This window comes from Arthrobacter sp. MDT1-48-3 (assembly GCF_054511015.1).
Genome location: NZ_JBTNDL010000001.1, coordinates 337,478 through 392,486, shown reverse-complemented (window position 1 = coordinate 392,486; position 55,009 = coordinate 337,478). Strand labels below are relative to the sequence as shown.

The window sequence follows — 55,009 nt, the reverse complement described above, 5'->3', positions numbered from 1 at the left end:
GGGAGTCGAACTCGGCGTTGGCGAGGTTGCTCGTGAACAGCTCCTCGTCGAAGTCCGGTTCCGTCGGCTGCCCCTGGTCCGGCGTCCCCAGGCCGGCGAGGGGGAGGACCTGCACCCGTTCGATCGTGTCCTTCCGCACCGACAGCACCACGTGCGTGCGGGTGACCGTGAGGCCGTTGACGCGCACGGCGCCGTCGTGGGCGAGCACCGTCGTCCACTCCTGGTCGGCGAGCGGCCTGGCGAATTCGGACGCCGCCACGAGGCTCACCATGGAGTTCTTCGCGTCGCGGTCGTGGGTCAGCAGGTAGTGCGGCACGCCCGCGATGGTGACCGGCTCGGCGTCGTACAGGATGCGCTCGTCGCGGGGGACCAGCGTGGTGAGTCCGGCCCCGGGATCCGCGAGGTCCAGGACACGGTACTCGCTGTACTCGGAACACCCGATGCTGATGAGGAGCTGCGTGCGGTCGGCCGACACCTCGAAGCCGGTCCACATCGCGACGTCGTCCTCCTGGTAGACGACGGCGTCCTCCTCGACCGGCGTGCCCAGGGTGTGCACCCGCACCTGGTAGGGGCGCCAGGAGTCGTCGACGACGGTGTAGTAGACGCGCGTCCCGTCGGGGGCGAAGGACAGTCCGTAGAAGACGTCCGGCACCTCGTCGGGGAGGAGCTCGCCCGTTCCGAGGTCCTTGATGCGCAGTGTGAAGCGCTCGTCACCCGCGTTGTCCTCGCTGTACGCGAGCAGCGTGCCGTCCTCCGTGACGGACAGGCCGCCGAGGGAGAAGAAGGGCTTGCCCTCGGCGAGTTCGTTGCCGTCGAGGAGGATCTGTTCGCCCTCGACGGGCCGGCCGGGAACCACCTCGGGCGGCGTCCAGTCGCGGCCGAGATCCCCGGTGTCCTCCGCGGCCACGCGGCACTGGATGCCGTACTGCTTCCCCTCCTCGGTGCGCGAGTAGTACCACCACCCCTTCTTGCGGGCGGGGACGGAGAGGTCGGTCTCCTGCGTGCGTTCCTTGATCTCGCCGAAGATGGCCTCGCGGAGCGGTTCCTGGTGGCGCGTGACGGCCTCCGCGTACCGGTTCTCGCGCTGGAGGTAGTCGATCAGCTCGGGGCTCTCCTTGTCGCGCATCCACTCGTAGGAGTCGACGAAGGTGTCGCCATGGTGCGTGCGCACATGGGGCACCTTGCTGGCCGGGGGCGGGACGGGGACGACGAGTGCGGTGGCATCAGCGGTCATGGTTCCCATCTTGCCACCGGCGCCACTGCCGCCAGGGCCCCACCGACCCCCCGGGAGCCCTCCACCATTCCTCCGCAGCCCCTTCGGGTGCCGCGCCGGCGCTTCCGGGAGCGGCCGGTTGACCCGGCCGGACGGGCGTGCAATTCTGGAGCAGGCTTTTACAGAACGAACGTTCGGTAATTCGCCGGCAGGACCACGACGACGAGGGAGACGACCATGGCCGAGGCTTTCCTGGTGGGCGGTGTCCGCACTCCCGTCGGCCGGTACGGCGGAGCCCTCTCCGGCGTCCGCCCGGACGACCTCGCGGCCCTCGTCCTCTCCGCCGTCGTGCAGCGCGCCGGCGTCGACCCCGCCACCGTGGACGAGGTGATCCTCGGCAACGCCAACGGCGCCGGGGAGGAGAACCGCAACGTGGCACGCCTGGCCTCGCTGCTCGCCGGCTACCCCGACAGCGTTCCCGGTATCACCGTCAACAGGCTCTGCGCCTCCGGCCTCTCGGCCATCATCATGGCATCCCACATGGTCCGGGCCGGGGCGGCGGACGTCGTCGTCGCCGGAGGCGTCGAATCCATGAGCCGCGCCCCCTGGGTGATGGAGAAGCCGGACAAGGCCTTCGCCCGGCCCGGCGCCGTCTTCGACACCTCGATCGGCTGGCGCTTCACGAACCCGTTGCTCGCCGCACGGGACAAGGCCACCTACTCGATGCCCGAGACGGCGGAGGAACTCGCGGCCCTGGACCGCATCACGCGCGACGACGCCGATGCGTTCGCCCTGCGCTCCCACCAGCGCGCCCTCGCCGCCATGCAGGCGGGACGGTTCGACGACGAGATCGTGCCCGTCCAGGTCAACCGCGGCAGGACCTCGTTCTCCATGGACACCGACGAGGGGCCCCGCGAGGACACCACCCTCGAAGTCCTCGCGAAGCTGCGACCCGTCGTCCGGCCGGACGGCATCGTCACGGCCGGGAACTCGAGTTCGCTCAACGACGGCGCCTCCGCCGTCGTCGTCGCCTCCGAAGCGGCCGTGGAGCGCTACGGCCTGACGCCGCGCGCGCGTATCCTCGAGGGCGCGTCCGCGGGCGTCCCGCCGGAGATCATGGGGATCGGGCCGGTCCCGGCCACGCACAGGGTGCTCGAGCGCACGGGCCTGTCCGTCGCCGACCTCGGCGCCGTCGAACTCAACGAGGCGTTCGCCACGCAGTCGCTCGCCTGCATCCGCCGCCTCGGCCTCGACGAGGAGATCGTCAACCGCGACGGCGGCGCGATCGCCCTCGGCCACCCGCTCGGCTCGTCGGGCGCCCGGATCGCGGTCACGCTGCTGGGCCGGCTCGAGCGCGAACTGTCCGGCCCCGCGCGGCGCCTCGGCCTCGCGACGATGTGCGTCGGCGTGGGGCAGGGCACGGCCCTGCTCGTGGAGGCCGTCTGATGCCCGCCGCTCTCCGGGTCACCGAGGGGGAGGCGCGGCTCGTCGTCGAACTGCACCGGCCCGAGGTCCGCAATGCGATCGACCGGCAGATGGTCGACGAACTCCACACCGTCTGCAGTGACCTCGAGCGCGCCCCGCGCACGCTCATCCTCCTGGGGTCCGACGGCGTCTTCGCGTCGGGCGCCGACATCGCCGAGCTGCGGGAGCGGCGGCGCGACGACGCCCTCGCAGGGATCAACTCGACGCTCTTCGCGCGGATCGCCGCCCTCCCCATGCCCGTCATCGCCGCCCTCGACGGCTACGCCCTCGGCGGCGGAGCGGAACTCGCCTTCGCCGCCGACTTCCGGCTCGGCACGCCCCGCCTGAGGATCGGCAATCCGGAGACGGGCCTCGGCATCCTCCCGGCTGCCGGCGCGACCTGGCGCCTCAGGGAGCTCGTGGGGGAGCCCCTCGCACTGGAGATCCTCCTGGCCGGTCGCATCCTGACCGCCGAGGAGGCGCTCGACGCGCGGCTCATCACCGCGATCCACGCCCCGGAGGACCTCCTGCCGGCCGCACACGACCTCGCGGACCGGATCGGCCGGCAGGACCCGCTGGCCGTGCGGATCACCAAGAGCGTGTTCCATGCCCCACGGGAGGCCCATCCCCTGATCGACCAGCTGGCGCAGGCCGTCCTGTTCGAATCCGAGGCGAAGTTCGACCGCATGCAGCGGTTCCTGGACCGGAAGAAGGGCTCATGAGCGGATTCCCCACCCGTGTCGGCGTACTCGGTGGCGGGCGGATGGGCGCGGGCATCGCGCACGCCTTCTGCCTCGCCGGGTCCGACGTCGTCGTCGTCGAGCGCGACGAGGAGGCCGCATCGGCCGGGCTCGGGCGCGTGACGCACGCCCTCGCGCGCAGCGTGGAGCGCGGGACGACGACGGAGGACCTCGACCGGCTGTCCGCACGGATCGCCGTCTCCACCGACTACGCCGCCTTCGCGCCCTGCTCGCTCGTCGTCGAGGCGGTCCCGGAGGACCTCGGCCTGAAGCGGCAGGCGTTGCGGGCGGTCGAGGACGTGCTCGACGGCGCCGCCTGGCTCGCGACGAACACCTCGTCCCTGTCCGTGGACGCGCTCGCGGCCGTGCTGCAGCGGCCCGAGCGGTTCTGCGGACTCCACTTCTTCAACCCGGTCCCGGCGTCGACCCTGATCGAGGTGGTCCTCGGAGCGGGGACGTCAGCGGCGCTCGAAGCGGCCGCGCGGTCCTGGGTGGACGCGCTCGGCAAGACGCCCGTCGTCGTGCGTGACACCCCGGGGTTCGCGAGCTCGCGGCTCGGTGTCGCCATCGCCCTCGAGGCCATGCGGATGCTCGAGGAGGGCGTGGCGACGGCGGAGGACATCGATGCGGCGATGGTCCTCGGCTACAGGCACCCCGTGGGTCCGCTCCGCACCACCGACATCGTGGGACTGGACGTGCGCCTCGGCATCGCGGAGTACCTCGAATCCACGCTCGGTCCACGCTTCGCCCCACCCGCGATCCTGCGCGAGAAGGTGGCGCAGGGCCGGCTCGGACGCAAGAGCGGCCAGGGCTTCTTCGACTGGGACGACGCCCCGCCGCCGCCCGTCCCCCCGACCCGGCAGGACCCGACCCCACAGGAACAGGCCGGCACGCGCCCGGCGTTCCAGCAGCACGAGTGAAAGGCGAGCGGACCATGACAACCGCCCCGGAACGAGTACAGATCGACGTCGTCCCCAGCTTCCTCGAGGACGCCTGGTGGACCCCCGACCGCTCGGCAGCGGAGGGCGACGGCACGGTGGTCCGTGATGCCAGCACGGGCGAGGAACTCGCCGTCGTCAGCACGGCCGGCATCGACACCGCGGCCGCCGTCCGGTTCGCGCGGACCACGGGGCAGGCGGCCCTGGGCCGCCTCACCTTCCACGAGCGCGCACTGAAGCTCAAGGAGCTCGCGCAGCACCTCAATGCGCACCGCGAGCCGCTCTACGAGCTGTCCGCGAAGACCGGAGCCACGAAGGTCGATTCCATGGTGGACATCGACGGCGGCATCGGCGTCCTGTTCACCTTCGGGTCCAAGGGCCGCCGGGAGCTGCCGAACTCCCACGTCATCGTCGACGGCCCGCCCGAGGTGCTGTCCAAGGACGGCTCGTTCCTCGGGACGCACATCCACACGCGCATACCGGGCGTCGCCGTCCAGATCAACGCCTTCAACTTCCCGGTGTGGGGCATGCTCGAGAAGCTCGCTCCCGCGTTCCTCGCCGGTGTGCCGACCATCGTGAAGCCCGCCACGCCCACGGGCTTCCTCGCGGCGGCCGTCGTGAAGCTGATCATCGGCTCGGCGATCCTCCCCGAGGGCTCCCTGCAGCTCGTCTCCGGGCCCGCCCGCGACATCCTCGACCACCTCGACTATCGCGACCTCGTGTCCTTCACCGGTTCGGCGTCCACCGCGAACCACCTGAAGTCCCACCCCTCGGTGGCCCGCGGCGGCGTGCGGTTCACGTGCGAGACGGACTCGCTGAATGCGGCCATCCTCGGCCCCGACGCCGTTCCCGGCACCCCCGAGTTCGATGCCTTCGTGAAATCGCTGGTCACCGAGATGACCGTCAAGGCCGGCCAGAAATGCACCAGTATCCGTCGGTCCATCGTGCCCGAGGCCCTCGTCGACGACGTCGTCCGCGCGGCGGGCGATCGCATCCGGTCGCGGGTCACGCTCGGCGACCCGCGCGCCGAAGGGGTCACCATGGGAGCGCTCGCCTCGCTCGAGCAGCTCGAGGGCGTGCACGGCTCGGTGCGGGAACTGCTGGCCTCCGGTGGGGCCGTCGCGTTCGGATCGCTCGACGCGCCGGAGGTGCTGCGTGCCGACAACACCCGGGGCACGGTTCCGGGCGGCGCGTTCATGGAGCCCCTGCTCCTCACCTGGGAGGACGTGGAGGCAGGTGCCCTCCACTCCGTCGAGGCGTTCGGGCCGGTCGCGTCCGTCATCGGCTACGCCGATCTGTCCCACGCCGTGCACCTGGCGGCCCTCGGCTCGGGATCCCTCGTAGCGACCGTGTGCACCAACGATCCGGCGGTGGCCCAGGAGCTGGTGATGGGGATCGCAGCGCACCACGGTCGCGTGCTGATCCTCAACCGCGAGGACGCCCGGACGTCCACCGGGCACGGCTCGCCCGTGCCGCATCTCGTGCACGGCGGCCCGGGACGGGCGGGCGGCGGCGAGGAACTCGGCGGCATGCGCTCGGTCCTGCACCACATGCAGCGCACGGCGGTGCAGGGATCTCCGAACATGCTCACCGCCATCACGGGGGAGTGGCACACGGGCGCGGACCACCGGTTCGACGACGTCCACCCGTTCCGCAAGGACCTCGCGGTGCTGCGGATCGGCGACGCCGTGCGCTCGGAGCTCCGCGAGGTGACGCTGGCGGACATCACCGCGTTCGCCGAGACGACGGGTGACACGTTCTACGCCCACACGAACGAGGAAGCGGCGGCCGCCAATCCCTTCTTCCCCGGGATCGTGGCGCACGGCTACCTGCTGCTGTCCTGGGGTGCGGGCCTGTTCGTCGACCCCGCTCCGGGGCCCGTCCTCGCCAACTACGGGCTGGAGAACCTCCGGTTCATCACGCCCGTCGCCGCGGGCGACTCGATCCGTGTGACCCTGACCGCGAAGCGCATCACGCCGCGCGAGACGGACGAGTACGGCGAGGTGGCCTGGGACGCCGTCCTGCAGAACCAGGACGACGAGATCGTGGCGACCTACGACGTCCTGACCCTCGTGCAGAAGTAGCGGCGGGTGGGCCCGTCCGGCCGGGCTGACGGCGGGTTCCTCCCACTGATCAGGGCGAGTCGGCGGGCATGGTCGGGCATTCCCACCGAACGGCCCCCATCAGTGGGAGGAACGTGTCGCGAGGGTGGCCCGTACGAGCTGGATGAACGGCCCGGGAGCATCGAAGAGCAGGCTCCGGGTCACGCGGAGGACAGGGACTCCCCGGGTGGTGAGGATGTTCCACCGGCGGCGGTCCTCCTCGAACTCCCGCCGGTCGCTGTGGTGCTGCCGTCATCGGCCTCGATGCCGAGAACGCCGTCGACGACGAGATCGAGGCGGCCCACCCCCGGGATGTGCACCTGCGACGAGATCTGGAAGCCGGCCCTGAGGAGGTGGTACCGGGCGACCGCCTCCAGGATCGACTCGGCGTGCGGGTCCACCGATCCCACGATCCGGCGAACGGAGCCGGATCTGCGCCCCAGGGCCTGCCCCGCAGGTCCTCGAGCGACACCGAGCCGCGGACCACGGCGGACTCGACGATGCACAGGGCATCGAGTTCGGGGAGGCAGCGCATCACCTGCAGGCACACCGTGAGGTCGGAGACGGGACGGGCAGCACGATGGACCCGCACCCGGTCACTGTCGATCCCATGCCCGGAGTCGGTTGTGACATGCAGCATGCGGGGTGGACGAAGCACCCATAGCCCCCGGAGCTGCGCGGCGCTGATGCATCCCAGCTCGCTGCCCAGGGACAGCGCCGTCCGCGCTCCGGCGTCGTGGTCCGGCAGGGCGTAGACGCCACGGGCGACCCGGAGCACGACGCCGTTCCGCACCGCCCTGGTGAGGAGGGCGGGGGAGGCGCCCGCTGCCAGGAGATCGCGTGCTCGCGCGACTCCGCCTGATCGGGCCAGTAGCGCGACGACGTCCATGGCAGCAGCATGACGCCGCGGTTGGGTGCGGCTCTCGTGGTGCGGGTCTATGTGGACGACACGTGTGCCCACTGATCGGGGTGGATCGGTGGGCATGTTCGGGAACGCCCACCGAACGGAGCCCGTCGGTGGGAGGAACGTGCAGGCAGCAGCGTGTAGCAGGAAGGAGCGGGCAGCAGCGCTGCGAACAGGCAGCAGCGTGTAGCAGGAAGCAGCAGGCAACAGCGTGGAGCAGGAAGGAGCAGGTAGCAGCCAGGGCGCAGCAGGTCAGCGCCGGTGCAGCCCGTCGAACACCATGACGATGACGTCGTCGGCCAGTTTGTCCGCCGAGAGGGGACCGCCCGGCCTGTACCATTCGACGATCGAGTTGATGGTCCCGAAGATGAGGCGCGTGGTGGTCCGTGGGTCGATGTCGCCCCGGATGGATCCCTCGTGGCGGGCGGCGTCGACCAGGCCCGCCACCGTGCGGTCGAAGGTCCGGCGCCGGTCGAGGGCATCCCGCTCCACGTCCGTGTTGCCGCGCAGCCGCAGCAGGAGGGTCACGAAGGGCAGCCGCTCGGTGAGGACGGCGATGGTCCCGCGCAGGACGAACTCCAGGCGCTCGTCCGCCGGGCCCGCACTCGCCCGCGCATCCTCGAGAACCGACTCGAGACCGCCCAGGGCATGGTCCAGGGCCAGCCGCAGGAGATCGCCCTTCGACGGCACGTGGTGGTAGATGGCTGACTTGCTGATGCCGAGTTCCTCGGCCAGCATCCCCATCGACGTCGCCTCGTACCCGTGGCGGTTGAATGCGGCGACGGCGACCGCCAGGACCGACTGCTGGTCGTAGCCCGGCCGCCCGCGACGGGTGGGGATCGGAGTGGGCCCGGCGACAGTCATACCGCCATTTTTACACGACCGTTCGGTCGGTCCCGCGCCCCCGGACCTGCCGCAGCGCACCAAGAATCACTAGTTTGTCTAATAATGCGTATGCTTACCACGACATCCTGACCCGCCTCCGAGAGGGCGCCTCCGTGCCGACCACATCCTGGGAACTCCGACTGCGAGCGCTCGCAACCTTCCTGGCCCTCGAGGGCCGGGAACCCGCTGTCCGTGCCGCGGTCCCCGGCGAGCATCGGCTCGCGCTCTGGCTCGACGAGCAGCGCAGATCGGCGCATGCGGGTCGGCTTTCCGCTGACCGCACGGAGCAGCTGCGTGCCGCCGGGCTCCTGGCGTCCCCGACGCAGGGCGGGCCGACCAAGGGCGGCGTGGCCTGGCTGAAGATCGCGAGCATCGCTGGATTCCTCGAGGAGGAGGGGCGCCTGCCGTCCCTGGCGGCGCCGAGGTCGGCGGGCGAGAAGCGCCTGGCGGCATGGCTGCACGCGCAGTCGACCGGGGGCACCAGGGATGCGGACGTCGCCGTCGCACTCCGCGCGATCCTCGACGTCGCCGGCGCCGACCGGGCCCCGTCCCTCGCACACGTCGGCTGAATCCCGGGTCCCGCCTCGGCGCCGCCCTTACGCAGAGAGCGGGCCGGTGGTATTTTCGGCTCATCGGCGGCGCGTTCGCGACAGGCTACCCCGACGTCGAGGGGAGCCCCGGGCGGTCTGCGTCGCCCGAGGGAGAACCATGGAGAGCCTGATGGCGGCAGGCGGCAAAGCCACGGTGGCGCTGGTCTCGGACGACCTGCAGCACCTGGAGTGGATCGAGCGAGCGTGCATCACACCCGAGGACGCGTACTCCGTCCTCGCCGCCAGCCGCCGCCTCTCCCGTGGACGCCCCTACGCGATCCTCGTCGACATGACGAACATCGTCGCCCTTCCCCCCGGTGCGCGCGCCGTCTTCAATGCCGAGTCCCTCGTCGTGGCGGCCGCCCTCCTGGGCGACGGGCCCATGGACGAGGTGCTGGCCGCGGGCGCGTGCAGGGCCATCCATCCCACCCGGTACTTCACCTCCGAAGCGAGTGCGCTCGCGTGGCTGCGCGCCTTCCTGGTGGAGGCCGATCTGCCGTTCGCGGACCCCCGGTTCCGTTGACTGCCCCTCGCCGACCTCCCTATACTGAACGAACGGTCGGTAAATAAGCCGGGCGGTCCAGATGAGCGAGGTAGGCACGATGACGGCTACAGCGATGAATGCAGGAACGCACACGGACCACGACGTCGAGGGCGAGAGGCTGTTCAACGACCTCATCGCGCAGGACTCACGCATCGAGCCGCGTGACTGGATGCCGGCCGACTACCGCAAGTCGCTCACCCGCCAGATCTCTCAGCACGCGCACTCCGAGATCATCGGCATGCAGCCGGAGGCGAACTGGATCACGCGCGCACCGTCGCTCAAGCGCAAGGCCGTGCTGATGGCGAAGGTCCAGGACGAGGCGGGTCACGGCCTCTACCTCTACTCGGCCGCCGAGACCCTGGGGACGCCCCGGGACCAGATGACCGAGGATCTCATCGCCGGCAAGGCCCGGTACTCGAGCATCTTCAACTACCCCGTCCTCACCTGGGCCGACATCGGCGCGATCGGGTGGCTCGTCGACGGAGCCGCCATCTGCAACCAGGTCCCGCTGTGCCGGGCGTCCTACGGCCCGTACGGCCGGGCGATGGTGCGCATCTGCAAGGAGGAGTCGTTCCACCAGCGGCAGGGGTTCGAGATCCTCCTCGAGCTCGCCAACGGGACCCCCGCCCAGCGGGCGATGGCGCAGGACGCCGTCGACCGCTGGTATGCGCCCTCACTCATGATGTTCGGGCCCCCCGACGAGGATTCGCCCAACTCGCAGAAGTCGATGGAGTGGAACATCAAGCGCTTCTCCAACGACGAGCTGCGCTCGCGCTTCGTGGGCATGATGGTCGAGCAGATCAAGGTCCTCGGGCTCGAGCTGCCGGACAAGGACGTGCGCTACGACGAGGAGACGGGGCGCTGGCACCACGGACCCCTCGACTGGAACGAGTTCAAGGAGGTCCTCGCCGGCCGTGGGCCCTGCAACGCGCAGCGCATGGAGCGGCGCCGCGAGGCCCACGAGGAAGGCGCCTGGGTCCGCGAGGCCGCAGCGGCTTACGCGCAGAAGCAGGCCCTGAAGCACGGGAAGGCGGCCTAGATGACCGGCGGATCGACGACGGGCGACGACGGCGCGAAGGCACCGGCGTCGGGCCCGCAGGAGACACGCGCCGCCTGGCCGCTGTGGGAGGTGTTCGTCCGTTCGTCCCGGGGCCTCTCGCATGTCCACGCGGGGTCGCTGCACGCCCCCGACGCCGAGATGGCCGTCCGCAACGCCCGTGACCTCTACACGCGCCGCAACGAGGGCGTCAGCCTGTGGGTGGTCCCGGCGTCGTCCATCATCACCAGCGATCCCGATGCGAAGGACCGTTTCTTCGAGTCACCGCAGGGCAAGGACTACCGCCACGCCACGTACTACACCAAGAGCGAGGGAGTGAAGCACCTGTGAGCGAGGCGAACGCCAGTGCCACGCGCATCACGCCGGGCAACGCACTGCGGCCCGAGGACATCGCGCTCCTGGACACCAAACCCGGCGACGCCGTCGGGCAGTACGCGCTCGGGCTGGGCGACGACGCGCTGATCCTGGCCCAGCGGCTCGGCTGGTGGATCTCCCGGGCACCGGAGCTCGAGGAGGACGTGGCCCTCGCCAACATCGCACTGGACCAGATCGGCCACGCCCGGTCCTTCCTCACCTATGCCGGACGGGCGTGGGACAGGACCGAGGACGACCTCGCGTACTTCCGGCGGGAGCCCGAGTTCCGCTCCGTGCACCTGGTCGAGCAGCCCAACGGGGACTTCGCCCGCACGATCGCCCGGCAGCTCGTCGTCTCGCTCTACCAGTGGGAGCTCTACTCCCGCCTCGTGGACTCGACCGACACGACGATCGCCGCGATCGCCGCGAAGGCCGTCAAGGAGGTCGACTACCACCGCGACCACAGCATCCAGTGGGTCGTGCGCCTCGCGCTCGGTACCGACGAGTCGCGCCGCAGGATGATCGCCGGCCTCAAGCTCACCTGGCCCTACGTGGACGAACTGTTCGCCGACCACCCCCTGATCGATGAGATCGACGGCGCGGGGGTCCGCCCGAGCACCCTCCGTGCGCCCTTCGACGCGGCGATCCAGGCGGTCCTCGACGAGGCGGACCTCGAGCGCCCCGCCGTCCCCGGTGCCGTCGGTGGCGGCCGGTCGGGACGCCACAGCGAGCACCTCGGGTACATCCTCGCCGAGATGCAGGTGCTGGCCCGCGAGCATCTTGGTGCGTCGTGGTAGCGCTGGCGGACCTGCGCCGAACCGCTGCCGATGCCGCCGTCTGGGACATCGCGGCCACCATCTGCGACCCGGAGATCCCCGTCCTCACCATCGAGGACCTGGGTGTGCTGAGGGACGCGCACGTCACGGAGACGGGGCAGGCCGTCGTCACCATCACGCCCACCTATTCGGGCTGCCCGGCGATGGATGCCATCCGCGACGACGTGACCACGGCGCTCCGCGCGTCCGGGTACGACGACGTCGCGGTCCGCCTAGTCCTCGCGCCCGCCTGGACCACGGACTGGATGAGCGACGGCGGCAAGGCCAAGCTCGCGGAGTACGGTATCGCGCCCCCGACGGGCACGGCGGCAGCCGGTCCCGTGCGGATCGGCCTGAGCGTCAAGTGCCCCCAGTGCTCCTCGTTGAACACGCGCGAGATGACGCGCTTCGGCTCCACGTCCTGCAAGGCCCTGTACGTCTGCAACGACTGCAGGGAACCCTTCGACTACTTCAAGGTGCACTGATGGCCGTTGTCCTCGCCCCCTCGACGAAGCGGCGCAGCGCCTTCTCCAGCCTGACCGTGCGGGAGGTCCGCCGCCTGACGGAGGACGCCGTCGAGGTCACGCTCGACGTCCCGGAAGAACTGCAGGACCGCTACGACTACCTGCCGGGCCAGTACGTGGCCCTTCGCGCGACGCTCGACGTCGACGGCGAACCGAAGGAGGTGCGCCGCAGCTACTCGATCTGCGCCGACCCGCGCCCCGGGGAGCTCCGCGTCGCAGTGAAGCGCGATCTCGGCGGGATCTTCTCCACCTGGGTGAACGAGTCCCTGAAGGCGGGGGACACTCTGGAGGTCATGAGTCCGCTCGGACAGTTCACGCCGCGCACCACGCCGGGCCAGGCGGCCGTCTCGCTCGTAGCCGTCGCCGCGGGGTCGGGCATCACCCCGGTGCTCTCGATCGCCCGGTCCATGCTGGCCACCGGTCCGCACGTCCGGTTCGATCTCATCTACGCGAACCGGGCCGCGATGGACGTCATGTTCCTCGAGGAACTGGCTGACCTGAAGGACCGCTACCCCTCGCGCTTCGCACTGCACCACGTCCTGTCCCGTGAACAGCGCATCTCGCCGCTGCTCACGGGCAGGATCGACGCGGAGAAGCTGGAGAGACTGCTCGGCACCGTCCTTGCTGCCGAGCGCGTCGACGAGTGGTTCCTCTGCGGCCCGTTCGAACTCGTGCAGCTGTGCCGCGACTCGCTCGCGGAGCGCGGCGTGCCGGCGGACAGGGTGCGCTTCGAACTGTTCACCACGGGCGAGCCCACCCGGCCCGAGGGGAGCATCGGACGCCCCGTGGCCCCCGCCGACGCCGGCCAGAACTACAGCATCTCCTTCAACCTCGACGGGCTGAAGGGGAGTGTCCAGAGCCCCACGCACGCGCGCGAGTCCATCCTCAACGCGGCGCTGCGCGTGCGGCCCGACGTGCCGTTCGCCTGTGCGGGCGGGGTCTGCGGGACCTGCCGCGCCAAGGTCGTCGAGGGGACGGTGGAGATGGAGGAGAACTACGCCCTCGAACCCGACGAGGTGGCGAACGGGTTCGTCCTCACCTGCCAGGCACACCCGACCAGCGATTCCGTCTCCGTCGACTACGACGCCTAGGAGGAACCATGCCTGCATCACCGACCACGACGCCGGCCGGGACCGGCGCCGGCATGATCCGGCTCGCCGTCGCGGACGGCGTCGCGGAGATCGTCCTCGACGCCCCCTACCGGCTCAACGCCGTCGACGAGTCGGCGCTCGCCGACCTCTCGGCCGCCTACGACGACGCCGCTGCCGGGGTCCGAGACGGCACGGTCCGGGCCCTCGTCCTGCGGGGTGAGGGGCGCGCCTTCTGCGCAGGCCGGGATCTCGGCTCCATCGAACCCGGGACCGACGACGCCCATGGCTTCCTCGACGCCGCCCTGACGCCGCTGCTGCGGAAGATGGCGGAGTTCCCCGCTCCGACGTTCGCTGCCGCCCACGGTGCGTGCCTCGGGGTCGGGCTGGGTCTGCTGATCGCCACGGACGTCGTCTACGTCGCGGAGAACGCGAAGATCGGGTCCCCGTTCGCCAACCTCGGCCTCGCCCTCGACTCGGGCGGGCACTGGCTGTTCACGGAGCGGCTCGGTCCGCACCGCGCCCTCGACCTCATGTACACGGGGGATCTCCTGACCGGCGCCGAGGCCGTGGCCGGCGGGCTCTTCAGCCGTGCGGTACCGGCGGCCGACCTGCTCGAGCTGACGCGGACGAAGGCCGCCCGTGCCGCCCGCGGACCGCTGCAGGCCCTCGTCGCCTCCAAGCAGTTGGTCGGCCGGATCCGTGACGAGCGCCTCGGGCTGTGGCAGGCCATCAGCGGCGAGAACGATGTGCAGGGCGTCCTCGGCGCCTCCGACGACTACCGCGAGGGCCTGGAGGCATTCCGGGAGAAGCGGGCGCCGCGCTTCGGAGCCTGACGCCGGAAGGCCCGGGTGTCGCGTGCCATGGACGACGCTGTCCGTTCCACTTCGGCTGCCGTTCCGCCCGCACCCGGCTCGAGGACGACCGTCGGGCTGCCCGAGCCGGCGCAGTCGGGCTGCCCGAGCCGGCGCAGTCCGGGCGCAGGCGGTGTCCGCCGACATTGGCCAGCCGACCGTGCGTGGGCGAGGCCGTGGCGTCCGCCGCCCCGCGGACCTTTCCGCAACCGCCGCCCAGGCGGGCGGGTAGAGCAGGACGTGTCCGCTGCGACTCCTCAGCCGCACGACGTGGACGGTCATCCAGTCGGCCAGCACCAGCAGGGCGGGCGGCCCGACCCGTGCGAGCATGTCCCGACCGGGCGGAGCGGAAGGGTCCCGCCCGGTCGGGATGCGCTGGAACGACGGTTTGACGCTCCGTCCGACGCGGTCCTAGCGGGCCGGACGCCGGGTGAAGACCAGGTGCACGACCCCCTGCGGGGAAGGGGTCGCTTCGATGTCGAAGCGCTGTTCGAGTCCTTCGAGCGAGTCCCAGAGCCGCTCGCCCCGCCCCAGGACGATCGGGACGAGGACGATGTGCAGGTGGTCGATCAGATCGGCCTCGAGGAACTGCCGGACCGTGCTGACACCCCCGCCGATCCGGACGTCGAGGTCACCGGCCAGGGCGCGGGCCTGCTCGAGCGCCGAGACGGGATCGGCGTCGACGAAGAAGAAGGTCGTCCCGCCGTCCATCTCGAGTGCCGGCCGGGGGTGATGGGTCAGGACGACGACAGGGGTGTGGAAGACGGGGTCATCACCCCACCAGCCCTTCCATTCCTCGTCCTCCCAGGGGCCGCGGTGCGGGCCGAATTTGTTGCGGCCCATGATCTCCACGCCGATCCCGGGCCGCCACGCGCCGGCGAACGCGTCGTCGACACCGAGGGACCCCTTTGATTCTCCGTGGATGCCCATGTCGCGGAAGGTGCGCGTCTCGACCGCCCACTCCATCAACCGTGAATCTGCGTGACCGAAGGGTGCGTCGAGCCGCTGGCCCTCACCGGTGCCGAAGCCGTCGAGGGAGACCGAGAAGTTGTGCACGCGGACGAGGGACATGTCATCTCCTGGGGTGCTTGCCGTGCGCGGCCGCCGGATGGTGGTCGATGCACGACCGACGATGACAGAAGGACGCCGCGATGTACACGGAACCGCGTGGTGAGCTGCCCGTCACGGGGCCGACGATGGACGCTGCCCGCCCCATGGGGCAGGATGCTCCCATGGGGAACAGATGGGGAGTCGCCGCTGTCGGCTGGGCCGCTCTCCTGCTGACCGGCTGCACCGTCCCGTCCTTCTCCGAGGACGAGAAGCTCGAGATGCGGGAGAGTGCCAGCGGGTTCCAGAAGGCCATCCTGGAGGATCTGGTGGTAACCGCTACCGAGTACCGCGACGCGGTCGGCGCGACCCGCGCTTGCGTCCAGGAGAAGGGATGGGGCGTCGGACCTATCGAGCAGGACGGCAAGCAGTTGGGCTTCCAGTCCTCCTTCACCGGCGACGGCCCCCCTGCCGATGACGTGACGAGGGATTGCTATGACGAGTACCTGACCTTCGTCGGCTCCATCTGGGTGTCCCAGCGCACCCCACTGACCGGATAGACACCTCCGGTCCGGGCCCGTACGGGTCCGATGCGGCGCGGAACGGGGAATCCCGGGCTGCTTGCCCCGCACCATCCCCCTCCGGCACTCGTGGTACCGCGGACCGGCGGGCATACTGGCGTATGAGCGAGTTCACCGGACGCTTCGGACTGGACCTGGACCATCTGGTGCCCGGAGTCCTGCGCTTCGAACGGGACGGCTCGTTCGTGCTCGAACTCGACGGCCCCATCCTCGGGCCCGAGCAACCGGACGGGTCGGGGCCCGACAGGGTGTCGCCCGGCGGAGACCCGGACGACGTCGCCGATCCCGTACCCCGGGACATCCTCGGCTCTCTTGCGGACGGCCGACCCGTCACCCTCTTCGATGCCGTCGTGGAGGCTCCGTCCTTGCCCCCGTCATCGGTGAGGCCGACGTTCCACGGCTCCATGTCCCTCGCTGGAGCACACGTACGCGGTGACCGCGACCTCGTTGCCGGCATCAGGTGGACCTGGCTTCTGCCGGTGGGTGCGGCCCTCCGGCGGGAACAGTCCTCGGAGCCGGTCGCCGGCTCGATCCCGGGAGTCCTCGAAGGATGGGGTTCCGACGACCGGGCGGGTCTCCAGTTCTCCGCCGGCAGGGCGACACCACTCCGGCGGCTGCGTCATCAGGTGCAGCACTCCTGCAGCCAGCTCCTGGGTCTGTGGAGCGGCCAGGACGTTCCAGGAGTGGCCCACACCGAGGTGCGTGTCGGGAACCGCTGGTGTGTCCTTCGGAGTCGAGGCAGCGAGCCCGTTCCCCTCGCTCGCAGCAGCTTCCTGCCGGTCCAGGATTTCTCCGTGGCCGTGTTCGCCGCCTGGATACCCCTCGCGCACATCGTCGATCCCGTGCCGTTCCTCCTCACCGGCCCGACGGGACCCCGGCAGCTCGACGCTTTGGTCCTGGCAACAGCACTCGAAGGCCTTCATCGTCGGCTGTACCTGGAGGGGGTCCGCTTCGAGGGCGTCGGCCAGCGCGCCGTGGAGCGTGCAGCGAGGCAGGCGCGACAGGCAGGCGTGGAGGTACTGCTCTCGGAAGGATTCCCCGACGAGGACAAGGCGCACGCCGTCTTCAGGGAGACCCTGCGGCACCTCAACCAGATGACCTACCAGGATCGGGCTCGCGAACTGCTCGAACCCGTACGACTCATGGTTCCCGGTCTCTTCGGCCCCGACCTGGTGCAGTGGATCGCGATGGTGACGAGGATCCGCGATCATCAGAGCCATCACCTGGCCATCGAGTTCGACGAGCCGCCGACGGCCCTCTACGACGCGGCAGCCGAGAGCAGCCGCTGGGCCCTGCTCCTGCGGATCCTGCTCGAACTCAACCCTGGCTACGATTTCCCGTCGCACCTCGCGCAATCGCCCGGGTTCTCCGCCGCACTCGCCCGCATCGATCGGACAGGGCTATGGCCGGGATTCTCCGCTCTCGCTGCATTCCGCACCTCCGTCAGGGGCAGCCGCGGCAGGCCGGCCTGAGCAGCGAGGGACGCAGGGCGCAGGAGAGCACAGCCGATAGTCCGTTCCCGTCGGCCCGTCGCGTCAGGACCGGGCGGTGCGCGCAGTTCCAGCCGTCGCGGAACTGCCCAGGTCACTTCCCGGAAGTGCCTGATGCGCGGCGAGGGCCGTGGTCCACGCCTCGGTCGTGGCGACGGCCGCCCAGTTGGAGTTCAGCAGCGCGAGCAGTGTCGTGTGGACGGTCTTCGCATCAGCGAAACCGGCATCGTTGGCGATGTTGATGGCGCCGGTCGCGTCGGCGAGGACCTCGGTGGAGAGCCCGAGGGCTTCGGCTTCGACAGCTGAGGCGAGGATGCAGTTGTTGGTCATGTACCCGACGAGGGTGACCGTGTCGACGTCGTTCTCCCGCAACCAGCCGGCGAGGTCCGTGTCCGCGTAGACGGAGCCGTACTGCTTCACCACGCCCTTCCACGCGTCGGTGCGCCGGCCCTCGATCTCGGGGTGCAGGGCGAAGCCGGGTGTGTCGGGGGCGAAGACCGGAGCGCCTTCGCCGGCCGTGTGCTGGATGACCGCGACCGGGATCCCGGCGTCGGCAGCGGCATCGACGGCCGCCGCGATACGCGGCAGCGACTGCTGGTGCGGGGGGTACTGGATCTCGAGGGGGTCGGCGAAGTACTGCTGCTGGACATCGACGAGGACGAGGGCGCGGCGAGGGGTGCTCATGGGGACGTTTCTCCTGGCTCATGGTGGTGCTGGTCTGCGGTCGCTGACGGACCTGCAGTCCATCCTTCCTCCGGTGGCAGTTCGGAGCGAGTGGCACGCAGGCCCGGTTACGATGAATTCGGGCCAATCGGGGAGGTGCGCATGCGGATCGCGGTGTACGCGTTCGACGGCGTCACGATGTTCCATCTCGCCGTGCCGCAGATGGTGTTCGACGAAGTCACGCGCCAGGGCCTCGCCGAGTGGACGACCGTCCTGTTCTCCGACGAGCCCGGCTCGGTACTCACGGCGGAGGGCTACCGGCTGGCAGGCATCTCCGGGCCGGGCGTCGCTGCCGAGGCGGACATCGTGGTGGTCCCTTCCTGGTTCGACGACGGCCGCGGGGTGAGTGAGGTCCTGCGCACCGTGCTGCAGGAATCCCACGGACGGAACGCACCGGTCCTCGGACTGTGCCTCGGGGCCATCGCGGTGGCGGACGCAGGACTGCTGTCCGGCCGGCGCGCCGTGACGCACTGGCAGGCCTTCGACACACTGGCGGGACGGCATCCGGACATCACCCTCGATCGGGCCGTGCTCTACATCGATCACGGGGACGTCATGACCTCGGCGGGCACGGCATCCGGTCTGGACGCGTGTCTCCACCTCGTGCGCGAGCGGCTCGGGGCCGATGCCGCCAACCGGGTGGCCCGCAGTCTCGTCGTCGCCCCGCACCGTGAGGGCGGCCAGGCCCAGTACATCGAGCACCCGGTTCCCCGGAGCCTGGCCGGCGATCCGATCGCGGACCTCCTCGAATGGATCCTGGGGCACCTCCGCGAGGCCCTTCCCATCGACCGGCTCGCAGGCCAGGCGCACATGAGCCGCCGCACCTTCGTCCGCGCGTTCCGCACGGCGACCGGCACGACACCGTCGGCCTGGATCCGTTCGCGCCGCCTCGACGCCGCCCGGAGGCTCCTGGAGACGACGGAGCTGTCCGTGGACCAGATCGCGGCGACCTGCGGCTTCGGGAACGCCGTCACCCTCCGACAGAACTTCGCGGCCACCTTCTCGACCACCCCGACCGCCTACCGGCGCCACTTCTCGACGCGTCGGACCGCTGATGTGCCCGGCGGCGACCTCCCGCACTGAGCGGCAGCACGACACGCAGCGGGATCCCTGTGCGATCCCGCCCGGCCGGCGGGGTCGTTCCCGGGGGACGGGCACCGGGGGAAGGGGGGGGTCAGCGGGTGTCGAGGTCCTCGAAGACGAGGAAGGTCTGGGTGTCGAGCACCCCGGGCATCGACTGCAGCTGGTCGAAGATCACGCGCCGCAACCCGACGTTGTCCTCCGCCCGCACCAGCAGGATCACGTCGAAGTCACCTCCGACCAGGGCGATGTGGTGGATCTCCGGGATGCTCCTGAGGATGTCCCGGAGCTCGCGCCAGGAGTGCTGCCGCACCTTCAGGGTGACGTAGGCGGACGACCGCAGGCCGGCCTTGGCGGGATCGATGATGGCCGTGAACCGTGTCAGGACGCCGTCCTCGGTCAGCTTCGCGATGCGAGAGTACGCATGCGCCCGCGAGATGTGCACCCGCTCGGCGACGGAGGTGACCGACTGCCGGCCGTCCCTGGTCAGCTCGGCGAGGATCTTCCGGTCGACGTCGTCGAGGGGGCCATCCACCACGTGTCCACGCTCCTTCGCGTAATGCAGGTCACACTCGCCTATTCGTCCACAGAATATCCTCTTTCGCCCGTGATGATCCACACTTTGCGGACCCCGTGGATACAAAAGGTGGCTGCTGACCATACTTGACCTACACAGCATCCAGTGCCGGAGCTATCGCCCGGCGCACGGTAGGAGCGCCGCCGCAGCGGCACATGATGGAGGCGGGATGAGTACGGCAACGAATGGTGGCCGCGGCAGCATGCTGGGGGGAGCGTCCGACGGCGGTGCCGCACCGGCAGCCGACCGGGCGCTGCTGCCCTCGGCGGAGCCGGTACAGCTGGTGGACCCCGACGGACAGCACAACCACGACGACAGGTACCCGCTGCCCGACGGTGAGCAGCTGCTCGGCGCCTTCGGGCGCCTCGTCGCCGGCCGCCGCATCAACGACCAGGCGAACGCCCTCGTGCGCCAGGGGCGCATGGCCGTCTACCCCTCCTCCCACGGACAGGAGGCCTGCCAGGTGGCGGCCGCCGTCGTCCTCGGGGCCGAGGACTGGCTGTTCCCCACCTATCGCGACACCGTCGCCGTCATCACGCGGGGAGTGGATCCCCTTCAGGTCCTCACGCTGCTGCGCGGAGACTGGCACGGCGGGTACGACCCGCACGAGCACCGCGTCGCGACGCAGGCGACACCACTCGCCACCCAGCTCCTGCACGCCGTCGGGGTGGCCCACGCGGCGAAGCTGCGCGGCGAGCCCACCGTGGTCCTGGCGATGTGCGGCGACGGCGCCACCAGTGAGGGCGACTTCCACGAGGCCCTCAACTTCGCCGCCGTGTTCCACGTCCCCGTGGTGTTCTTCATCCAGAACAACGAGTTCGCCATCTCCGTGCCGCTCAAGAACCAGACGGTGGCCCCCTCCCTCGCGCACAAGGCCATCGGCTACGGGATGCCGGGGGAGCGCGTGGACGGCAACGATCTCGCCGCCCTGCTCGCGGTGCTCGGCGCCGCCGTCGACCGCGCCCGCGACGGCGGTGGTCCTTCCCTGATCGAGGCCCACACGTACCGCATGCAGGCCCACACCAACGCCGACGACGCCACGCGCTACCGGTCGGCCGACGACGTGGAACGCTGGGTGCCCAGGGATCCGATCCTGCGGATGCGCACCTACCTGCGGGCACTGAACCTGCTCACGGACGAGGGCGAGCAGGCGTTCGCCGACCAGGCCAACGCGATCGCCGCCGCCATCCGCACGGGACTCAACACGGAGGTAGAGGTGAACCCGGCAGAGCTCTTCGAATACGTCTACACGGAGAAGACATCGCAGCTGCGCGAGCAGGCCGAGCAGTTGCGTGAGGAACTGGCGCGCGGCGCGGCGCCGGATGCGCCCGCCGACGGCGCCGGGGACCAGGGGGGCCAGCGATGACGCAGACCACGGAGGCTCCCGCCGCGGACCGCGCCGGACACGTCGCCGGATCCGTCCCCACACCACCGGCCAGGACCACCTCGACCTTCGCCAGGGCCCTCAATGCCGCCCTCGCGGACGCCATGGAGGCGGATCCGGCGGTGCTGATGTTCGGCGAGGACGTGGGCACCCTCGGCGGGGTCTTCCGCATCACCGACGGCCTGACGGCGAGATTCGGGGAGGAGCGCTGCTTCGACACGCCGCTCGCCGAGGCGGGCATCATGGGAATGGCCGTCGGCATGGCGATGAACGGCATGAAGCCGGTCGTCGAGATGCAGTTCGACGCGTTCGCCTACCCGGCGTTCGAGCAGGTGGTCAGCCACGTCGCGAAGATGCCGAACCGCACCCGCGGGAAGGTGCGCCTGCCCATCGTCATCCGGATCCCGTACGCCGGCGGCATCGGTGGCGTCGAGCACCACTGCGACTCCTCCGAGGCCTACTACGCCCACACACCCGGCCTCACCGTCCTGGCCCCCGCGACCGTGCACGACGCCTACCTGATGCTGCGGGAGGCCATCACCTCCCCGGACCCGGTGGTGTTCCTCGAACCGAAGAAGCTGTACTGGTCCAAGGAGGAGGTGGACCTCGCCGAACTCCGCCGGACGTTCGACGACGGGGAGGCACCCCGGCGCATCGGCCGCGCCGTCGTCGCCCGCCAGGGTACCGATGCGACCCTCATCAGCTACGGTCCGTCCGTCCCGACGGCCCTCGCCGCCGCCGCGGCCGCCGCCGAGGAGGGCCGGTCGATCGAGGTCATCGACCTCCGCTCGATCGTCCCGTTCGACGACGAGACGGTGTGCGAGAGCGTCCGCCGCACCGGACGGGCAGTCGTCGTCGCCGAGGCCCCGGGCTTCGCGTCCGTGGCCTCGGAGATCGTGGCGCGGGTCCAGGAACGCTGCTTCCACTCGCTCGCCGCACCCGTGCTGCGGGTCACGGGGTTCGACATCCCGTATCCCTCGCCGAAGCTCGAGCACTTCTACCTGCCGAGCGTCGATCGCATCCTCGACGCCGTCGATGACCTGCAGTGGGAGGACTGACATGAGCGCACAGACCGTCAGCCCGCAACTCCTCGTCTTCGCGCTCCCCGATCTCGGGGAGGGCCTGACCGAGGCGGAGCTGGTGTCCTGGCTCGTCGCGGAGGGCGATACCGTCGCCGTCGACCAGCCCGTCGCCGAGGTGGAGACCGCCAAGTCCGTGGTCGAGGTCCCGTCCCCCTTCGCCGGCACCGTGGCCGTGCTGCACGGCAGGCCGGGCGAGGTGCTCGACGTCGGAGCGCCCTTCCTGTCGGTCCGTCCGGAAGGTTCCGAGACGCCGGTCCCCGATCCGGCCGCCGCCGGAGGGAAGGCCGTCGCGGATGCCGCGGCCGCCCTGCGGGAGGACGCGGGCGTCCCGACGTCGGCCACCAGCGGGAACGACGCTCCGCCCGTGGATGCCGGCGGGTCGGGGAACGTGCTGATCGGCTACGGAACCCCCGGCGGTCTCGCCGGAGGGCGGACGCGTCCGCGCAAGCAAGCCGCGGCAGTTGCCCGGGCTGCCGCAACCCCACCTGCCCCCACGACGACGACCGTCCAGGCCGAACCGGTGCCATCCCCGGCACCCGCCGGCGGCAGGGCTCCAATCTGCGTGTCCCCGCTGGTCCGCAAGCTGGCCCGGGACCGTGGGCTGCGCCTCGACGCCATCAGCGGAACGGGGGAGGCAGGGCTCATCCTGCGCCGCGACGTCGAGCAGGCCATCGCGGCGCGAACGGATGGACCGCCCAGCAGCCCGGAGCCCGGGCCGGCCGTCGACGCCGCTCCCGGGCGGACGTCCTCCCCGCCCGATACCCGCTCCGGGCTCACCGTCCTCGAGCGCACCCCGCTGCGCGGAGTACGCCGCACCATCGCGGACGCGATGACCCGCAGCCGGCGCGAGATCCCCGAGGCGACCGTCTGGGTCGACGTCGACGTCACGCCCCTCGTCGAGCTGCGCGAGGCGATGAAGCGCCGCACGCCCGATGCCGTCCCGGGCATCCTGGCCTTCGTGGCACGCTTCGTGGTCGCAGGCCTCGCCCGGTATCCGGAGCTGAACAGCCGGATCGCAACCGCGGACGACGGCTCGCAGGAAGTGGTGCGCGTGGACGGAGTCAACCTCGGCATCGCCGCGCAGACGGACCGGGGGCTCATGGTTCCCAGCGTCCGCCGGGCGGACACCCTGTCGGCACGCGAGCTCGACGCCGAGATCCGCCGCCTCGCGACCCTGGCCCGCGAGGGGAGGGCGACGCCGACGGACCTGTCCTCCGGCACGTTCACCCTCAACAACTACGGGGTGTTCGGCGTCGACGGCAGCGCGGCCATCATCAACCATCCGGAGTCGGCCATCCTCGGCATGGGCAGGATCATCGACCGACCCTGGGTGGTCGACGGCGCTCTCGCCGTGCGGAAGGTGAGCGAGCTGACGCTGGCCTTCGACCACCGGGTGTGCGACGGCGGTACGGCGGGCGGGTTCCTCCGCTTCGTCGCGGACGCCCTGGAGAACCCGGGAGGGATGCTCGCCGACCTGTAGCGGTCGGACTCAGGCGTCGTCGGGGTTCCCGAGCAGCCCGCGCTGGGCGAGGTCTGCCTCGGGGGAGGACTCCTCCGGCAGGGGATCCGTGGCCGGCGGGACATCCTCCGGGACGTAGTCCTTCAGGCCCAGGGCCACTTCCTCACGCTCGGTCGCCAGGGCCAGGGCGTCGTCGTCCACGTGGTCGTCGGACTTCCCGTGCGTCGCCCGTGACGGACGAGGCAGGGCGTCGTTGTCGGGGTTGAGGTCGTCCAGCGTCGGGAACTCTTCATTGATGTCAGCCATGACTCCACCCTAGGAGCCGGGTCCCGCGGGGTCGATGCCGTGAATACCGGGCAGCGGCCTTCCTCTCGGGTGGCCGCCGTCCTATGATCCGCCCGTCGGCGGCGGGTCCCCCGGCGCGCAGCGTCCCCGGACGACCGTAGGGTGGAGTTGGTGATCGAGTCTATGAATGCTGCCCCTGACGGAACGACGAGCACGCGGGACGGCTTCGTCCGGGTGCGGGGTGCCGGCGAGAACAACCTGCGCGGGATCGACGTCGACTGCCCCCGGGACGCCGTCGTCGCCTTCACGGGCGTCTCGGGCTCGGGGAAGTCCTCGCTCGCGTTCGGGACCATCTACGCGGAAGCGCAGCGCCGCTACCTCGAATCCGTCGCGCCCTACGCGCGCAGGCTCATCCAGCAGGGGCACACCCCCCACGTCGGGTCGATCACCGGGCTTCCTCCCGCCGTCGCCCTGCAGCAACGCCGCGGCACTCCGAGCGTGCGCTCCACCGTGGGGACCCTCACCACCATCTCGAACTCCCTCCGCATGCTGTACTCACGGGCCGGAACTTACCCGGCGGCCGCAGCAGGCCGGCTGGAGTCGGACGCCTTCTCACCCAACACGGCCTCAGGAGCCTGTCCCCGCTGCCACGGGCTCGGCATCGCCCGCGACGTGACGGAGCAGACGCTCGTCCCGGACCCGTCCCTGTCCATCCGTGAGGGTGCGATCGCGGCCTGGCCCGGTGCATGGCAGGGCAAGAACCTCCGCGACGTCGTCAGTGAGCTCGGCCACGACATCGACGTGCCGTGGCGGGACCTGCCGGCGGCGGCGCGGACCTGGCTCCTGTTCACCGACGAGCAGCCCGTCGTCGAGGTGACGCCCCAGCGTGACCGTGTGGCGAAGCCCTACAAGGGACGCTTCTGGAGTGCGAAGAGCTACGTCATGCACACGCTGCACGACTCCAAGAGCCCCCAGATGCGCGATCGCGTCCTGCCCTTCATGGTGTCCGGGCCCTGTGGGCTGTGCGGGGGCAGCGGCCTGCGTCCCGAAGCGCTCGCAGTGACGTTCGGAGGACTCACGATCGCGGACGCGAATGCCCTGCCGCTCGCCGATCTGGCCGCCCACCTCGAGCCGGCGGCGACGATCGAGCATCCCTCGGCCGCCCACCGGTCCTCCACGTCGGGGGAGGGCACGGAGGTGTCCGCCACCATCAGTCGCGACCTCGTCCAGCGGCTGGACGTCCTGGTCGACCTTGGCCTAGGGTACCTCAGCCTCAGCCGGGCGACGCCGACCCTCTCCCCGGGCGAGATGCAGCGACTGCGGATCGCCACGCAGCTCCGGTCCGGCCTCTTCGGTGTCGTCTACGTGCTCGACGAGCCGTCGGCCGGACTGCACCCCGCCGACGTCGAGCCGCTCCTCGCCGTGCTGGAAGCCCTGAAGGACGCGGGGAACACCGTCTTCGTGGTCGAGCACAACATGGACGTGGTCCGGCGGTCGGACTGGATCGTCGATGTCGGTCCGCTCGCCGGGGAGGGCGGCGGCACCATCATCTACAGCGGTCCCGCCGACGGGCTCGCGGATGTCCCGGAATCACTGACGGCCCCGTTCCTGTCCGGGACAGCACCGTCCGACGCCGCGCAGGCCGAGCCACGGACGCCCTCGGCCTGGCTGCGGCTGGAGGGAATCCACCGCCACAACCTGGCGGGGCTCGACGCCGACATCCCGGTGGGCGTCCTGACGGCCGTCACCGGTGTCTCCGGTTCCGGCAAGTCCACCCTGGTGAGCGCGGTCCTCGCCGACGCGGTCGGACGGCACGTCCGCAACGACACGCCGGCGGACGGCGAGGCGGGCGACGACGCCGGTGATGCCTCCACCGCGGTCGGGGACATCCGGGGGCTGGAATCCATCGACCGGCTGGTCAGCGTGAACCAGAAGCCGATCGGCAGGACACCGCGTTCCAACCTGGCCACCTACACGGGCCTTTTCGACGCCGTGCGGAAGGCTTTCGCGGCGACGCCCGAGGCGACGGCGAGGGGCTTCGGAGCAGGCCGGTTCTCCTTCAACGTGCAGGGCGGCCGGTGCGAGACCTGCCAGGGCGAGGGCTTTGTGTCGGTCGAGCTGCTCTTCCTGCCCGGCAGCTACGGGCCCTGCCCCACGTGCCACGGTGCCCGCTACAACGAGGAGACCCTGGCGGTCACCCTCGACGGACGCAGCATCGCCGACGTCCTCGGGATGACGGTCGACGACGCGGCGGTCTTCCTCGGCGCCGTCCCGGGCGCGGCCCGCTCCCTCGCCACGCTCCGCGAGGTCGGGCTCGGGTACCTGCGGCTGGGCCAGCCGGCCACCGAGCTGTCCGGCGGAGAGGCCCAGCGCATCAAGCTGGCCACCGAACTGCAGCGTGCTCGGCGCGGCCACACGCTCTACCTGCTCGACGAACCCACCACGGGGCTGCATCCGGCCGACGTCGTCCTGCTCCTCGCCCAGCTGCGGAAGCTCGTGGACGCCGGCAACACAGTGGTCGTCGTGGAGCACACGATGGCCGTCGTGGCGGCCGCCGACTGGGTGATCGACCTCGGCCCGGGCGGAGGCTCGGCCGGAGGGAGGATCGTCGCCACCGGTACTCCGAGGGATCTCGCCGCCCTCGACCCGGGCACGAGCATCACCGCGCCCTACCTCGCGGCCCATCTCGGGGGACGACAGCGGGCGTCGTGACGGCGGGACCGGTCTCCTACACCAGGGCCGGGGCGAAGTCGTCCTGCACCTGGACCGCCGGATCCAGGGACTGCCAGGCGGAGGCGAGGATGTCCACGGCGCGCCGGGTGTCCTCGAGGGGATAGCTGAAGGGGACGCGGAGGAAGCGCTCGAAGACCCCGCCGATGCCGAAGCGTGGACCGGCCCCGAGGAGCAGGCCCCGGTCCCGGGCGGCCAGGGCGAGCTGCGAGCTGACCGGTGCGCCGAGGTTCACCCACGTGCACAGGCCGCCCGCCACGTGGGGGACCTCCCACCCGGGCAGCCGATCGGCCAGCAGCGATTCGAGGTGCCCGCGGCCCGCGGCGAGCTGCGTCGCGCGGAACCGGAGGAGCTCGTCGTACGTCCCGAGCATCTCGAGGGCCATGAGCTGTTCGAGGATGGGGGTGCCCAGGTCGGATGCGTACCGGAACTGCACGAGCCGCTGGATCAGGTCCTCCTCGCCGCGGATCCAGCCGATGCGCAGTCCGCCCCAGACGGTCTTGCCCATCGAACCGGTCAGCACGGCCGGACCATGCGCCGCGAGGGGGAGTTCGGACCGGCCGTCGATGGTCAGCTCCGCCATCGTCTCGTCCGCGATCACCACCGTCCCCTCCCGCGTGGCGGCGGCCATCAGACGCGCGCGCTGCGCGGCCGGCATGACCGCGCCGGTGGGGTTGTGGAAGTCGGGCATGACGTACGCCAGCGCGGGCCGGGTCCGTCGGAAGGCCTGCTCGAGGCCGTCCTCGTCCCAGCCCCGGTGCGCATCGACCGCGACGGGGACGAGGCGGCGCCCGGCCGACTTCAGGGCCTCGTAGGCGTGCGGGTAGCTGGGTGCCTCCACGAGCGCCGTGTCGGACCGCCCCATCAGGGTGCGCGCGAGCAGGGAGATGGCGTGCTGGGCGCCGAGGGTGACCATGATCTGCCCCGGCCGTGTCGGCAGACCGCGGGCGGAATACCGGTCCGCGAGGGCCTGCCGGAGCCGCGGCAGGCCGAGCGGGTCGTAACCGTTCCCGTTGAGGTAGGCGGGAAGCTCGCGTGATGCCCTGGCCGCGGCCTCACCGACCTGCGGTGCCGCCGGCAGTGCCGCCTTGCTGAAGTCGAGCACGACGGCGGCGCCGCCGTCGTCCTGCGGGGGAGCCCCGCGCCCCGGCATGGTCACGACGCTTCCGGAGCCGCGCGTGCTCTCGAGGTACCCGGCCGATCTCAGCCGTGCGTAGGCCGCCGCGACCAGGGTCCTGCTGACGGTGAGCTGCGCCGCGAGTTCACGCTCCGCCGGCAGCCGGGTGCCGAGCGGGATCCGCCCGTCGAGGGTGAGCAGCCGGATACGGTCCGCCAGGGCGACGTAGGCGGGGCCGACGGTCCGCCAGGAACCGAGTTCGGCGGCGAGGCGGCGGGCGGGGAGAACCATCATGGGGCCACCATCCCACAATTGGCATCTTGATGTACGGCCAATCAGAGGCTCTACTGGGACCATGACGTTCCTCGGCGCCCGGCGCGGGCTGCAGCTCCTCCTCGGCCTGTTCCTCTACGGCTTCTCGCTCGCCATGATGATCCGGGCAACGCTCGGGGTGTCGCCCTGGGACGTCCTGAGCCAGGGCGGCTCCCTGCAGACCGGCATCCCGTTCGGTTTCATGACCAACATCATCGGCGGGATCGTGCTGGTGCTCTGGATACCGCTACGGCAACGTCCCGGCGTCGGCACCATCCTCAACGTCCTGCTCGTCGGTCCGAGCGCCGAGGTGGGACTGGCGCTCCTGGACGAGCCGAACGCGCTGTGGGCCAGGGTCCTGCTCTTCACGGGCGGGCTGGTGCTCCTCGCCGTGGCGACCGGCCTGTACATCGGCGCGCGCCTCGGCCCCGGCCCCCGCGACGGCCTCATGACCGGTATCCACCAGCGGTTCGGGCTGCCGATCTGGCTCGTCCGCACGGCGATCGAGGGTACGGTCCTCCTGCTCGGCTGGCTGCTCGGAGGGTCCGTAGGTCTCGGCACGGTGGCGTTCGCCCTCCTCATCGGTCCGCTGGTCAATGTCGCATTGCTGCTCTTCCGGATCCCCGAGCGTCCCCGCCCGGCCCGCGAGGCCGTGGTCGCGGGCTCCTGAGCGCCGGCGTCCTTTCCGGCGCCTGAGCCTCTCGGGTGGAGGACGGGCGCGGACCTAGACTGGTAGTCCTGCCGCCACCGAGAGGATCCCATGACCACCGATGTCCCCAGCACCGAGACCCGCAGCCCCTGGCGCGAACTCGGAGAGGGTATCCACGTGCTGCGCACCGCCGGGTTCGGACTGAACGTGGGGCTCGTCGTCGGCACGGAGCGGGCGCTCGTCGTCGACACCGGTGCGGGTCCCCTGGGCGCCGCGGAGGTGTTCCGGCACATCCGGGACGTCACCGCGCTGCCCCTGATCGTGGTGAACACCCACGCCCACGCTGACCACTTCTTCGGCAACAGCTACTTCGCCTCCCAGGGTGTCGAGGAGTTCTGGGCGACGTCGCGCTGCAGCGCGGTGCAGGCGGAGCACGGGGACGAGCAGCGTGCGCTGGTCGCCGCCGTCGAGCCAGCGATGGGGGCGGCGGACGGCGACTCCACCGATCTCCTGCCGGCCAATCGGCTCGTCGAGGGCAAGCCCGCGGACCTGGACCTCGGCGGCGTGTCCGTGACGCTGTTCCACCTGGGCCGGGGCCACACCGACCACGACCTCCTGGTCGGCGCGGGCAACGTCCTCTTCACCGGCGACCTCGTTGAGGAGGGCGGCGACCCGGCCTTCGAGGATTCCTTCCCCACGGATTGGGTGCGGACGCTCGGCAAGATGGTGGCGCTGGAGGATCTCTACGACGTGTTCGTGCCCGGGCACGGTCGGCCGGTCTCCGTGGCCGAGGTGGTCACCCAGATGAACAAGATGCGCAGCGCGGTCCGCGTGACGCGCCTCGCCATGGACGAGGCGTCCGTGGACATGACCAAGGCCATCCCGATCCTGCCCTACGGCCCCGAGCAGTCGCGGGCCCTGCTGATCCGCCTGCGGACCCTGGCGCACTGGAAGTGGCTGGCGCGCAAGCACTAGGCACGCGCGCACGACGGCGCGCGGAGCGGCCTCAGGCGGAGGTGCCGAAGACCGTCCGGTCGAGGAAATCGTTGCGGAACTTACCCGAGGGGTCCAGGCGCAGGGCCAGCCTGCGGAAGTCGTCGAACCGGGGATAGGCGGGTGCGAGCTGGTCCGCGCCGGCCAGGAACAGCTTGCCCCAGTGGGGGCGGACCGACAGCGGTGCGAGTGCGGCCTCGATCTCGGGCAGGAGCGCCTCGACTTCCGGCTGCAGCGGCTTCCACGTGAAGTGCAGGCCGATGCCGTCCCGCTGGTAGTTGTTGCTCATCCAGAGCTCGTCCGCGGCCATCGACCGCACCTCCGAGACCAGCAGCAGCGGCGTGATCCTGGGTGCGAGGGCACGCATGGCCTCGATGGCCTCGACGGCGTGCTCGCGACCCACGAGGTACTCGGTCTGCAGTTCCTGGCCGTTGCTGGGTGTGAAGGCGAGGCGGAAGTGGGCGAGCCGGTCCGACCATGGTCCGGGAACGCCGAGCTGCTGCGTGCAGTGGTCCGCGGCGACGCCCGGTACCGGGTGGTATGCCCGGTCCGCCGGCGCACCCCCGTAGAACGTCCCGGGTACCGGTGTACCGCTGTCCGTCCTGGTCTTGAGCCAGGCCTGCCCGATGGTGTCGCTGGACCAGTCCGTGAAGAGGCTGACGCTGTAGGCGGAGGAGATCGCGGCGTCGTAGTCCGCGAGGACGGCGTCCCACGGCACCTCGGTGAACACGTCCTGGCGTACGTCGAAGGACGGTTCGATGCGCAGGGTCACGCGATGGACGACGCCGAGCGCACCGAGGCCCACCACCATGCCGTCGAAGTCGGCGTCACCCTTGGCCACGGTGAGCACGTCGCCGGACGCCGTCACGAGCTCGAGCCCGACGACGGCGGTGGCGAGGTTGCCGTTGGCGTTCCCGGAGCCGTGGGTGGCAGTGGCGATGGCGCCGCCGACCGAGATGTGGGGGAGCGAGGCCAGGTTGTGGATCGCGAAGCCGTGCCGCTGCAGGTGTTCCGCGAGGACGCCGTAGCGCACGCCCGCCGCAACCGTGACGGTGAGCGCGTCGGCGTCGATCTCGACCCCCGGATCGAGGACGTCCAGGGCGATGAGGGTCCCCGGGGTGTCGGCGATGTCGTTGAAGGAGTGGCGCGAGCCGAGTGCCCTGACGCGGTCGGCTCCGGCCACGGCACGCTGCAGCTCCGCGAGGGAGGTGGGGTGCTCCATCGTCCGGGCGCGGTACTCGTAATTGCCCGCCCAGTTGAGCCGGTCCCGTACCTGTTCCTCGATCATGGTGGTCCTTGTCTGCCCGGTGTCGCGACGATGGGAGAGGTGCTGCGCACTCCGTCCGCACAGGGTGCCCGCCTATCCTACAACGTTGTAGACTCACCTCACGCGTGGCGTACAGGGCATCACGGGTGGATCGAGGGAGCGGCATGGCGGCCACACTGAAGGACGTTGCGCTGGCGGCCGGTGTCTCGATCAAGACCGTCTCCAATGTCATCAACGACTACCAGCACATCCGCGCCGACACGAAGCAGCGGGTCATGGAGGCCATCGCCGAGCTCGGCTACAGCCCCAATCTCTCGGCGCGCAGCCTGCGCTCGGGCAGGACCGGCGTCATCGGTCTCGCCGTCCCGGAGCTCTCGCTGAGCTACTTCGCCGAACTCGCGGGTTCGATCATCAAGGCTGCCGAGCGCCGTGGACTCAAGGTCCTCATCGAGCAGACGGGCGGGGACCGCTCCCACGAACTCGAGATCCTTTCCAGCCCGCGGCTCCAGATGACCGACGGCCTGCTGTTCAGCCCCCTCGGCATGTCGAACGAGGATGCCCACCATCTGAACGTGAACTTCCCGCTCGTCCTCCTCGGTGAGCGGATCTTCGGCGGCCCCACCGACCACGTCACCATGAGCAACGTGGAGTCGGCGCGGGCCGCGACCGCGCACCTGCTCTCCAAGGGGCGGCGCCGCATCGCCGTCGTCGGTGCGCACGAGGGCGAGGTCATCGGCTCGGCGGGACTCCGGCTGCAGGGCTACCGGCAGGCCCTCGAGGAGGCGGGCATCGCGTTCGAGCCCGAACTCGTGGCCTATACGACGTTCTGGCACCGGGCCAACGGCGCCCGGTCCATGCGGGAACTGCTCGAGGCCGGCGTCGCGTTCGACGCCGTGTTCGGCATGAACGACACCCTGGCCCTCGGGGCGATGCGCGTCCTGCAGGAGGCGGGCCGAAGGATTCCCGACGACGTCGCCGTCATGGGGTTCGACGACCTCGACGAGGGTCGGTATTCACTGCCCACCCTCTCCACGATCGACCCCGGCCGGGACGAGATCGCGGACACGGCCGTGCGTGTGCTGCAGGAGCGCATCTCCGGACGGGACGGAGAGTCGCCGCCCCGGGAGTTCGAGGCCCGGTTCCAGGTCATCGAACGGGAGTCCTCGGCGCTTCCCGCCTGACGCTCCTGCAGCAATCGAAAATATCCCCCCGGATGCTTGACAGGTACCGTCCCCACTCTGCATGCTTCTTTCTACATCGTTTACCTACAACGATGTAAACCACGGAACCGACACTTGCGGAAGCCCCCTCCCAGGGAGGTGGACTGCAGGACGGCGGACCCGGATCAAGGAAGATTCGAGCGGGCGCAGCACCTGTGCCCCGGTGATCCTCCTCCCTGCAGCACCCGGACCGGCCGCCCCTCGGGGCGGACCACGGTGGAATCCCACCGCGAGAGGAAGCAAGAGATATGAAAGCCAAGTTCCTGGCAACGGCCGGCATCGTCGCCGCCACTGCCGTAGCACTGACCGGCTGCTCCGGAGGAAGCGGAAGCGGCGGCGGCGGCTCCGAGGAAGCCTCCTGCACCAACACCATCGTCAACGCCGAGGCGCCCCAGGTCACCGTCTGGGCCTGGTACCCCGCGTTCAACGAGGTCGTCGACCAGTTCAACAACGCCAACGACGACGTCCAGATCTGCTGGACCAACGCGGGCCAGGGCAACGACGAGTACACGAAGTTCTCCACCTCCATCGAGTCCGGTTCCGGTGCCCCCGACGTCATCCAGCTCGAATCGGAGGTCCTCTCCAGCTTCACCATCCGCGATGCGCTCGTGGACCTCACCGAATTCGGCGCCGACGACGTCAAGGCGGACTACGCCGAGGGCGCCTGGGAAGACGCGAGCAGCGGCGACGCCGTCTACGCCATCCCCGTCGACGGCGGACCCATGGGCATGATCTACCGCCAGGACCTCTTCGACGCCGCGGGCATCGCGGTTCCCACCACGTGGGAGGAGTTCGAGGCAGTGGCCCGGAAGCTGAAGGAATCCGGCAGCGACGCGGTCATCGGCGACTTCCCGACCAACGGCCGCGCCTTCAACCAGGCGCTCTTCGCCCAGGCAGGGTCCGTGCCGTTCGAGTACGACTCCGCGAACCCGCAGGAGATCGGCATCAACGTCAACGACGACGGTGCCAAGAAGGTCCTGGAGTACTGGGACGGCCTCGTGAAGGACGGCCTCGTCGCGACCGACGACGCCTTCACCGCCGACTACAACACCAAGCTCGTCGACGGCTCCTACGCCGTCTACCTCGCCGCGGCCTGGGGTCCCGGCTACCTGCAGGGGCTGTCCGACGCCGATCCGACCGCCGTCTGGCGCGCGGCACCGCTCCCGCAGTGGGACGCTGCCAACCCCGTCCAGGTGAACTGGGGCGGCTCCACCTTCGCCGTGACGGAACAGGCGAAGGACAAGGAGCTCGCTGCGAAGGTCGCCATGGGCATCTTCGGCAACGAGGAGGGCATGAACCTCGGTGTGGACAAGGGAGCACTCTTCCCGTCCTACGCACCGGTCCTCGACTCCCCGGAATTCGCCGACAAGGAGTACGAGTTCTTCGGCGGACAGCAGATCAACAAGGACGTGTTCCTCGATGCTGCTGCAGGCTACGAGGGAGCGACCTTCAGCCCGTTCCAGAACTACGCCTACGACCAGCTCACCGAGCAGCTCTACGCGATGGTGCAGGGCGAGAAGGACGCCGGCCAGGCACTCGACGACCTCCAGGCAGCGCTCGAGCAGTACGCGACCGAGCAGGGCTTCACCGTGAAGTAGCCGTCCGGGGAGGTGCCCACGGAGACCGTGGGCACCTCCCCGCCCGGTCCGCTCCCGAGGGGACCGATCCACCGTGACAACCGCCAGCCCGAGGAAAGACATTTCATGGCTACGACCACCGCGCCGACGTCGTCCCACCGCGCCGAGGCCCCCCAGCAGGTCAAGCACCGTCCCGACAGGAACTACCGGCGCAGGCAGCGCTGGGGATGGCTGTTCGTGGCGCCCTTCGCCCTCATCTTCCTGACCTTCCTCATCCTGCCCCTGGTCTTCGCGTTCCGGATGAGCCTGTTCACCAGCACCCTCGCGACCGGCAACAAGTTCGTCGGCGCAGACAACTACCTCAAGGCGTTCTCCGACCCGATCTTCCTCGAGGGCCTCGGAACAGTGGCGAAGTTCGCCCTGGTCATGATCCCGGCCCAGATGCTCGTGGCCCTCGTCGCTGCCCTCGTCCTCGACAACCTCGCCACCTGGGCCTCGAAGTTCTCCCGCCTGATGATCTTCATCCCCTACGCGATCCCCGTCGTCATCGGTGCCCTGATGTGGGGCTTCCTCTACAGCCCGCGGTTCGGTCCGGCCAGCAGTATCTTCGGCCTCTTCGGACTCGCCGCGCCGGAATTCCTGGCACAGGACAACATCTTCGGCAGCCTCGTGAACATCGTCACCTGGCAGTGGGCCGGCTACTACATGATCATCATCTACGCGGCACTCCGAGGTATCGACCCCGGGATCTACGAGGCGGCGGTGCTCGACGGCGCCTCCGACCGGCAGATCGCCCTGCGCATCAAGGTCCCCATGATCTCGTCGTCGCTGGTCATGGTGGTCATCTTCGCCCTGATCGGCACCCTCCAGTTCTTCACCGAACCGCAGGTCCTGAGGGGGGTGGCGCAGGGAGCCATCCCGGTGTCGTACACACCGAACATGTATGCGTTCACGCTGGCCTTCTCCTACAGCCAGTTCAACTACGCCTCCGCCATCTCGTTCGCGCTCGGGATCGTCGTGTTCGTCTTCTCCTTCATCTTCCTCTTCCTGACCCGCAAGCAGAGCGGACTGAAATAAGCCATGGCACTCGTCACAGACACCCCCCAGCAGCAGGACGCCGGCCGGAAGACACGCGGCACGGCAGCCCGCAACCGGGCCCGCAACGGCGGCCCGCGCATCGGCTCGCACATCTTCCTGCTGATGCTCGTCATCTACTTCATCACCCCCCTCTGGTGGCTGACGGTCGCGAGCACCAAGGACACGGCAGGCCTGTTCGGCGGATCCGGCGGCCCGCTCTGGTTCGACGACGGATTCCACTTCTTCAGCAACCTCCAGGGCCTGTTCGAACGGCAGGACGGCATCTACTGGCGCTGGCTCGGCAACTCGTTCCTCTACGCCATCTCCGGCGGCGTGGGTGCCACTGTCCTGGCGGTCCTCGCCGGCTACGGCTTCGCCAAGTACAACTTCCGCGGCCGGGCCGCCTTCTTCGGCATCCTGCTCGGTGCGGTCATGGTGCCCCTGACGGCGCTCGTCATCCCGACGTTCGTCCTCCTGAGCTCGGTGGGCCTGGTGAACACCATCTGGGCCGTCATCCTGCCGTCGCTGCTCAGCCCCTTCGGTGTCTACCTCATGCGGGTCTTCGCCCAGGAGGCGGTACCCGATGAGCTCCTCGACGCCGCACGGATCGACGGCGCGGGCGAGATCCGCACGTTCTTCCAGATCGCGCTCCCGCTGCTGCGTCCGGCCATCGTCACGGTGCTCCTGCTGTCCGTCGTCGGGACCTGGAACAACTTCTTCCTGCCGCTGGCGGTGCTCAGCGACCCGCTGCTGCTCCCCGTCACCGTGGGCCTGAACGGCTGGCAGGCACTGTCCAACGCCGGCAGCGGCGGCGAGGCCCTGTGGAACCTCATCACCACGGGCGCCTTCATCTCGATCATCCCGCTCATCATCGCCTTCCTCTCCCTCCAGAAGTACTGGCAGGGCGGGTTGTCGCTCGGCTCGCTCAAGTAGCCCGCACCCCGCCCCACCGCACGCCACCCTGAACAGAAAGCAGCTCGATGCAGAACGCACGCCTCACACTCGATCCCTCCTTCACGGTCGGGCGCATCAACCGCAACATCTTCGGCGGGTTCGTCGAACACCTCGGCCGCCACGTCTACGACGGAATCCACGAGCCCGGCCATGCGACCGCCGACGACGAGGGCTTCCGCCAGGACGTCATCGAACTCGTGAAGGAGATGGGCGTCTCGACCATCCGCTACCCCGGCGGGAACTTCGTCTCGGGCTTCCGCTGGGAGGACAGCGTGGGACCGCGCGAGGAGCGCCCCACCCGCCTCGACCTCGCCTGGCACTCCACGGAGACCAACCAGGTGGGCATGCACGAGTTCTCCTCCTGGCTGCGGAAGGTCGACAGCGACCTCATGCTCGCGGTGAACCTCGGGACGCGCGGAACCCCGGAGGCCCTCGAGCTCCTCGAGTACACGAACCTGCCGAAGGGCACCGCACTCGCCGACCAGCGCATGGCGAACGGCCGCCCCGACCCGTTCGGGGTGAAGATCTGGTGCCTGGGCAACGAGATGGACGGCCCCTGGCAGCTCGGCCACCGCTCCGCCGAGGACTACGGCAAGCTCGCGGCCATCACGGCCCGGGCCATGCGCCAGCTCGATCCGTCCATCGAACTCGTGGCCTGCGGCTCCTCGAGCGCCCACATGCCGACCTTCGGCGAATGGGAGCGCGTGGTGCTCACGCACACCTACGACGTCGTGGACTACATCTCCTGCCACGCCTACTACGAGGAGAAGAACGGGGACCTCGGTTCCTTCCTCGCCTCCGCCGTCGACATGGACTCCTTCATCGAGTCCGTCGTCGCGACCGCCGACCACGTGAAGGCCGTCCGCGGCAGCTCGAAGACCATCAACATCTCCTTCGACGAGTGGAACGTCTGGTACATCAGCCGGTTCGAGAACGTCGACAAGATCGAAGGCCTCGACAACTGGCCCGTGGCCCCGCGCCTGCTCGAGGACTGCTACTCGGTGGCCGACGCCGTCGTGTTCGGCAACCTGATGATCTCGCTGCTCAAGCACGCGGACCGCGTCACCTCGGCATCGCTGGCTCAGCTCGTGAACGTGATCGCCCCGATCATGACGGAGCCGGGCGGCCCCGCCTGGCGCCAGACCACGTTCTTCCCGTTCTCCCTCACCTCGAAGCTCGCGCAGGGGTCCGTGCTCGAACTCAAGCTCGACGCCGGCACGTACGAGACCAGCGACTACGGCACGGTGTCCCTGGTGGACGCAGTGGCCACGCACGACGACACGACGGGGGCCACCGCCGTCTTCCTCGTCAACCGGTCCCAGACCGAGGAGACGACCGTGACCATCGACATCGCCGCCCTGAACGGCTTCAGCCGTGTGGAGGCGCAGTCGCTGTACGATACGGACGTATATGCCAAGAACACCCTCGAGGAGCCCGAGCGCGTGACCATGAAGACCAACACCTCAGCGAAGCTCGACGGCGGTGCCGTGACCATCACGCTGCCCCCCGTGTCCTGGACGGCCGTATCCCTCGCATGAGCCCTTCCGAATACAGGATCGAGGGCGGCGGCTACACGGCCGTCGTCCTCGGTCTCGGTGCTGCCGTCCGGGAACTGACCTACGAGGGACGGCCGCTCGTGGTCGGCTTCGGCGCCGACGAGGAGATGCCGAGCTTCCGCGGCGCCTTCGTGGCGCCGTGGCCCAACCGGATCGAGGACGGCCGCTATTCGTTCGACGGCGTCGACCACCAGCTGCACGTCAACGAACCCGAGCGCGGCGCCGCCCTGCACGGACTGGTCTTCGACATCCCCTGGACCCTCGTGGAGCACAGCGCGTCCACCGTGACCCTGGGCTGCACCATCGAGCCGACGGAGGCATACCCCTTCACGCTCGCGCTGCACGCACGCTTCCGTGTCGACCGGGAGGGCTTCCGGACGGACGTCACCGCCCTGAACACGGGATCCCGGCGAGCGCCGTACGGTGTCTGCCCCCACCCGTACCTGGTGGCCGGTCCGTCACCGCTCGACGAGTGGGTGCTCGAGCTCCCCGCCTCGACGGTCCTGACCGTCACGCCCGACCGCCTGCTGCCGGTCGGCAAGGAAGCCGTGGACGGCACGCCCTTCGACTTCCGTTCGGCGCGCGTCCTCGGGGACGTCCGGATCGACCACGCCTTCACCGGCCTCACGTACGACGCCGCCGGCCGGGCCACGGTCCGGGTCACCGATCCGGCCTCCGGCACCGGCGCGGCCATGGTGTGGGACCAGAGCTGCCCCTGGGTGCAGATCCACACCGCGGACCTCCCGAAGAAGCCCGAGAACACACGCCTCGGCCTCGCCGTCGAACCCATGACCTGCCCACCCGACGCCTTCAACTCGGGCGAGGACCTCGTCGTCCTCCAGCCCGGGGAGAAGCACGCGACGGGCTGGACGATCACGGCCCTGTAGCGCCGCCGTCCTGCACCGGGCCGGGTCTCAGGCCCTGGCCCCGGCGGTCTCCCGGCGGACGAGGGCCAGCAGGTCGTCGAGGACGTCCCCCGCCGGCCGGTCGGCATCGAGGAGCGTGAAGGAGCCGAACCCGGGCAGCCTCCGGTAGCCGGCCTGCAGTGCCGCGAGCCCCGCGCGTGTCTCCACGTCGGTGCCGCGCGCCGCGACGCGACGCAGCGCGACGTCGACGGGCAGGTCGAAATGCGCGACGACGTCCGGCGCCGGGAGGATCCGCTCGAGCCACGGCAGGAGCACGCCGCGCGGCAGGCCGCGTGCCTCCCGCAGCGCGAGCTGGCAGGTGAGTCCGCGATCGAGCACGACCACGCCGTCGAAGCGGAGGAGTCGTACTTCGTGGAGAAGGGCATTGGCCACGCGGGCCACGGTCTCCAGCGTGTCCTGCAGGCGGGGTCCCGGCGCCCGGCCCAGCCGCGACCACCACGCCGCCATGGTCCGGCGCCCGGCCGGGGTCTTGAGCATCACCGCACGGTCTCCCCGGTCGGTGATGGCGTGGGTGAGGTCGCGGGCGGCCGTGCTCTTGCCGGACCCGTCGATACCGGTCAGGAGGATGCGCAGGGGAAGAGCCTTCCGTGGAGGATGTACCCGGTTCAACGGAACCCGCACCGGCGCCGTTCCCCGGGTGGCCCCGACGGGTGGTCACGGACCGGGACGGAGCCCGCCGTCGTCGAGCACCAGATGACCCTGCACCGCGTCGCCCCCGCACTGCTCGCCGTTCGGGTACACCCTGGCCGGGAGGACGGTGGTCGTAGAGCCGTTCGTGGACCCGTCCGTCCCCCGGAGGACCACGTCGACGCGGACCTCCTGCTCGGGCAGGTCGAGCTCGGCGAACCCCTGGAGGGTGCCGTCCGGCGTCGGGGAGACGCTGCACGAGTTCGCCTCGGGGCTGCACGTCTCCCCGGCATTCGACGAGCCGGGGGTCAGCACCACCTCGGTGGTGGTGCAGCCGTCCTCGGTGCACGCCGTCAGGTCGAGTCCCGCCCCGACGGCTGCAGGTCCTCCCTCGACGCTGATGGACAGCCCCCCGAGCGCTGCGACCGCTGTGCAGGGGAGCGCTTCCGCCGTGCAGGACGTCGCGGCGAGCACCAGCGCGCACAGGGCTGCCGCCCTCGCGGTCCTGCCGGTCATGGTCCTGCCCCTCCGACCCGGTCGCGAGTGCCGGGCTGGCCGGCCGATGTCCTGCCCCCGAGCCGGGCGAGCAGTCCGCTCTCCTCCGCGCGGGTCAACCCCGACCGGCGCTCACGCCCGAGCCCGCGTCCACGCTCGTCGTCGAGCGTGTCCTCGAGGATCTCCCGGAGGGGCCGCAGGACGCCGCCCGCGGCCCGGAAGGCGGCGTTGCTGCGGCGGCTGAAGCCGCCGAAGTCCTCGGGGAGCCAGAGCGGGAGGGATCGCGGCCCCGCCCAGTACGCGACGCCCTGCTCCACCAGCCATTCCGGTGCCGCCTCGACGACGGCACCGGTGTGACCGGCGACAGGGCGCGCCTGGGCGAGCACCTCCTCGAACGGGTGCGCGTCACCCACGGCGTTGATCGGTCCCGTGGCGCCGGCCCGGCCGGCGCTGATGGTCCAGGCGGCGAGGTCACGGACGTCGATGACCTGCACGTACCGGCCGGAGAGGGTCGGCGCGAGCACGTCGCCGTCCCGGGCCAGGGCGCACCGTGAGACCCAGTAGCCTAACCGGTCGCTCCCGTCGCCGGGTCCTGCGATCAGCCCGGCGCGGACGATCAGCAGGCGGTCACCGACCACCGCCGTCGACGCCCGCTCGCAGAGCACCTTCGCCTGCGCGTAGTCGTCCCCGCCGCCCTCACCCGGCTCGACCAGCGGCGCGGATTCGTCCGCACCTGGGACGTCGTTCGAGGCGTAGACGGAGCAGGAGGAGATCAGGGTCCAGTGGGCGGCCCGTGCTCCGAGCGCATCGAGGGCCGCGGTGACGTGCGCGACGTCCCAGGAGATCTCGATGACCTCGTCCCAGTCCGAGCCCCGGACGGCGTCGTACGCCGTCGCGTCCGATCGGTCCGCAGCGACGAATGCGGCCCCGGGCGGAGGCGGGCCGGCGGTGCCACGGGCGAGGCAGGTGACGTCGTCCCCGCCGCGCACGAGCCGGGTGGCGAGTTCCCTGCCGAGCCACGCGGTGCCGCCCAGGATCAGGACCCGCCTCACGGAGCGCACCCGGCAGGACACCCGGGCGGAGGGCAGGCCGAGGGCGCGCTCGGGTCCGCGGGCCGGCGGAGGGCCATCACCGCCGGTGTGCGCCGGTGGTGTCCGACGCCTCGAGGACCCGCGCCGCGAGATCGCGCGCCTCGCGCAGGCGCTCGGGCGGGCAGGTGCCGACGGGGGGCATCGAGAACCGGGAGGCCCGCCCGTCATCGGGGTCCCCGCGGGGAGCGGGCACCCGCCGGAAGCACAGCCGCGCGAGCACGATGCCGCCCGCGACGACCAGGAGGAGGGGATAGCCGCGGGCGCCCGCGAACAGGGCGAAGAATCCGAGGGAGATGCTGAGGATGCCGAGAGGGAGGAAGAATCTGGTGGTCATCACACGTCCGTCGTCGTTGACTGATTGTGGTGGCACCGATAGTACTCCCTGTGTCCCCGGATCAGTACAGGAGGCGCTGGTACAGCGTGTGGTCCTGCCAGTCCCCGGCGATGCACAGGTAGGACGGCGCCAGGCCGATGACGGTGAACGCGGCCTTCTCCAAAACGGCGATCGACGGCGCGTTGTGCGGCAGGACCGACGCCTGGACCCGGTGCAGTCCGAGGGTGTCGCGCGCGTAGCGGAGCACTTCCCCGAGGGCTGCCGAGCAGAGACCGCGGCCCTGCAGCCGCCGGTCCACCCAGTATCCGACGTGGGCGTTGAGGAAGGGTCCCCGCACGATCCCCGACAGGGTGATCGTGCCGGCGATCCCGTCCCCGGCGGTGAGGACCCAGGGCACGTCGGTCCCTGCAGCCAGGCCGCCGAGCATTCCGGCGATCCGTTCCGCCTGGCCCTCCTCCGTGAAGAAGGCGTCGTCGCGGAGCGGCTCCCAGGGCTCGAGCTGCTCCCGGTTCTGCCGGTAGGCCCGCGCGAGAGCCTCGGCGTCCGACGGTTCGAGGAGCCGCAGGCCTCCTCCGGACGGCAGCGTAGGTCGTGGCACCCGGCAACTGTAGTGCAGGGCGGGGACGAGGAACCGCCACCGCTGCGTGGACTCCGCGTGGTGGCCAGCGGCTCCGCCCGGGGCCGTCGCTCCGGCCTGCCCCTTCCCGCCGGCGGGCCGCACTGGCACACTGTCCGCATGGCCCCGGCACCCGAACCCCGGATCGATGACTACATCGATGCTCTGCCGCCCTGGCAGCAGGAGATCTGCCGAACGGTCCGCCGACTCGTCCACGAGGCGGACCCGGAGGTGGAGGAGACGATCAAGCGCACGCGCCAGCCGTACTTCGTGCTGCAGGGCAACGTCTGCGCGCTGCTCGCCACCAGGGACCACGTCAATGTCTTCCTCTACGACGGCGGTCTCGCCCCCGACCCCCAGGGCATCATCACGGGCGGGCACACCAACTCCACGGGACGGACCGTCGCGGTGTACGAGGACCGGCCCCTCGACGAGGACGCGCTGCGGGAGATCTTCCGGGCCATCATCGCCGACAACCGCGCAGGCGGTTGGCGGACCCTGACGAAGCGTGCAAGCCTAGGCGAATGAGCCTCCAGGACATCCTCACGGACACCGGCGCCGGCAGCATTTCCGCCTACGTGGCGCGCCCCGACGGCCCGGTGCGGGGCGGGCTGGTCCTTCTCCACGAGGTCTGGGGGCTCGTCGGCCACACCCGGGACGTCGCCGACCGCTTCGCGCGGGAAGGCTACGTCGTCGTCGCCCCTGACCTCCTCGCCGACCAGGGCATCACCGAGGAGAGCACCGCCGGCATCGGTGAGGCCATCGCCGGCCCGGACGCGGAGGCTCGCAACCGGGCCCAGCCGAAGCTGCGGGCACTGCTGGCGCCGCTGCAGGACCCCGGGTTCGGTGCGCTGACGACGCAGCGGGTGCAGGCCTGCTTCGAGTTCCTGCACGACGACCCCGAGGTGGCCGGACGCGTGGGGATCACCGGCTTCTGCTTCGGCGGTACGTACAGCTTCTCGCTCGCCGTCCACGAGCCGAGGCTCCTGGCATGCGTGCCCTTCTACGGCCACGCCGACTTCTCCGCCGAGGAACTGGCGCGCATCGAGGCTCCCGTCCTGGCCTTCTACGGGCAGGACGACGGCGGGCTCGTCACCGCGTTGCCGGCGCTGGAATCAGCGATGGCGGAGGCAGGCGTGGACTTCACCGCCACGGTCTACCCCGACGCGGGCCATGCCTTCTTCAACGACTCGAACCGCTTCGCCTACAGGCCCGGGCCGGCAGGGGACGCCTGGAGCCTGGCCCTGGACTTCCTCGCGCGCCACGTTGCCTGAGTCCCCGGCACGCCCGACGGAGGGGAGGGTGCCACCGCACCTCCGGCCCGCCGCCCTGGGCCTGGTCTTCCTGGGCGGTTCCGCGGGGACCCTCGCGCGCTTCGGCCTCGCCGAGGCCCTGCCGGCACCGGCGGGCCTTCCGCTCCCCGTCCTCCTCATCAACCTCACGGGGGCCTTCGCCCTCGGGCTGCTCCTCGAAGTGCTCGCCCGGCGGGGCCCGGACACGGGCGGCCGCCGGGCAGCCCGACTCCTCCTCGGCACGGGCTTCCTCGGCGGCTTCACCACGTACAGCGCGCTCGCCGTCGATTCCGCGGTCCTCGTGGGCGCCGGCCGCGCCGTCGAGGGCATCGCCTACCTCGTGCTGTCCGTCCTGCTGGGACTGGCGGCGACGGCAGTGGGCATCGCCGTGGGCAGCCGGACCCGCCCACCGGGCGCGCGGGGGGGGGCGCCGTGAGCGGAGGACTCGTGCTGGTGCTCGGCGTCGCGGGCGGGCTGGGCTCGGTGGCGCGCTTCCTGCTCGACGGCGCCCTCCGCGCGCGCGTCAGCAGTACCGTCCCCGCCGGCACCATGGCCGTCAACATCAGCGGCTCCTTCCTGCTCGGGCTCCTGACCGGACTCGTCCTCGCAGCAGCCCTTCCGCCCGCGTGGACGCTCGTGGGCGGTACGGGATTCCTCGGCGGCTACACCACCTTCAGCACGGCGAGCAACGAGACCGTGCGGCTGCTCCAGGCCGGCCGTGTCTGGCCCGCGGTGCTGTCGGGTGCGGGAACCGCGGCGGCGGCGCTCGCTGCAGCGGGGGCGGGACTGTCGATCGGACTGCTGGCCGCCTGAGGTGCAGCCTCGGGCGACGGCTCCCGCACGGCCCGTCCATCAGGTGCGGCCCGTCCATCAGCTGTGACCCGTCCTCGCGGCCGGGCAGGCTCGAGGGCCACCCTCCACGATGCCCCTTGACACCACCGCCGGAACGGGGACGATCGATCCACAGGGTCGCACAGGCGGCCCGACAGGAGGAGGATCCCGTGGGAACGATCGACGACGAGGCAGCCCTGACGATCTCCCTGGTGGGAGACCTCGCACCCGGTACCGACGCGACGGTGCAGGTACCCGGCGAGATGCCTCCCGGGGTGCCGTTCGACCCTCTCGGGATGCCGGCCTCGACCCGCCCCGGTGCCATCGGCCTCCCGGACTACGCGGATGTCGCGGCCCTGCGCGCCGGTGACTCGGTCCAGACCTTCGTCGCGGTGCCGGACGGAGACCCGGAGGCCGAGCTGCCGGGCTTCCTCGACTCCGGGAGCGGTGGGGGAGACGGCGGCGGGGACTGAGCGAACCGTCCTCAGCGTCGGGCGATGACGAGATGGCGGACGCCGTCGAGCGTCAGGACCTGGCGCTCACCCTGATCCGTGAGGCACAGGAGGACCGCGGTGCAGGTGGGGCACCTCAGCACCATGCCCGGAGCCCGCGCGTAGAGCAGGGCGGTCGCCAGGGGTGCGGACGATCCGCAGCCGTCGCACGTGCAGTCGGCGCTCGTGAGGTCGGCGACGAACTGCTCGAGGGCGCCCGCGAGGGCATTGCCGTCGAGGTGGTCCTGGTCCGGGGAGTGCTGCTGCTGGTCGTCCATCCCTATCCTCCGTATCGTTCGGTGCGGATGCGGCCGGCGTCGTGTCCGTCCTCCACGAGCCACGAGGCGACGGACTCGACGAATCCCGTGGAGCCGCAGATGTAGATGGCCGGATGGTCCTCGGGCGGGAAGCAGGCGGCGGTGACGGCGTCCCGCGTGAGCCGCCCGACGGGCCTGCCGTCGGGCGCGGCACGGGTGTAGGCGACGTCGATGGTGACCTGCGTGTCCTCCTGTCCGAGGACGGTGAGTTCACCGCGGTAGAACACGCTCCCGGGGTCCCGGACGGAATACAGCAGGCGCGCCGGCACCACCGAGCGGGCCTCCGCATGGGATCGGAGCATCGCCATGAGGGGGACGATGCCCGATCCTCCGGCGATGAGCTGCAGCGGGCCTCCGAGGTCCGGGGTCCACGTGAACCAGCCGCCCACGGGACCGCGGACCTCGAGCCGGTCCCCCACGGACAACTCGGTGACGAGGTAGGGGGAGACCTCCCCGTCGTCGAGCTCCTCGACCGTCAGCTCCAGTTCGTGGGGCGGCACCCACGCCGCTACCGAGTACGAGCGCACGGCCTGGTAGCCGTCCTCGGCAGTGAGCCGCAGGTCCACGTGCTGACCCGGCACACCCGTCACCGCGTCGGGGAAGCGGAGCCGCAGCGTACGCGCCGTCGCCGTCTCGGGCCGGGCGGCGCTGACCTCTGCCGCTTGCCACGTCCGCCTCACCAGTAGCGATCCTCGCGCCACGGGTCCCCGTACATGGAATATCCGTTGGTCTCCCAGAAGCCCGGGAGGTCCTGGTCCATCAGTCGGATGCCGCTGACCCACTTGGCGCTCTTCCAGAAGTAGAGGTGGGGTACGAGCAGCCGGGCCGGCCCGCCGTGCGCGGCAGCGAGCGGCTCGCCGTCGAACTCGTGGACGAGCCACGCCTTCCCGTCGAGGAGGTCCCCGAGCGGGATGTTCGTCGTGTAGCCGCCGTACGAGTGCACCATCGTGTGGTCGGACCCGGATTCGACGTCCTCGAACAGCGTGTCGAGGGAGACGCCGCGCCAGGCGGTACCGAACTTCGACCAGTGGGTCACGCAGTGGATGTCCGTGGTGACGTCCTCCTGGGGCAGGGCCTGCAGCTGTTCCCACGTCCACTGGTGCGTCCGGCCCTGGCCGGCCGCGATCTGGAATGTCCAGTCCGCCCGGAGCACGCGGGGTGTGGGGCCGGCGGACATGACGGGGAAGCTGTCGGTCGCGTACTGGCCCGGCGGGAGGTTCACGTCCCTGGTCCGCCGCCTGCCCGCGAAGCCTGAGGTCGGTATTGCCATGCGGTACTCCCGCCTGAGGAAGGACGCCGGTTCGGCGGTAGGAGAAACGTATGCCAGCCGCCCGGCACTGTCCAGAGCAGTCACGCGGACGCCGGAAGGGCGGACTAGGGTTGAACGGTGCCCGAGGAGACCTTCGACCTGCGCGCCATCGCCGTGGGAGCCTACGGCCCCTCGCTGCTCTACGGGGTGGCCACGGGCGCGATCCTGCCCGTCATCGCGCTGACGGCTCGCCAGCTGGGCGCCGACCTCGCGACGGCCGCCCTGGTCATCACGCTCTCCGGCATCGGATCACTGGTCACGAACGTCCCTGCAACCCTGATCGCCACGCGCTTCGGCGAGCGGAAGGCCCTGGTGGGCGCCGCCCTGTGGTGCGCGGCGGCGATGTTCCTCGCGCTCACGGCACCCACCCTGCCGGTGTTCGCTGCTGCCGTCTTCATGGTCGGGATGGCCGGCGCAGTGTTCGGGCTCGCGCGGCAGAGCTACCTGACCGAGGCCGTGCCGCCGTACTTCCGCGCGCGGGCGCTCTCGACGCTCGGCGGTGTCACCCGCATCGGGGTCTTCGTGGGTCCCTTCGCCGCAGCCCTCGCCATGAGTACCCTCGGGCTGGACGGCGCGTACTGGGTGGGAGGAGTGGCGAGCCTCGCCGCTGCCGCCCTCAGCTGGCGTGTCCCGGAACTCGACGCACCGGCCCGGAGGCCGCTCCCTGCACAGAACGCGGTCGGAGCCGCCCTGGCACCGCCGCCGGCCCCGACGGTGCGCTCCGTCATGCGCAGCCACCGGCGGATCTTCGTCACGGTCGGCATCGGGGTGCTCCTCATCGCGGCAGTGCGGGCCACGCGCCAGGCGGTGCTGCCCCTGTGGGCGGAGAACATCGGCCTCGACGCCTCGGCGACGGCACTGATCTACGGGCTCTCGGGCGCGATCGACATGCTGATCTTCTACCCCTCGGGCAAGGTCATGGACGTCAAGGGCCGCCGGTGGATCGCCGTGCCGTGCATGCTCATCATGGGGACGGCCCTGACCCTGCTGCCCCTCACCGCGGATGCCGTGGGCCTGCTGCTCGTGGCCCTGCTCATCGGCTTCGGGAACGGGATCGGGTCCGGCATCGTCATGACGCTGGGAGCCGATCTGTCCTCGACACCGGGCCGTCCCCAGTTCCTCGGGATCTGGCGCCTGCTCACCGACGCCGGCACCATGGCCGGGCCGGCGCTGCTCTCCCTCGTGACGGCGCTGGCCACGCTCTCGGCGGGGATCTGGGTGACGGCGGCCCTCGGTTTCGTCGGTGCCGGGGTCCTCTGGTACTGGATCCCGCGCGCCGCCCCGGGGTCGGCGGAGCCGGCCTCCCGGGTCTGACCCCGGCGGTGGGGCACCAGGCCGGGGCGCTGGACGGGGAGAGCTGCTGGTCGATCGACACGTGCGGCGTCCAGACATCCGTCACCCGGGCGAGTTCGTCGTCGATGGTCGTCCTGTCGATGTCCATGGACCCGGTGTGCAGCATCGTTCACCATCCCGTGCGGTGCTCCGGGCGGTCAGCGCCTTCCGCGCCGGGCGATGGCACGCGCGGCGAGGACGACGCCTGCCGAGGCGGCGACCCACGGGCCGCCGACGATGATCGGATCCATCCACTGATGCTTGGTGTCCGCGCGTCCCGTGCCGAAGCGGGACGCGAGGCCGTGCCGGCGTCCCTCCGCCAGCACGCCCGTCTCCGTGATGGGGTTGTCGGGACGCAGCGTGGCGAATGATGCCGCGTGGGAACCCCATGCGTCCACGCGGTCACCGAGCAGGAGCAGGAGCCAGTGCGCGGCGCGGCCCTCGCTGTACCGGTAGGCATAGCGCCGGATGCTGCCGGAGACGCCCTTCAGGGGAGCGCTCGTCCCGAAGGCCGGGGTCAGCCGGCTGTGCTCGACCGACCGCTCCCGGCCCTCTCCGCCCGGCTGCTCCTCGGGGTAGTCCCAGTGCGCCCCGGTCCCGGCCGGGTCGAACACCTCCCGCGGGAACGACGGTCGGTCCTTCGGGTCGAGGTCCGCGCCCCAGCCGGGGATCCGGGCGCGCAGTGCCTCGGGGGTGGGGATGTCCCTGGACTTGTTCGCGACATAGGGCGTGGACGGCGTGGATGACGACACGGTGATCTCCTAGCTGGGGTTCGCGATGACGAGTGTCTTGATGCAGTTGTCGAGTTTCGCCGAGAACATGTGGTAGCCCTCGGCGATGTCCTCGAGGGGTATCCGGTGCGTGACGATGTCGCTGGGCTTGAGGTAGCCGTTCTGGATGTGCTCGAACAGGCGCGGCCACTGGCGTTTCACCGGCGTCTGGTTCATGCGCAGGGTGAGCCCCTTGTTCATGGCGTCGCCGAACTTCACGGCGCTGAACAGGGGCCCGTAGGCTCCGACGACGGACACGGTGCCACCCTTGCGCACCGCATCGATGGCCCAGTTCAGGGCGACGGGGGAACCGGCCTGCAGTTTGAACTTCGAGGAGGTGACGTGCTGGAGGAAGTTGCCGTCGGCCTCCGCCCCGACGGCGTCGATGACGACGTCCGCGCCCAGGTAGTCGGTGGTCTTCTTCATCTCCACCACGATGTCGTCGTACTCGGCGAAATTGTAGGTCTCCGCGTGCGCGAACGTGCGGGCCTTCTCGAGCCGGTACTCGAGGTGGTCGACGACGATCACGCGCCCCGCTCCCATCAGCCAGGCAGACTTCGCCGCGTACAGGCCCACGGGGCCGGCGCCGAACACCACCACGGTGTCGCCCTCGACGATGTCCCCGAGCTGCGCGCCGAAGTACCCGGTTGCCAGGGCGTCGGTGAGCAGCACCGCGTCCTCGCTGTCCAGCCAGTCGGGGATGATCGCGGGTCCGACGTCGGCGAAGGGCACGCGGACGAACTCCGCCTGGCCGCCGTCGTACCCGCCGGTGGTGTGCGAGTAGCCGTAGATGCCGCCCACCGCCGTCGCGTTCGGGTTCACGTTGTGGCAGTTCGAGTACAGGCCGCGCGCGCAGAAGTAGCACGACCCGCAGTAGACGTTGAAGGGGACCATGACGCGGTCGCCGCGCGTGAGGTTCCGGACGGAGGGCCCCACCTCCTCGACGACGCCGATGAACTCGTGCCCGAACGTGGTGCCCACGCGGGTGTCCGGCATCATGCCGTGGTAGAGGTGAAGGTCGGAACCGCAGATGGCAGCCGTGGTGACCCGGACGATGGCGTCGTTCGGGTGCTCGATCCTCGGCATCGGCTTCTCTTCGACGCGGATCTTGTAGGGCCCGCGGTACACCATGGCTTTCATCGTCCGCCTCCTTCGTCGCTGGTCCGGCCAGCGTCGCACCGTCGCGGCGGCGCATCAACGGTCCGGTGGCGGAGGGAAACGGGGTGCGGAGGAGCCGGCGGGGTGCTACGCCTGCTGCTGTGCCGTCACCCGGGCCTGCGCCGCGAAGAGCCATCCCGCGGCGGCCGAGAGCGTGAAGCCGACGCCGACGATCCAGGCGAGCCCCCACCAGAAGAACAGGGGTACGTTCGCCGTGCCGGGTTCGGGTGCCGGCCCGATCGCCTGCACGGAGAAGTACAGGGCCGCCGACAGCGCGAGGCTCCCGAGCCCGAGCACCCAGCACGCCACGAGCCAGCTGCGGGCCGACCCCCAGTGCGCGCCGAACCCCTGCCAGTTGTTCCAGGTGTCGCCGGTCCGCATGATGATCAGCCCGCCGACCAGGGTCCAGGTCCCGACGACGAGGAGCGCCGCCACCACGTCGGCGGGCCGGTGCCAGAGGTTGATGAAGGTGGCCGCCCCGGCGAGGACGGAGTACGACCCGCCCGCCGCTGCGGCGAAGGGACGCCAGCGCGGTGTCGCGATGACGAACACGGCCGCGGCGGCGGACGCCGCCAGCGTCGTATGCCCTGACGGTAATGAGTTGAAGGCGAGCGTCGCGACGCCGCGGTCCGGCCGGTCGAACACGACGTTCTTCAGGAGCTGCGTGGTCAGGTTCGACGCCAGGATCACGGCGACGGCGATGAGCGCGGCCGCATACCTCCGACGCCTCAGGGCGACGAAGAGGATGGCGGCGGCTGCGGCGATCACGGAGATGGTGGGGAGCGTGTCCAGGAAGCGCAGGAAGGGACCCTGGGTGTCCGGCGCCGCGACTCCGGCCTCGCGCCACGCGGACTCGTCGGCGAACTGGCCCGTGGTGGTGCGCACGAACGCCCAGTAGGTCCAGCCCAGCGCGCTCGCGCAGGCCACGGCGGCCAGCACGAACAGCAGGGGTGAGCGTGCTGCCCGTGCCTGCCCGGTAGAGGTTCGCTGCGACGTCATCGACCCAATCGTTCCATACGATCCTGCGAGTCCCGTAACCGTCCCGTGACCTCCGGCCGGGACCGCACCTCCCGTAACCTGAGGTCGTGCACACCCCTCCGCCTACCCCACCGCCTGCCCCGCCGACGCCTCCGACGTCGCCCCTGCCGCTGCCCGGTCCGGCGGAGGTGGCCGGGTCGGCGCGCGTGGTCTCGGTGCCCATGCGGGTGAAGTTCCGGGGCGTCCTCCAGCGTGAGGCGCTCCTGGTGCGGGGGCCGGCGGGATGGGGCGAGTTCTGCCCTTTCCCCGAGTACGACGACGCCGAGTCCGCCCCGTGGCTCGCGTCCGCGATCGAGGCGGCCTGGCACGGCTTCCCCGAACCCCTCCGGACGTCGGTGCCGGTCAATGCCACGGTGCCGGCGGTCGGACCGGACGCCGTGGAAGGCGTGCTCTCCCGCTTCGGAGCGGTGGACGCCGTCAAGGTGAAGGTCGCGGAGAAGGGGCAGGATCTCGCGGCCGACGTCGCCCGCGTCGCGGAGGTGCGCAGGCTCCTCCCGGAGGTCGGGATCAAGGTGGATGCCAACGGTGGCTGGGACGTCGGGGAAGCCCTGGCCGCGCTCGACGCGCTGGCCCGCTTCGACCTGCAGTACGTGGAACAGCCCGTTCCGGACATCGCAGGCCTGCGGACCGTGCGGTTCGAACTGCGCCGCCGCGGACACCGGGTGCTGGTGGCCGCCGACGAGAGCGTCCGCCGGCAGGACGATCCGCTGCGCGTCGCCCGCGAGGACGCGGCTGACATCCTGGTCATCAAGGCCCCGCCGCTCGGCGGGGTCCGGCGTGCCCTCGACATCATCGGACGGGCGGGCCTGCCCGCCGTCATCAGTTCCGCCCTGGACACCTCCGTCGGGATCCGGGCCGGCGTGGCCCTGGCGGCCGCGCTGCCGGACCTCCCCTATGCCTGCGGCCTCGCGACGGTGTCGCTCATGGCCGGTGACGTCACCGACGCCCCCCTGGTGCCGCACCTAGGGCGGATCGGGGTACGGGAGGTCGAGGTCTCCGAGGAGAAGCTGCACAGGTTCGCCGCCGCCCCCGACAGGAGGCAGTGGTGGCTGGAACGCCTGGACCGGGCCTACGCCCTCCTGGCCGACGGATCGCGGGAATCCCGCGGCTGACAGGACGACACGCGAAAATCACACGGCGGAAATACGGGCACAACACGAGCGGGCTAGGTTAGATCGTCAATGGTCTTGTGAGAGGAACAAAACCTTGACAACTTCGGACTCCCTGCCACACCCCGTCGTCGGGCTGACGTCCTACCTCGATTCCGCCGTGACAGAGGGTTGCGGAACGATCGAGGCGGCATTCCTGCCCCAAAACTATCTCGCGCCCGTACTCGCCGCCGGCGCCATCCCGGTGCTGCTCCCTCCGCAGGGGACCGACGGCGGTGTGCTCGAGCACCTGCTGCCGAGGCTCGACGGCGTGATCGTGGTCGGAGGCTGGGACATCGATCCAGCACGCTACGGCGCCGAACCGCACGCCGAGACCGATCGTCCGCACCTCCTGCGTGACGCGTGGGACTCCGCCGTGGTGCGGGAGGCGGTCCGGACCGACCTGCCCCTGCTGGGGATCTGCCGTGGCGAGCAGATGCTCAACGTGGCGCTCGGGGGTTCACTGCACCAGCACCTGCCCGACCTCGTGGGCGAGGGGACGTACCAGCTGGGGGACCACCGCTTCAACGCCATCCCCGTGGACCTCCGCCCCGGTTCGCACGTCGCCCGGGTGGTGGGCGGCACGCGCGTCGAGGCGGTGCCCGTCTCCCACCACCAGGCCGTGGACCGGCTGGGGCTCGGCCTGCAGGCTGCGGCGTGGAGCGACGACGGCGTCATCGAGGCGATCGAACTCCCGCAGAACCGTTTCTGCATCGGGGTCCAGTGGCACCCCGAACAGAGCCCCACCGAGACAGCGCTGTTCGACGCCTTCGTGCAGGCCGCCCGGGAACGGCAGCTGGGCCGGACACTCCCGCTGCATCTGGACGGAGCCTTCCAGGAGATGGGCCTGCCGGCCGGCTGAGCAGCCACCCGGGCGGGGGATGCCTGTTCGATCGCCGTTCACCCGGCGTTCATCGGCCCGCACCATGGATGTTCAGGTGTCCTCGGAAGGGTGGAGGCGAACCCGTTCGCCCCTGGAAGAGGTACCACCCATGACTGAAACCACGCGCCGCCTGCTGCCCATGCTCGGCCACACCAAGGGGAAGCGCAGTGCCGTCACCTGCGCACTCAAGTGTGACAATGCGTGTTCCGACGCCGTCTGCAACACCTCCGCCAACAACTACTTCCGGGACATCGTCTCGAGTGAGTTCTCGCGCCGGAGCGCACTCGGTGCCGGTGCCGCAGGTGCGCTGACGCTCCTCGTCGGTATGCAGACCGGAGCAGGCTCGGCCCAGGCCGCGCCACCGCCCGGCAAGGGCTACCTCAAGAGCAACCTGCCGTTCGACGCCATCGCGCCCGTCGATGCCCTGGTCGACGACATGACGGTGCCGCAGGGCTACGGCTGGAAGCCGGTCATCCGCTGGGGCGATCCGCTGTTCAGCGCGTCTCCTGCATTCGACGCCGAGAACCAGACCGCCGCCGCGCAGGCGCTGCAGTTCGGGTACAACTGCGACTACACGGACATCCTCGAGGTCGAGGGCAGCAAGGGGCGCCGTGCGGTGCTCTTCGCCAACCACGAGTACACGAACGAGACCATCATGGTTCCGCCGACCCTGCCCGCCGCCGAGGTCCGCGGCATCGGCAAGGCGGCGCACGGACTGTCCGTCGTCGAGCTCGAGCGCAAGAACAAGAACAAGCCGTGGTCCTACGTCCAGGGCGCTCCGCTGAACCGCCGCTACCTGACCACCACCCCGTACGAGGTCACAGGCCCCGCCGCAGGCTCCGACCTGCTCAAGACCAAGGACGACCCCGCGGGCCGCAGCATCCTCGGCACCCTCGGCAACTGCGCCGGCGGCACCACGCCCTGGGGCACCATCCTCTCCGGCGAGGAGAACTTCAACGGCTACTTCGTGGCCACCGGCACCAGCGACGGTGACCGCCGCTACGGCATCACGAACCGCCCGACCGCACGGGGCTGGGAGATCGACGAGCCGCGCTTCGACACGCGGAACGCCGGCTACGAGAACGAGAAGCACCGCTTCGGCTACATCGTCGAGGTCGATCCCTTCGATCCGACCTCCACGCCCAAGAAGCACTCCGCGCTCGGACGCTTCAAGCACGAGGGCGCCAACGTCACCGTCGCCTCGGACGGCCGGGTGGTGGCGTACATGGGCGACGACGAGCGCTTCGACTACCTGTACAAGTTCGTCTCGAAGAACAAGGTCCAGCCCGGCACGAGCGCCGCTGCGCGCAAGGCCAACATGACGCTGCTGAGCGAGGGCTCGCTCTACGTCGCGCGCTTCCAGGGCAACTCCGTGGCCGAGATCAACGGCACCGGCACGCTGCCCTCCGACGGCGCGTTCGACGGCGTGGGCGAGTGGCTTCCGCTGCTCATCGACAACCGGTCCGTCGTTGCCGGCATGACGGCCGCCGAGGTCGCCGTCTTCACGCGCCTCGCCGCCGACAGGATGGGCGCCACGAAGATGGACCGCTGCGAGGACGTGGAGCCCAACCCGGCCACGGGCAAGGTCTATGTCGCCTGCACCAACAACACCAACCGCGGCGTCGGCTCGAACGCCCCCGCGGACGAGGCCAACCCCCGCACGCAGAACCGGGACGGCCACATCGTCGAGCTGTCGGAGGCGGGCGGCAACGCGTCCGGAACCCGGTTCACGTGGAACCTGCTCCTGGTCTGCGGCGATCCGGCCCGCAACCCGACCACCTACTTCGGGGGCTACCCGAAGGACAAGGTCTCGCCCATCTCCTGCCCGGACAACGTGGCCTTCGATTCCCAGGGCAACCTGTGGATCTCCACCGACGGCCAGCCCAGCACGGTGGGCTTCAACGACGGCCTGTTCAAGGTGGGCCTCGAGGGCGCCGAGCGGGGCCGCGTGCAGCAGTTCCTCGCGGTGCCGCGGGACGCCGAGACCTGCGGTCCGGTGATCCACGACCAGGACGGCAGCGTGTTCGTCGCTGTACAGCACCCCGGCGAGGACGGGAACTGGGCGGCCCAGACCTCCTACTTCCCCGACTACGTACCGGCAGGTACACGGCCGGGCAGGGGCGAGGCCGCCCTCCCGCGGCCGTCCGTGGTGCAGGTCTACCGGGCGTAGCGGCCTCGCGAGCTGGCCGGGGTCCGGGCTGATCGCACGTACCGGATCCCGTCCTGGGGGAGGGATCCGGTGCGTGCCGGGGATGGAAGGATGGATGCGTGACTGATCCAGCTGCATCCCCTCCGGTCCCTCTCGATTCCGCCGCATCCGCTGCCCGGGCCGTCCAGGCCCTCGTCGCCGGCGGCGTCACCGACGTCGTCGTCGCTCCCGGTTCCCGCAGCGCGCCCCTCGCCTACGCCCTCGCGGAGGCGGGAGCCGCCGGCCTGGTCCGGCTGCACGTCCGCATCGACGAGCGGTCGGCGGCCTTCACCGCGCTGGGCCTCGCACTCGGCGGGCAGCGCCCCGCGGCCGTGGTGACGACGTCGGGCACGGCGGTGGGGGAGCTGCTGCCGGCCGTGATGGAGGCGAACCACGCGGCGGTGCCCCTCGTGGTGGTCTCGGCCGACCGGCCCGGCGAGCTGCGCGGGACCGGTGCCAACCAGACCACGGTGCAGCCGGGCCTGTTCGGCGTGCACGTCCGGGCGGGCCTCGACGTCCCCGCCGGCGAGGACCCGTCCGTCCTGGTCCGGGAGGCGCTCGCTGCCGCCACCGGCGGGCCCGCGCACGGCGTGCCCACGCAGCCGCCGGGACCGGTGCACCTCAATCTGGCCTACCGTGATCCGCTGGTACCGGACGGCGCCGGCCGTCCCGTCGAGTCAGCGGTCTTCGAGGACCGGCCTGCCGTGATCAGCGACGCACCCGCCGCGTCCGCGTCGGACGCACCGGATCCGTCCGCGGCATCGACGCCTGCCGCCGGGAGCACCACGGTCGTCGTGGCGGGACACGGCGCGGGAGAACTGGCCGCGGTGTTCGCTGCCCATCTGGACCTGCCGCTGCTGGCGGAACCGTCGTCGAACGCCCGCTTCGGCAGCAGCGCGATCGCCCCGTACCGCCTCCTGCTCGAACATCT

General features: G+C 70.7%; 57 protein-coding genes and 1 pseudogene (2 of these 58 cut by a window edge). 37 read left to right on the top strand and 21 right to left on the bottom strand.

All coding sequences use genetic code 11. The annotated features are described in order from the left end of the window. Window positions 1-1,243, bottom strand: partial view of a S9 family peptidase gene (locus ACX80L_RS01960; protein WP_459287333.1) — the 5' portion only. 962 nt of this gene lie to the left of the window's left edge; only the first 1,243 of its 2,205 coding nucleotides appear in the window; the start codon lies at window positions 1,241-1,243; the stop codon falls past the left edge of the window. Window positions 1,244-1,450: 207 nt separating this feature from the next. On the opposite strand from ACX80L_RS01960, the gene ACX80L_RS01955 reads away from it, so the two are divergent. From ACX80L_RS01955 to paaZ, 4 genes are read left to right on the top strand one after another with little or no spacing between them, the layout of a single operon-like run. Beyond that, window positions 1,451-2,659 carry an acetyl-CoA C-acyltransferase gene (locus ACX80L_RS01955; protein ID WP_459267297.1) on the top strand — a complete coding sequence of 403 codons (1,209 nt, stop codon included), beginning with the start codon at window positions 1,451-1,453 and terminating at the stop codon, window positions 2,657-2,659. Then, window positions 2,659-3,399 carry an enoyl-CoA hydratase/isomerase family protein gene (locus ACX80L_RS01950; RefSeq protein ID WP_208740399.1) on the top strand — a complete coding sequence of 247 codons (741 nt, stop codon included), beginning with the start codon at window positions 2,659-2,661 and terminating at the stop codon, window positions 3,397-3,399. Before ACX80L_RS01955 ends, ACX80L_RS01950 begins: the two co-directional genes overlap by 1 nt. Continuing rightward, window positions 3,396-4,337 carry a 3-hydroxyacyl-CoA dehydrogenase family protein gene (locus ACX80L_RS01945; protein ID WP_459287331.1) on the top strand — a complete coding sequence of 314 codons (942 nt, stop codon included), beginning with the start codon at window positions 3,396-3,398 and terminating at the stop codon, window positions 4,335-4,337. Before ACX80L_RS01950 ends, ACX80L_RS01945 begins: the two co-directional genes overlap by 4 nt. 14 nt (window positions 4,338-4,351) lie before the next feature. Next, window positions 4,352-6,439 carry a phenylacetic acid degradation bifunctional protein PaaZ gene (gene paaZ / locus ACX80L_RS01940; RefSeq protein WP_459287329.1) on the top strand — a complete coding sequence of 696 codons (2,088 nt, stop codon included), beginning with the start codon at window positions 4,352-4,354 and terminating at the stop codon, window positions 6,437-6,439. 179 nt (window positions 6,440-6,618) lie between these two features. Here the strand turns inward: paaZ and ACX80L_RS01935 are convergent, their stop codons facing one another. From ACX80L_RS01935 to ACX80L_RS01925, 3 genes and pseudogenes are all read right to left on the bottom strand, one after another. Beyond that, a complete protein-coding gene (locus ACX80L_RS01935; RefSeq protein ID WP_459288097.1) occupies window positions 6,619-6,858 on the bottom strand; it encodes a hypothetical protein in 240 nt (79 codons plus the stop codon). A gap of 353 nt (window positions 6,859-7,211) precedes the next feature. Further along, window positions 7,212-7,346: pseudogene (locus ACX80L_RS01930) on the bottom strand (type IV toxin-antitoxin system AbiEi family antitoxin domain-containing protein); the annotation flags it as partial. Between the two features lie 267 nt (window positions 7,347-7,613). Beyond that, complete coding sequence (locus ACX80L_RS01925; protein ID WP_133081138.1) at window positions 7,614-8,225, bottom strand: TetR/AcrR family transcriptional regulator; 612 nt, start codon at window positions 8,223-8,225, stop codon at window positions 7,614-7,616. Window positions 8,226-8,359: 134 nt separating this feature from the next. Here ACX80L_RS01925 and ACX80L_RS01920 point away from each other — a divergent pair, with 134 nt between their 5' ends. From ACX80L_RS01920 to ACX80L_RS01885, 8 genes are all read left to right on the top strand, one after another. Beyond that, window positions 8,360-8,815, top strand: coding sequence for a helicase associated domain-containing protein (locus ACX80L_RS01920; protein WP_459287327.1), 456 nt, complete (start codon window positions 8,360-8,362; stop codon window positions 8,813-8,815). A 139-nt stretch (window positions 8,816-8,954) separates the two neighbouring features. Continuing rightward, a complete protein-coding gene (locus ACX80L_RS01915; protein ID WP_133081136.1) occupies window positions 8,955-9,359 on the top strand; it encodes a DUF7793 family protein in 405 nt (134 codons plus the stop codon). Window positions 9,360-9,453: 94 nt separating this feature from the next. After that, entirely contained in the window at window positions 9,454-10,419 is a 966-nt protein-coding gene (gene paaA, locus ACX80L_RS01910) for a 1,2-phenylacetyl-CoA epoxidase subunit PaaA (protein WP_459288072.1), read from the top strand. Then, window positions 10,420-10,767 carry a 1,2-phenylacetyl-CoA epoxidase subunit PaaB gene (paaB, locus tag ACX80L_RS01905; RefSeq protein WP_133081134.1) on the top strand — a complete coding sequence of 116 codons (348 nt, stop codon included), beginning with the start codon at window positions 10,420-10,422 and terminating at the stop codon, window positions 10,765-10,767. Beyond that, window positions 10,764-11,588 carry a 1,2-phenylacetyl-CoA epoxidase subunit PaaC gene (gene paaC, locus ACX80L_RS01900; protein WP_459287325.1) on the top strand — a complete coding sequence of 275 codons (825 nt, stop codon included), beginning with the start codon at window positions 10,764-10,766 and terminating at the stop codon, window positions 11,586-11,588. The genes paaB and paaC overlap by 4 nt, the downstream gene beginning before the upstream one ends. Next, on the top strand, window positions 11,582-12,091 hold the full coding sequence (paaD, locus tag ACX80L_RS01895; protein ID WP_459287323.1) for a 1,2-phenylacetyl-CoA epoxidase subunit PaaD: 510 nt from the start codon (window positions 11,582-11,584) through the stop codon (window positions 12,089-12,091). The genes paaC and paaD overlap by 7 nt, the downstream gene beginning before the upstream one ends. Continuing rightward, window positions 12,091-13,221, top strand: a complete 1,131-nt coding sequence (paaE, locus tag ACX80L_RS01890; protein ID WP_459287321.1) for a 1,2-phenylacetyl-CoA epoxidase subunit PaaE — start codon at window positions 12,091-12,093, stop codon at window positions 13,219-13,221. Before paaD ends, paaE begins: the two co-directional genes overlap by 1 nt. 53 nt (window positions 13,222-13,274) lie before the next feature. Then, window positions 13,275-14,054 (top strand): enoyl-CoA hydratase-related protein, encoded by a 780-nt coding sequence (locus tag ACX80L_RS01885; RefSeq protein ID WP_133081567.1) that lies wholly within the window; start codon window positions 13,275-13,277, stop codon window positions 14,052-14,054. Window positions 14,055-14,483: 429 nt separating this feature from the next. Here the strand turns inward: ACX80L_RS01885 and ACX80L_RS01880 are convergent, their stop codons facing one another. Beyond that, window positions 14,484-15,143: a dihydrofolate reductase family protein gene (locus ACX80L_RS01880; protein ID WP_459287319.1), complete on the bottom strand. Its 660-nt coding sequence runs from the start codon at window positions 15,141-15,143 to the stop codon at window positions 14,484-14,486. Window positions 15,144-15,223: 80 nt separating this feature from the next. Between ACX80L_RS01880 and ACX80L_RS01875 the strand changes: the two genes are divergently transcribed. Both ACX80L_RS01875 and ACX80L_RS01870 read left to right on the top strand, forming a co-directional pair. Beyond that, window positions 15,224-15,679, top strand: coding sequence for a hypothetical protein (locus ACX80L_RS01875; RefSeq protein WP_459267291.1), 456 nt, complete (start codon window positions 15,224-15,226; stop codon window positions 15,677-15,679). Window positions 15,680-15,801: 122 nt separating this feature from the next. Further along, window positions 15,802-17,172: a HEPN domain-containing protein gene (locus tag ACX80L_RS01870; RefSeq protein WP_459287317.1), complete on the top strand. Its 1,371-nt coding sequence runs from the start codon at window positions 15,802-15,804 to the stop codon at window positions 17,170-17,172. Window positions 17,173-17,235: 63 nt separating this feature from the next. Here the strand turns inward: ACX80L_RS01870 and ACX80L_RS01865 are convergent, their stop codons facing one another. Beyond that, window positions 17,236-17,874, bottom strand: coding sequence for an isochorismatase family protein (locus ACX80L_RS01865; protein ID WP_459287315.1), 639 nt, complete (start codon window positions 17,872-17,874; stop codon window positions 17,236-17,238). Window positions 17,875-18,015: 141 nt separating this feature from the next. On the opposite strand from ACX80L_RS01865, the gene ACX80L_RS01860 reads away from it, so the two are divergent. Further along, window positions 18,016-18,996: a GlxA family transcriptional regulator gene (locus tag ACX80L_RS01860; RefSeq protein WP_459287313.1), complete on the top strand. Its 981-nt coding sequence runs from the start codon at window positions 18,016-18,018 to the stop codon at window positions 18,994-18,996. Window positions 18,997-19,087: 91 nt separating this feature from the next. On the opposite strand, the gene ACX80L_RS01855 is transcribed toward ACX80L_RS01860, so the two are convergent. Beyond that, window positions 19,088-19,531: an Lrp/AsnC family transcriptional regulator gene (locus ACX80L_RS01855; RefSeq protein ID WP_459287311.1), complete on the bottom strand. Its 444-nt coding sequence runs from the start codon at window positions 19,529-19,531 to the stop codon at window positions 19,088-19,090. 241 nt (window positions 19,532-19,772) lie between these two features. Between ACX80L_RS01855 and pdhA the strand changes: the two genes are divergently transcribed. From pdhA to ACX80L_RS01840, 3 genes are read left to right on the top strand one after another with little or no spacing between them, the layout of a single operon-like run. Next, a complete protein-coding gene (gene pdhA, locus ACX80L_RS01850) occupies window positions 19,773-20,936 on the top strand; it encodes a pyruvate dehydrogenase (acetyl-transferring) E1 component subunit alpha (RefSeq protein ID WP_133081566.1) in 1,164 nt (387 codons plus the stop codon). Then, a complete protein-coding gene (locus ACX80L_RS01845) occupies window positions 20,933-22,012 on the top strand; it encodes an alpha-ketoacid dehydrogenase subunit beta (protein WP_459287309.1) in 1,080 nt (359 codons plus the stop codon). Before pdhA ends, ACX80L_RS01845 begins: the two co-directional genes overlap by 4 nt. 1 nt (window position 22,013) lies before the next feature. Continuing rightward, the gene (locus tag ACX80L_RS01840) at window positions 22,014-23,516 is read left to right on the top strand and encodes a dihydrolipoamide acetyltransferase family protein (protein WP_459287307.1); all 1,503 of its coding nucleotides are present in this window, start codon (window positions 22,014-22,016) and stop codon (window positions 23,514-23,516) included. A gap of 9 nt (window positions 23,517-23,525) precedes the next feature. Here the strand turns inward: ACX80L_RS01840 and ACX80L_RS01835 are convergent, their stop codons facing one another. After that, window positions 23,526-23,801: a hypothetical protein gene (locus ACX80L_RS01835; RefSeq protein WP_459267284.1), complete on the bottom strand. Its 276-nt coding sequence runs from the start codon at window positions 23,799-23,801 to the stop codon at window positions 23,526-23,528. Between the two features lie 162 nt (window positions 23,802-23,963). On the opposite strand from ACX80L_RS01835, the gene ACX80L_RS01830 reads away from it, so the two are divergent. Further along, window positions 23,964-26,492, top strand: coding sequence for an excinuclease ABC subunit UvrA (locus ACX80L_RS01830; RefSeq protein WP_459288069.1), 2,529 nt, complete (start codon window positions 23,964-23,966; stop codon window positions 26,490-26,492). Window positions 26,493-26,508: 16 nt separating this feature from the next. On the opposite strand, the gene yczR is transcribed toward ACX80L_RS01830, so the two are convergent. Then, entirely contained in the window at window positions 26,509-27,921 is a 1,413-nt protein-coding gene (gene yczR / locus ACX80L_RS01825; RefSeq protein ID WP_459287305.1) for a MocR-like transcription factor YczR, read from the bottom strand. A gap of 61 nt (window positions 27,922-27,982) precedes the next feature. Here yczR and yczE point away from each other — a divergent pair, with 61 nt between their 5' ends. Continuing rightward, complete coding sequence (yczE, locus tag ACX80L_RS01820; protein ID WP_459287303.1) at window positions 27,983-28,609, top strand: membrane protein YczE; 627 nt, start codon at window positions 27,983-27,985, stop codon at window positions 28,607-28,609. 90 nt (window positions 28,610-28,699) lie between these two features. After that, window positions 28,700-29,563: an MBL fold metallo-hydrolase gene (locus ACX80L_RS01815; protein WP_208740283.1), complete on the top strand. Its 864-nt coding sequence runs from the start codon at window positions 28,700-28,702 to the stop codon at window positions 29,561-29,563. A gap of 31 nt (window positions 29,564-29,594) precedes the next feature. Here ACX80L_RS01815 and ACX80L_RS01810 read toward each other — a convergent pair whose 3' ends face one another. After that, window positions 29,595-30,869 (bottom strand): FAD-binding protein, encoded by a 1,275-nt coding sequence (locus ACX80L_RS01810; RefSeq protein ID WP_459287301.1) that lies wholly within the window; start codon window positions 30,867-30,869, stop codon window positions 29,595-29,597. A gap of 143 nt (window positions 30,870-31,012) precedes the next feature. On the opposite strand from ACX80L_RS01810, the gene ACX80L_RS01805 reads away from it, so the two are divergent. The 6 genes from ACX80L_RS01805 to ACX80L_RS01780 all read left to right on the top strand — a co-directional run bounded on the left by ACX80L_RS01805 (window position 31,013) and on the right by ACX80L_RS01780 (window position 38,119). After that, window positions 31,013-32,029 carry a LacI family DNA-binding transcriptional regulator gene (locus tag ACX80L_RS01805; RefSeq protein ID WP_459287299.1) on the top strand — a complete coding sequence of 339 codons (1,017 nt, stop codon included), beginning with the start codon at window positions 31,013-31,015 and terminating at the stop codon, window positions 32,027-32,029. 287 nt (window positions 32,030-32,316) lie between these two features. Further along, the gene (locus ACX80L_RS01800; RefSeq protein ID WP_459287297.1) at window positions 32,317-33,666 is read left to right on the top strand and encodes an ABC transporter substrate-binding protein; all 1,350 of its coding nucleotides are present in this window, start codon (window positions 32,317-32,319) and stop codon (window positions 33,664-33,666) included. Between the two features lie 105 nt (window positions 33,667-33,771). Then, entirely contained in the window at window positions 33,772-34,722 is a 951-nt protein-coding gene (locus ACX80L_RS01795) for a carbohydrate ABC transporter permease (protein ID WP_459267280.1), read from the top strand. A 3-nt stretch (window positions 34,723-34,725) separates the two neighbouring features. Then, window positions 34,726-35,655 carry a carbohydrate ABC transporter permease gene (locus tag ACX80L_RS01790; RefSeq protein ID WP_459267279.1) on the top strand — a complete coding sequence of 310 codons (930 nt, stop codon included), beginning with the start codon at window positions 34,726-34,728 and terminating at the stop codon, window positions 35,653-35,655. A 47-nt stretch (window positions 35,656-35,702) separates the two neighbouring features. Continuing rightward, window positions 35,703-37,214: an arabinosylfuranosidase ArfA gene (gene arfA / locus ACX80L_RS01785; protein WP_208740385.1), complete on the top strand. Its 1,512-nt coding sequence runs from the start codon at window positions 35,703-35,705 to the stop codon at window positions 37,212-37,214. Then, complete coding sequence (locus tag ACX80L_RS01780) at window positions 37,211-38,119, top strand: aldose 1-epimerase family protein (RefSeq protein ID WP_459267278.1); 909 nt, start codon at window positions 37,211-37,213, stop codon at window positions 38,117-38,119. Before arfA ends, ACX80L_RS01780 begins: the two co-directional genes overlap by 4 nt. A 27-nt stretch (window positions 38,120-38,146) precedes the next feature. Here the strand turns inward: ACX80L_RS01780 and ACX80L_RS01775 are convergent, their stop codons facing one another. From ACX80L_RS01775 to ACX80L_RS01755, 5 genes are all read right to left on the bottom strand, one after another. After that, complete coding sequence (locus tag ACX80L_RS01775; protein ID WP_459267277.1) at window positions 38,147-38,767, bottom strand: AAA family ATPase; 621 nt, start codon at window positions 38,765-38,767, stop codon at window positions 38,147-38,149. Window positions 38,768-38,812: 45 nt separating this feature from the next. Then, window positions 38,813-39,301, bottom strand: coding sequence for a hypothetical protein (locus ACX80L_RS01770; RefSeq protein WP_459267276.1), 489 nt, complete (start codon window positions 39,299-39,301; stop codon window positions 38,813-38,815). Further along, entirely contained in the window at window positions 39,298-40,332 is a 1,035-nt protein-coding gene (locus tag ACX80L_RS01765; RefSeq protein WP_459287295.1) for an NAD-dependent epimerase/dehydratase family protein, read from the bottom strand. Before ACX80L_RS01765 ends, ACX80L_RS01770 begins: the two co-directional genes overlap by 4 nt. Before the next feature lie 76 nt (window positions 40,333-40,408). Then, window positions 40,409-40,705 carry a hypothetical protein gene (locus tag ACX80L_RS01760; RefSeq protein ID WP_459267274.1) on the bottom strand — a complete coding sequence of 99 codons (297 nt, stop codon included), beginning with the start codon at window positions 40,703-40,705 and terminating at the stop codon, window positions 40,409-40,411. Window positions 40,706-40,766: 61 nt separating this feature from the next. Continuing rightward, complete coding sequence (locus ACX80L_RS01755) at window positions 40,767-41,303, bottom strand: GNAT family N-acetyltransferase (RefSeq protein ID WP_459287293.1); 537 nt, start codon at window positions 41,301-41,303, stop codon at window positions 40,767-40,769. Between the two features lie 138 nt (window positions 41,304-41,441). Between ACX80L_RS01755 and ACX80L_RS01750 the strand changes: the two genes are divergently transcribed. From ACX80L_RS01750 to ACX80L_RS01730, 5 genes are all read left to right on the top strand, one after another. Beyond that, window positions 41,442-41,849, top strand: coding sequence for a DUF1801 domain-containing protein (locus tag ACX80L_RS01750; RefSeq protein ID WP_459267272.1), 408 nt, complete (start codon window positions 41,442-41,444; stop codon window positions 41,847-41,849). Next, window positions 41,846-42,595 (top strand): dienelactone hydrolase family protein, encoded by a 750-nt coding sequence (locus ACX80L_RS01745; protein ID WP_459287291.1) that lies wholly within the window; start codon window positions 41,846-41,848, stop codon window positions 42,593-42,595. The genes ACX80L_RS01750 and ACX80L_RS01745 overlap by 4 nt, the downstream gene beginning before the upstream one ends. A gap of 28 nt (window positions 42,596-42,623) precedes the next feature. After that, window positions 42,624-43,049: a fluoride efflux transporter FluC gene (locus ACX80L_RS01740; RefSeq protein ID WP_459287289.1), complete on the top strand. Its 426-nt coding sequence runs from the start codon at window positions 42,624-42,626 to the stop codon at window positions 43,047-43,049. After that, on the top strand, window positions 43,046-43,426 hold the full coding sequence (crcB, locus tag ACX80L_RS01735; protein WP_459287287.1) for a fluoride efflux transporter CrcB: 381 nt from the start codon (window positions 43,046-43,048) through the stop codon (window positions 43,424-43,426). Before ACX80L_RS01740 ends, crcB begins: the two co-directional genes overlap by 4 nt. Before the next feature lie 188 nt (window positions 43,427-43,614). Next, window positions 43,615-43,917, top strand: a complete 303-nt coding sequence (locus tag ACX80L_RS01730; protein ID WP_459287285.1) for a hypothetical protein — start codon at window positions 43,615-43,617, stop codon at window positions 43,915-43,917. A gap of 11 nt (window positions 43,918-43,928) precedes the next feature. Here the strand turns inward: ACX80L_RS01730 and ACX80L_RS01725 are convergent, their stop codons facing one another. Genes ACX80L_RS01725 through ACX80L_RS01715 form a run of 3 tightly spaced genes read right to left on the bottom strand, consistent with a single transcriptional unit; the run spans window position 43,929 to window position 45,522 of the window. Continuing rightward, a complete protein-coding gene (locus ACX80L_RS01725) occupies window positions 43,929-44,213 on the bottom strand; it encodes a DUF6510 family protein (protein ID WP_133081103.1) in 285 nt (94 codons plus the stop codon). Window positions 44,214-44,215: 2 nt separating this feature from the next. Next, window positions 44,216-44,932, bottom strand: coding sequence for a ferredoxin reductase (locus tag ACX80L_RS01720; RefSeq protein ID WP_459287283.1), 717 nt, complete (start codon window positions 44,930-44,932; stop codon window positions 44,216-44,218). Next, window positions 44,929-45,522: a sulfite oxidase-like oxidoreductase gene (locus tag ACX80L_RS01715; protein ID WP_459287281.1), complete on the bottom strand. Its 594-nt coding sequence runs from the start codon at window positions 45,520-45,522 to the stop codon at window positions 44,929-44,931. The genes ACX80L_RS01720 and ACX80L_RS01715 overlap by 4 nt, the downstream gene beginning before the upstream one ends. Before the next feature lie 117 nt (window positions 45,523-45,639). Here ACX80L_RS01715 and ACX80L_RS01710 point away from each other — a divergent pair, with 117 nt between their 5' ends. Further along, the gene (locus ACX80L_RS01710; RefSeq protein WP_459287279.1) at window positions 45,640-46,875 is read left to right on the top strand and encodes an MFS transporter; all 1,236 of its coding nucleotides are present in this window, start codon (window positions 45,640-45,642) and stop codon (window positions 46,873-46,875) included. 176 nt (window positions 46,876-47,051) lie between these two features. On the opposite strand, the gene ACX80L_RS01705 is transcribed toward ACX80L_RS01710, so the two are convergent. The 3 genes from ACX80L_RS01705 to ACX80L_RS01695 all read right to left on the bottom strand — a co-directional run bounded on the left by ACX80L_RS01705 (window position 47,052) and on the right by ACX80L_RS01695 (window position 49,820). Beyond that, the gene (locus ACX80L_RS01705) at window positions 47,052-47,645 is read right to left on the bottom strand and encodes a hypothetical protein (protein ID WP_133081099.1); all 594 of its coding nucleotides are present in this window, start codon (window positions 47,643-47,645) and stop codon (window positions 47,052-47,054) included. A 9-nt stretch (window positions 47,646-47,654) separates the two neighbouring features. Beyond that, window positions 47,655-48,803, bottom strand: a complete 1,149-nt coding sequence (locus ACX80L_RS01700) for a zinc-dependent alcohol dehydrogenase (RefSeq protein WP_459287277.1) — start codon at window positions 48,801-48,803, stop codon at window positions 47,655-47,657. Between the two features lie 105 nt (window positions 48,804-48,908). Further along, window positions 48,909-49,820, bottom strand: coding sequence for a phosphatase PAP2 family protein (locus ACX80L_RS01695; RefSeq protein WP_459287275.1), 912 nt, complete (start codon window positions 49,818-49,820; stop codon window positions 48,909-48,911). A gap of 86 nt (window positions 49,821-49,906) precedes the next feature. Between ACX80L_RS01695 and ACX80L_RS01690 the strand changes: the two genes are divergently transcribed. From ACX80L_RS01690 to menD, 4 genes are all read left to right on the top strand, one after another. After that, window positions 49,907-50,971, top strand: coding sequence for an o-succinylbenzoate synthase (locus tag ACX80L_RS01690; RefSeq protein ID WP_459287274.1), 1,065 nt, complete (start codon window positions 49,907-49,909; stop codon window positions 50,969-50,971). Window positions 50,972-51,065: 94 nt separating this feature from the next. Beyond that, entirely contained in the window at window positions 51,066-51,869 is an 804-nt protein-coding gene (locus tag ACX80L_RS01685) for a gamma-glutamyl-gamma-aminobutyrate hydrolase family protein (RefSeq protein WP_459287272.1), read from the top strand. A 130-nt stretch (window positions 51,870-51,999) separates the two neighbouring features. Then, a complete protein-coding gene (locus ACX80L_RS01680) occupies window positions 52,000-54,060 on the top strand; it encodes a PhoX family protein (protein ID WP_459287270.1) in 2,061 nt (686 codons plus the stop codon). 98 nt (window positions 54,061-54,158) lie between these two features. Further along, window positions 54,159-55,009: the 5' portion of a 2-succinyl-5-enolpyruvyl-6-hydroxy-3-cyclohexene-1-carboxylic-acid synthase gene (gene menD / locus ACX80L_RS01675; RefSeq protein ID WP_459287268.1), read on the top strand. 874 nt of this gene lie beyond the right edge of the window; the window shows 851 of its 1,725 coding nt (coding positions 1-851); it begins with the start codon at window positions 54,159-54,161; its stop codon lies beyond the right edge, outside the window.

Bases quoted from the DNA above. Each gene is read 5' to 3' on its own strand.
- ACX80L_RS01695 (WP_459287275.1), bottom strand. From the start codon at position 49,820: ATGACGTCGCAGCGAACCTCTACCGGGCAGGCACGGGCAGCACGCTCA.
- ACX80L_RS01915 (WP_133081136.1), top strand. From the start codon at position 8,955: ATGGAGAGCCTGATGGCGGCAGGCGGCAAAGCCACGGTGGCGCTGGTC.
- yczR (WP_459287305.1), bottom strand. From the start codon at position 27,921: ATGATGGTTCTCCCCGCCCGCCGCCTCGCCGCCGAACTCGGTTCCTGG.
- ACX80L_RS01725 (WP_133081103.1), bottom strand. From the start codon at position 44,213: ATGGACGACCAGCAGCAGCACTCCCCGGACCAGGACCACCTCGACGGC.
- ACX80L_RS01845 (WP_459287309.1), top strand. From the start codon at position 20,933: ATGACGCAGACCACGGAGGCTCCCGCCGCGGACCGCGCCGGACACGTC.
- ACX80L_RS01780 (WP_459267278.1), top strand. From the start codon at position 37,211: ATGAGCCCTTCCGAATACAGGATCGAGGGCGGCGGCTACACGGCCGTC.
- ACX80L_RS01880 (WP_459287319.1), bottom strand. From the start codon at position 15,143: ATGTCCCTCGTCCGCGTGCACAACTTCTCGGTCTCCCTCGACGGCTTC.
- paaB (WP_133081134.1), top strand. From the start codon at position 10,420: ATGACCGGCGGATCGACGACGGGCGACGACGGCGCGAAGGCACCGGCG.
- ACX80L_RS01835 (WP_459267284.1), bottom strand. From the start codon at position 23,801: ATGGCTGACATCAATGAAGAGTTCCCGACGCTGGACGACCTCAACCCC.
- ACX80L_RS01800 (WP_459287297.1), top strand. From the start codon at position 32,317: ATGAAAGCCAAGTTCCTGGCAACGGCCGGCATCGTCGCCGCCACTGCC.
- ACX80L_RS01680 (WP_459287270.1), top strand. From the start codon at position 52,000: ATGACTGAAACCACGCGCCGCCTGCTGCCCATGCTCGGCCACACCAAG.
- ACX80L_RS01865 (WP_459287315.1), bottom strand. From the start codon at position 17,874: ATGAGCACCCCTCGCCGCGCCCTCGTCCTCGTCGATGTCCAGCAGCAG.
- ACX80L_RS01815 (WP_208740283.1), top strand. From the start codon at position 28,700: ATGACCACCGATGTCCCCAGCACCGAGACCCGCAGCCCCTGGCGCGAA.
- ACX80L_RS01745 (WP_459287291.1), top strand. From the start codon at position 41,846: ATGAGCCTCCAGGACATCCTCACGGACACCGGCGCCGGCAGCATTTCC.
- paaE (WP_459287321.1), top strand. From the start codon at position 12,091: ATGGCCGTTGTCCTCGCCCCCTCGACGAAGCGGCGCAGCGCCTTCTCC.
- arfA (WP_208740385.1), top strand. From the start codon at position 35,703: ATGCAGAACGCACGCCTCACACTCGATCCCTCCTTCACGGTCGGGCGC.
- ACX80L_RS01805 (WP_459287299.1), top strand. From the start codon at position 31,013: ATGGCGGCCACACTGAAGGACGTTGCGCTGGCGGCCGGTGTCTCGATC.
- pdhA (WP_133081566.1), top strand. From the start codon at position 19,773: ATGCTGGGGGGAGCGTCCGACGGCGGTGCCGCACCGGCAGCCGACCGG.
- ACX80L_RS01810 (WP_459287301.1), bottom strand. From the start codon at position 30,869: ATGATCGAGGAACAGGTACGGGACCGGCTCAACTGGGCGGGCAATTAC.
- paaA (WP_459288072.1), top strand. From the start codon at position 9,454: ATGAATGCAGGAACGCACACGGACCACGACGTCGAGGGCGAGAGGCTG.
- ACX80L_RS01790 (WP_459267279.1), top strand. From the start codon at position 34,726: ATGGCACTCGTCACAGACACCCCCCAGCAGCAGGACGCCGGCCGGAAG.
- ACX80L_RS01750 (WP_459267272.1), top strand. From the start codon at position 41,442: ATGGCCCCGGCACCCGAACCCCGGATCGATGACTACATCGATGCTCTG.
- ACX80L_RS01875 (WP_459267291.1), top strand. From the start codon at position 15,224: ATGTACACGGAACCGCGTGGTGAGCTGCCCGTCACGGGGCCGACGATG.
- ACX80L_RS01945 (WP_459287331.1), top strand. From the start codon at position 3,396: ATGAGCGGATTCCCCACCCGTGTCGGCGTACTCGGTGGCGGGCGGATG.
- ACX80L_RS01840 (WP_459287307.1), top strand. From the start codon at position 22,014: ATGAGCGCACAGACCGTCAGCCCGCAACTCCTCGTCTTCGCGCTCCCC.
- ACX80L_RS01770 (WP_459267276.1), bottom strand. From the start codon at position 39,301: ATGACCGGCAGGACCGCGAGGGCGGCAGCCCTGTGCGCGCTGGTGCTC.
- ACX80L_RS01830 (WP_459288069.1), top strand. From the start codon at position 23,964: ATGAATGCTGCCCCTGACGGAACGACGAGCACGCGGGACGGCTTCGTC.
- ACX80L_RS01860 (WP_459287313.1), top strand. From the start codon at position 18,016: ATGCGGATCGCGGTGTACGCGTTCGACGGCGTCACGATGTTCCATCTC.
- ACX80L_RS01950 (WP_208740399.1), top strand. From the start codon at position 2,659: ATGCCCGCCGCTCTCCGGGTCACCGAGGGGGAGGCGCGGCTCGTCGTC.
- ACX80L_RS01955 (WP_459267297.1), top strand. From the start codon at position 1,451: ATGGCCGAGGCTTTCCTGGTGGGCGGTGTCCGCACTCCCGTCGGCCGG.
- ACX80L_RS01700 (WP_459287277.1), bottom strand. From the start codon at position 48,803: ATGAAAGCCATGGTGTACCGCGGGCCCTACAAGATCCGCGTCGAAGAG.
- ACX80L_RS01925 (WP_133081138.1), bottom strand. From the start codon at position 8,225: ATGACTGTCGCCGGGCCCACTCCGATCCCCACCCGTCGCGGGCGGCCG.
- ACX80L_RS01715 (WP_459287281.1), bottom strand. From the start codon at position 45,522: ATGGCAATACCGACCTCAGGCTTCGCGGGCAGGCGGCGGACCAGGGAC.
- ACX80L_RS01870 (WP_459287317.1), top strand. From the start codon at position 15,802: ATGAGCGAGTTCACCGGACGCTTCGGACTGGACCTGGACCATCTGGTG.
- ACX80L_RS01760 (WP_459267274.1), bottom strand. From the start codon at position 40,705: ATGACCACCAGATTCTTCCTCCCTCTCGGCATCCTCAGCATCTCCCTC.
- ACX80L_RS01885 (WP_133081567.1), top strand. From the start codon at position 13,275: ATGATCCGGCTCGCCGTCGCGGACGGCGTCGCGGAGATCGTCCTCGAC.
- ACX80L_RS01795 (WP_459267280.1), top strand. From the start codon at position 33,772: ATGGCTACGACCACCGCGCCGACGTCGTCCCACCGCGCCGAGGCCCCC.
- yczE (WP_459287303.1), top strand. From the start codon at position 27,983: ATGACGTTCCTCGGCGCCCGGCGCGGGCTGCAGCTCCTCCTCGGCCTG.
- paaZ (WP_459287329.1), top strand. From the start codon at position 4,352: ATGACAACCGCCCCGGAACGAGTACAGATCGACGTCGTCCCCAGCTTC.